The 57,671-nt window shown below is 74.1% G+C and carries 37 protein-coding genes and 5 pseudogenes; 20 read left to right on the forward strand and 22 right to left on the reverse strand.

All coding sequences use genetic code 11. From position 1 onward, the window contains the following. Positions 1 to 326 (reverse strand): annotated as a pseudogene (locus tag KBZ10_RS19120) (HNH endonuclease); the annotation flags it as partial. Between the two features lie 861 nt (positions 327 to 1,187). Next, on the reverse strand, positions 1,188 to 1,751 hold the full coding sequence (locus tag KBZ10_RS19125; RefSeq protein ID WP_307847510.1) for an ATP-binding protein: 564 nt from the start codon (positions 1,749 to 1,751) through the stop codon (positions 1,188 to 1,190). Positions 1,752 to 1,887: 136 nt separating this feature from the next. Here KBZ10_RS19125 and KBZ10_RS19130 point away from each other — a divergent pair, with 136 nt between their 5' ends. Both KBZ10_RS19130 and KBZ10_RS19135 read left to right on the forward strand, forming a co-directional pair. After that, the gene (locus KBZ10_RS19130; RefSeq protein WP_210988883.1) at positions 1,888 to 2,706 is read left to right on the forward strand and encodes a helix-turn-helix transcriptional regulator; all 819 of its coding nucleotides are present in this window, start codon (positions 1,888 to 1,890) and stop codon (positions 2,704 to 2,706) included. Continuing rightward, positions 2,703 to 3,008, forward strand: a complete 306-nt coding sequence (locus tag KBZ10_RS19135; protein WP_210988884.1) for a DUF397 domain-containing protein — start codon at positions 2,703 to 2,705, stop codon at positions 3,006 to 3,008. Before KBZ10_RS19130 ends, KBZ10_RS19135 begins: the two co-directional genes overlap by 4 nt. Before the next feature lie 104 nt (positions 3,009 to 3,112). Here the strand turns inward: KBZ10_RS19135 and KBZ10_RS19140 are convergent, their stop codons facing one another. Beyond that, positions 3,113 to 6,274, reverse strand: coding sequence for an FAD-binding and (Fe-S)-binding domain-containing protein (locus tag KBZ10_RS19140; RefSeq protein WP_247702639.1), 3,162 nt, complete (start codon positions 6,272 to 6,274; stop codon positions 3,113 to 3,115). A 1,062-nt stretch (positions 6,275 to 7,336) separates the two neighbouring features. Here KBZ10_RS19140 and serC point away from each other — a divergent pair. Next, positions 7,337 to 8,455 (forward strand): phosphoserine transaminase, encoded by a 1,119-nt coding sequence (gene serC, locus KBZ10_RS19145; RefSeq protein WP_210988886.1) that lies wholly within the window; start codon positions 7,337 to 7,339, stop codon positions 8,453 to 8,455. Positions 8,456 to 8,607: 152 nt separating this feature from the next. Here the strand turns inward: serC and KBZ10_RS19150 are convergent, their stop codons facing one another. Continuing rightward, positions 8,608 to 9,414 carry an ABC transporter permease gene (locus KBZ10_RS19150; protein WP_210988887.1) on the reverse strand — a complete coding sequence of 269 codons (807 nt, stop codon included), beginning with the start codon at positions 9,412 to 9,414 and terminating at the stop codon, positions 8,608 to 8,610. Positions 9,415 to 9,673: 259 nt separating this feature from the next. Continuing rightward, positions 9,674 to 10,681, reverse strand: coding sequence for an ATP-binding cassette domain-containing protein (locus KBZ10_RS19155; protein WP_210988949.1), 1,008 nt, complete (start codon positions 10,679 to 10,681; stop codon positions 9,674 to 9,676). Between the two features lie 394 nt (positions 10,682 to 11,075). Between KBZ10_RS19155 and KBZ10_RS19160 the strand changes: the two genes are divergently transcribed. Next, positions 11,076 to 11,933, forward strand: a complete 858-nt coding sequence (locus KBZ10_RS19160) for a TetR/AcrR family transcriptional regulator (RefSeq protein WP_210988888.1) — start codon at positions 11,076 to 11,078, stop codon at positions 11,931 to 11,933. Between the two features lie 357 nt (positions 11,934 to 12,290). Here the strand turns inward: KBZ10_RS19160 and KBZ10_RS19165 are convergent, their stop codons facing one another. Next, on the reverse strand, positions 12,291 to 13,313 hold the full coding sequence (locus tag KBZ10_RS19165; protein WP_374223371.1) for a TolB family protein: 1,023 nt from the start codon (positions 13,311 to 13,313) through the stop codon (positions 12,291 to 12,293). Positions 13,314 to 13,875: 562 nt separating this feature from the next. Between KBZ10_RS19165 and KBZ10_RS19170 the strand changes: the two genes are divergently transcribed. Continuing rightward, entirely contained in the window at positions 13,876 to 14,571 is a 696-nt protein-coding gene (locus KBZ10_RS19170; RefSeq protein WP_210988889.1) for a GDSL-type esterase/lipase family protein, read from the forward strand. Positions 14,572 to 14,767: 196 nt separating this feature from the next. Then, positions 14,768 to 14,914 (forward strand): annotated as a pseudogene (locus KBZ10_RS19175) (aldo/keto reductase); the annotation flags it as partial. A gap of 156 nt (positions 14,915 to 15,070) precedes the next feature. On the opposite strand, the gene KBZ10_RS19180 reads toward KBZ10_RS19175, so the two are convergent. After that, a complete protein-coding gene (locus tag KBZ10_RS19180; RefSeq protein ID WP_210988890.1) occupies positions 15,071 to 16,060 on the reverse strand; it encodes an aldo/keto reductase in 990 nt (329 codons plus the stop codon). A 56-nt stretch (positions 16,061 to 16,116) separates the two neighbouring features. Continuing rightward, positions 16,117 to 16,629, reverse strand: a complete 513-nt coding sequence (locus KBZ10_RS19185) for a recombinase family protein (RefSeq protein WP_210988891.1) — start codon at positions 16,627 to 16,629, stop codon at positions 16,117 to 16,119. Between the two features lie 83 nt (positions 16,630 to 16,712). On the opposite strand from KBZ10_RS19185, the pseudogene KBZ10_RS19190 reads away from it, so the two are divergent. After that, positions 16,713 to 17,492: pseudogene (locus tag KBZ10_RS19190) on the forward strand (IS30 family transposase); the annotation flags it as partial. Between the two features lie 7 nt (positions 17,493 to 17,499). After that, positions 17,500 to 17,790: pseudogene (locus KBZ10_RS19195) on the forward strand (integrase core domain-containing protein); the annotation flags it as partial. Between the two features lie 45 nt (positions 17,791 to 17,835). Here the strand turns inward: KBZ10_RS19195 and KBZ10_RS19200 are convergent. Then, entirely contained in the window at positions 17,836 to 19,485 is a 1,650-nt protein-coding gene (locus tag KBZ10_RS19200) for a recombinase family protein (protein WP_210988892.1), read from the reverse strand. Between the two features lie 84 nt (positions 19,486 to 19,569). On the opposite strand from KBZ10_RS19200, the gene KBZ10_RS19205 reads away from it, so the two are divergent. Beyond that, positions 19,570 to 20,406 (forward strand): aldo/keto reductase, encoded by an 837-nt coding sequence (locus KBZ10_RS19205; RefSeq protein ID WP_210988893.1) that lies wholly within the window; start codon positions 19,570 to 19,572, stop codon positions 20,404 to 20,406. A 260-nt stretch (positions 20,407 to 20,666) separates the two neighbouring features. Here KBZ10_RS19205 and thpR read toward each other — a convergent pair whose 3' ends face one another. The 5 genes from thpR to KBZ10_RS19230 all read right to left on the reverse strand — a co-directional run bounded on the left by thpR (position 20,667) and on the right by KBZ10_RS19230 (position 26,447). Continuing rightward, positions 20,667 to 21,320 carry an RNA 2',3'-cyclic phosphodiesterase gene (thpR, locus tag KBZ10_RS19210; protein WP_210988894.1) on the reverse strand — a complete coding sequence of 218 codons (654 nt, stop codon included), beginning with the start codon at positions 21,318 to 21,320 and terminating at the stop codon, positions 20,667 to 20,669. A 275-nt stretch (positions 21,321 to 21,595) separates the two neighbouring features. After that, complete coding sequence (locus KBZ10_RS19215; protein WP_210988895.1) at positions 21,596 to 22,492, reverse strand: dihydrofolate reductase family protein; 897 nt, start codon at positions 22,490 to 22,492, stop codon at positions 21,596 to 21,598. 136 nt (positions 22,493 to 22,628) lie between these two features. Next, positions 22,629 to 24,044 carry an MFS transporter gene (locus KBZ10_RS19220; RefSeq protein WP_210988896.1) on the reverse strand — a complete coding sequence of 472 codons (1,416 nt, stop codon included), beginning with the start codon at positions 24,042 to 24,044 and terminating at the stop codon, positions 22,629 to 22,631. Positions 24,045 to 24,237: 193 nt separating this feature from the next. Further along, a complete protein-coding gene (locus KBZ10_RS19225) occupies positions 24,238 to 24,675 on the reverse strand; it encodes a MarR family winged helix-turn-helix transcriptional regulator (RefSeq protein WP_210988897.1) in 438 nt (145 codons plus the stop codon). Positions 24,676 to 24,986: 311 nt separating this feature from the next. Next, the gene (locus KBZ10_RS19230) at positions 24,987 to 26,447 is read right to left on the reverse strand and encodes an NCS2 family permease (RefSeq protein ID WP_210988898.1); all 1,461 of its coding nucleotides are present in this window, start codon (positions 26,445 to 26,447) and stop codon (positions 24,987 to 24,989) included. Between the two features lie 384 nt (positions 26,448 to 26,831). Between KBZ10_RS19230 and KBZ10_RS19235 the strand changes: the two genes are divergently transcribed. The 3 genes and pseudogenes from KBZ10_RS19235 to KBZ10_RS19245 all read left to right on the forward strand — a co-directional run. After that, a complete protein-coding gene (locus KBZ10_RS19235; RefSeq protein WP_210988899.1) occupies positions 26,832 to 27,161 on the forward strand; it encodes a DUF2530 domain-containing protein in 330 nt (109 codons plus the stop codon). Positions 27,162 to 27,978: 817 nt separating this feature from the next. Then, complete coding sequence (locus KBZ10_RS19240) at positions 27,979 to 30,291, forward strand: HAD-IC family P-type ATPase (protein ID WP_374223372.1); 2,313 nt, start codon at positions 27,979 to 27,981, stop codon at positions 30,289 to 30,291. 678 nt (positions 30,292 to 30,969) lie between these two features. Then, positions 30,970 to 31,561: pseudogene (locus KBZ10_RS19245) on the forward strand (IS5 family transposase); the annotation flags it as partial. A gap of 258 nt (positions 31,562 to 31,819) precedes the next feature. Here the strand turns inward: KBZ10_RS19245 and KBZ10_RS19250 are convergent. From KBZ10_RS19250 to KBZ10_RS19260, 3 genes are all read right to left on the reverse strand, one after another. After that, positions 31,820 to 32,191 carry a VOC family protein gene (locus tag KBZ10_RS19250; RefSeq protein ID WP_210988900.1) on the reverse strand — a complete coding sequence of 124 codons (372 nt, stop codon included), beginning with the start codon at positions 32,189 to 32,191 and terminating at the stop codon, positions 31,820 to 31,822. Between the two features lie 414 nt (positions 32,192 to 32,605). Beyond that, on the reverse strand, positions 32,606 to 36,028 hold the full coding sequence (locus KBZ10_RS19255; protein ID WP_210988953.1) for a sacsin N-terminal ATP-binding-like domain-containing protein: 3,423 nt from the start codon (positions 36,026 to 36,028) through the stop codon (positions 32,606 to 32,608). Between the two features lie 760 nt (positions 36,029 to 36,788). Next, on the reverse strand, positions 36,789 to 37,742 hold the full coding sequence (locus KBZ10_RS19260; RefSeq protein WP_210988901.1) for a DUF3027 domain-containing protein: 954 nt from the start codon (positions 37,740 to 37,742) through the stop codon (positions 36,789 to 36,791). An 830-nt stretch (positions 37,743 to 38,572) separates the two neighbouring features. On the opposite strand from KBZ10_RS19260, the gene KBZ10_RS19265 reads away from it, so the two are divergent. From KBZ10_RS19265 to KBZ10_RS19285, 4 genes are all read left to right on the forward strand, one after another. Continuing rightward, the gene (locus tag KBZ10_RS19265) at positions 38,573 to 40,378 is read left to right on the forward strand and encodes a hypothetical protein (protein WP_210988902.1); all 1,806 of its coding nucleotides are present in this window, start codon (positions 38,573 to 38,575) and stop codon (positions 40,376 to 40,378) included. A gap of 26 nt (positions 40,379 to 40,404) precedes the next feature. Continuing rightward, positions 40,405 to 40,923 (forward strand): hypothetical protein, encoded by a 519-nt coding sequence (locus KBZ10_RS19270; RefSeq protein WP_210988903.1) that lies wholly within the window; start codon positions 40,405 to 40,407, stop codon positions 40,921 to 40,923. Between the two features lie 994 nt (positions 40,924 to 41,917). After that, positions 41,918 to 42,781, forward strand: a complete 864-nt coding sequence (locus KBZ10_RS19275) for a futalosine hydrolase (RefSeq protein WP_282107855.1) — start codon at positions 41,918 to 41,920, stop codon at positions 42,779 to 42,781. A 143-nt stretch (positions 42,782 to 42,924) separates the two neighbouring features. Beyond that, positions 42,925 to 43,992 carry a 1,4-dihydroxy-6-naphthoate synthase gene (locus KBZ10_RS19285; RefSeq protein ID WP_247702641.1) on the forward strand — a complete coding sequence of 356 codons (1,068 nt, stop codon included), beginning with the start codon at positions 42,925 to 42,927 and terminating at the stop codon, positions 43,990 to 43,992. Positions 43,993 to 44,087: 95 nt separating this feature from the next. On the opposite strand, the gene KBZ10_RS30080 is transcribed toward KBZ10_RS19285, so the two are convergent. After that, positions 44,088 to 44,471, reverse strand: a complete 384-nt coding sequence (locus tag KBZ10_RS30080; protein WP_210988904.1) for a cold-shock protein — start codon at positions 44,469 to 44,471, stop codon at positions 44,088 to 44,090. Positions 44,472 to 44,650: 179 nt separating this feature from the next. Between KBZ10_RS30080 and KBZ10_RS19295 the strand changes: the two genes are divergently transcribed. After that, positions 44,651 to 44,905: a hypothetical protein gene (locus tag KBZ10_RS19295; RefSeq protein WP_210988905.1), complete on the forward strand. Its 255-nt coding sequence runs from the start codon at positions 44,651 to 44,653 to the stop codon at positions 44,903 to 44,905. Here the strand turns inward: KBZ10_RS19295 and KBZ10_RS19300 are convergent. After that, entirely contained in the window at positions 44,878 to 45,561 is a 684-nt protein-coding gene (locus tag KBZ10_RS19300; protein WP_210988906.1) for an HAD family hydrolase, read from the reverse strand. The two genes, KBZ10_RS19295 and KBZ10_RS19300, sit on opposite strands and share 28 nt — an antisense overlap. A 416-nt stretch (positions 45,562 to 45,977) precedes the next feature. Further along, a complete protein-coding gene (locus KBZ10_RS19305; RefSeq protein WP_210988907.1) occupies positions 45,978 to 47,339 on the reverse strand; it encodes a hypothetical protein in 1,362 nt (453 codons plus the stop codon). A gap of 209 nt (positions 47,340 to 47,548) precedes the next feature. On the opposite strand from KBZ10_RS19305, the gene KBZ10_RS19310 reads away from it, so the two are divergent. Continuing rightward, the gene (locus KBZ10_RS19310) at positions 47,549 to 50,599 is read left to right on the forward strand and encodes a helicase-associated domain-containing protein (RefSeq protein WP_247702634.1); all 3,051 of its coding nucleotides are present in this window, start codon (positions 47,549 to 47,551) and stop codon (positions 50,597 to 50,599) included. Between the two features lie 727 nt (positions 50,600 to 51,326). Continuing rightward, positions 51,327 to 53,000, forward strand: a complete 1,674-nt coding sequence (locus KBZ10_RS19315; RefSeq protein WP_210988908.1) for a DNA repair helicase XPB — start codon at positions 51,327 to 51,329, stop codon at positions 52,998 to 53,000. Here KBZ10_RS19315 and KBZ10_RS19320 read toward each other — a convergent pair. Together KBZ10_RS19320 and KBZ10_RS19325 are read right to left on the reverse strand one after the other, a co-directional pair. Beyond that, complete coding sequence (locus KBZ10_RS19320; RefSeq protein WP_307847514.1) at positions 52,925 to 54,178, reverse strand: glycosyltransferase 87 family protein; 1,254 nt, start codon at positions 54,176 to 54,178, stop codon at positions 52,925 to 52,927. The two genes, KBZ10_RS19315 and KBZ10_RS19320, sit on opposite strands and share 76 nt — an antisense overlap. A 129-nt stretch (positions 54,179 to 54,307) precedes the next feature. Then, positions 54,308 to 54,604, reverse strand: a complete 297-nt coding sequence (locus KBZ10_RS19325; protein ID WP_210988959.1) for a hypothetical protein — start codon at positions 54,602 to 54,604, stop codon at positions 54,308 to 54,310. Positions 54,605 to 55,124: 520 nt separating this feature from the next. Between KBZ10_RS19325 and KBZ10_RS19330 the strand changes: the two genes are divergently transcribed. Then, the gene (locus KBZ10_RS19330; protein ID WP_210988910.1) at positions 55,125 to 57,578 is read left to right on the forward strand and encodes an ATP-binding domain-containing protein; all 2,454 of its coding nucleotides are present in this window, start codon (positions 55,125 to 55,127) and stop codon (positions 57,576 to 57,578) included. Positions 57,579 to 57,671 lie beyond the last annotated feature (93 nt).

A 57,671-nucleotide genomic window follows, 5' to 3' on the forward strand; every position in this document is an offset into this window, starting at 1 on the left:
TTCGGCACCGCCTCCAGCGCATCCGCCTCGATATCGGCCAGCAAACCCACCTGCTGCGCCTGAATCCACGCGATGTGCCGCTCCCACGCCCGGAGCGCATCGATCCGCCCCGCCCGGGACAACTCCCCCCGTTTCAGCAACCCCAGCATCGCCGCCGTCTGCGGCCCCGGCACCGCCGAAGCCAGATGCGCGGCCCACTCATCCGCCGACACCGGCATCCCCACCGAGGCACCACCACCGGTGTCACCGACCGTCACACCGGGAGCGGTGGCGGCCGGGTGGGTGGTGGTGCCGGTCTCGCCGTGGTCGAGCAAGGTGGCCTGCATGGTTTCCGCCCCCCGGTCGGATGCCCGGTGAACTCCCGCCCCCGTGACGGGAATTCCTACCCCCATTCTCCGTCACGGACGGTAATACATCCAGGCCCACGACCCGGAACCACCCGAACGAGTGGCCGAAAACGGACCCGGGAACTCCACCCTCCCCGGCTCACACCCACCACACCACACCACACCGCACCACAACGCCGGCGCCCCGCCACCAGCAACCAAGCTCCCCCGGCCCCCGGCCACCCATCCACCACAACCACCCCCAGCAACCCGACCCACGCGAGAAGCCCCCAGCCCCGCTACCGACGACAGCCAACCCAGTCGCAGACACGCCCCCCCCACGACCGGTACCACCGACAGCCCGCCACGACGGCGGGAACAGCCGAAGAAGACCAGGCGCGCGTGTGTCTCCCTCAGCCACCCACCGGCATCAGCCACGCCATCGCGTTTTCAACCGACCCCGGCGGCATCAGCCCCCGGGTAGACGACCGACCACGGGTCAGCCTCGACACGGATGCCGTAACCCCAGCCGACCACCCACCCGCCGGCCCGCAACGCACCCGCCACCACCACCGCGCCGCCCACCCGGCGTCGTCAGCACGGCCTCCCTCCGCCTCGCCTGCGCTCACCGCGCCGACGCCATCGGACGTCCGCGCTTGGCGGCTCGGCCGCCGCTCCGGTCTGCCAGCCGTTCCCTTCGATACGTCTGCTCGGCGCCTGATCCGCCTTTGCACGGTCTACTCGGGCTGCGAGGTTTGCTCGGCCGCCCGGGCTATGAGATTCGCTCGGCCGCCCGGGCTGCTCGCTCCACATCGCCTGCTCGGCCTGAACCGCTTGCTCCGTCCACCGGATCCACTCCGTCTAGTGCGCCCCCTCCGCCCCCGCACGCACCTCGTGGATCTCCCCCACGTTCTGCACCGGTTGCGCCCCGTCCGTGTCCTCCGGCCCGTCGGCTCCGAGCAAACTCAGTTCGAACCAGACCGTCTTGCCGATGCCGCACGGTCGGCGGTGAGCGCCCCACCAGTCGGCCAGCGCGTTCACCAGGGCCAGGCCACGCCCCGACTCATCGGTCTCCGTCGCCAAACGGAGTTGTGGCATCTCATCGCCCGCGTCCGACACCTCGACGCGCAGGCCGGGTCCTTCCGCCACGCACCGGATGCTGATCTCACGACCGGGCGATGTCCGTGCGTGCCGGTGGGCGTTGGTCACCAGTTCGCTGAGCAGGAGAAGGGCCGTCTCCACCGTCTCGTCCGGGAGCTCCCAGGAGCGCGCCTGCTCATGGAGCAGTATCCGCGCGCGGCCCGCGCTGCGCGCGTGGCGCGGCAGGCGCCATTCGATGTCGCGGGGCAGCTTGCCAGGGTTTACGTCCCCAGGCGGGCCGACCGGTCGGGAATCGCCCCTGAGGGGAGTCTTTGCGCTGTTCACACCGCCAGCGTGCTGATGCGCTCCTAGCCTCCCCAAGGAGCGGAGCGGGTACGGAGCGTAGCCGTACCCCGTGCGCATCCGGGTTCCGGGAGCGATGCCCGGGACCGGGGAATCGAGCACCGAGGAGGCGGGGCACATGGCAGCCACGGAGAACCCCCAGCCGCCGATGGCATGGCGGTACTGCGGCAACCAGATCAAGCTGTGGCGGACCCGGGCAGGCATCAGCCGCGAGCAGTTGGGCAAGGAGGCGAACTACGAGTACGACTCGGTCAAGTCCATGGAGCAGGGCCGCCGGAGGCCCGCCCTGCGGCTGCTCCAGGTCGCGGACGAACTGTGCGGGGCGCACGGACTGTTGCTCGCGGCTCAGGACTATCTCAAGCCGGAGAAGTACCAGTCGTATGCGCAGGACTTCATGGCGGCTGAGGAGGCGGCTGTAGCCCTGCACTCGTACGGGGCCCTGCTCATCCCCGGCCTGTTGCAGACCGAGGCGTACGCCCGGGCGCTGATCGGCGGTCACTGTCCGCCGCTGGACGAGGAGACGGTTGACGAGCGCGTGGCCGCCCGCCTTCAGCGTCAGGAGAAGCTGACGCGCAGGCCGCCGGTCCTCTTCAGCTTCGTGATCTACGAGGCGGCGCTGCGCACCGTGGTCGGCGGACCGGAGGTCATGAAGCCGCAGCTCCACCATCTGGTGAAGGCCGGTGAGCTGCGCAACGTCTCTGTTCAAGTGCTCCGCGCCGGGCCCGCCTCCCTGGCCGGGCTCAGCGGCCCGTACGTCCTTCTGGAGACCTCGGAGCACGAGCAGTACGCCTATGTGGAGGGACAGGAGACGGGGGCCTTGTACACCGATCCCGGCAAGCTGAGCGCACTCGCCCAGCGCCATGGAATGATCCGGATGCAGGCCCTCGGCACGGAGGAGTCGGCTCGGTTCATCGAGAAGGTGGCGGAGGAACTATGAGTGCGCGGCTCGTGTGGTTCAAGTCCAGCTACAGCGAAGGCGGCAACTGCGTCGAAGTCGCCCTCTCCTGGCAGAAGTCCAGCCACAGCGACTCCGGAGGCGGCGACTGCGTCGAAGTTGCCCTCCCCTGGCGGAAGTCCAGCCACAGCGACAGCGAAGGCGGCGACTGCGTCGAGATAGCCGACTGCACCGGTGCCGTCCACGTCCGTGACTCCAAGGACCGGTCCGGTCCACAGCTCGTTCTCGCGCCCGCCGCGTGGGCGGCCTTCGTCGCCCACGCGGCGCGGGAGCCCTTGGCGTAGCGGCCGGTCCATCGGCTGCTCACCCCGGGCCCTCACCCGGGCCCTCACCCGGGCCTTCCTCCCGGCCGCCCTCCGGGCCCTCGCCCGAGCGGCCTTCCCGGCCGTCAACCGGGCTGTCCTCCCGGCGGCCCTCCGGGCTGTCCGTCCTCCGGGCCGTCCTCCGGGCCGGCTCCCAGCCCTTCCGCCAGTACCTCCGCCAAGTGGCGCGCCCGGCGGTCCGCCAGTTGGTCCAGCTGGGTGCGGCAGGAGAAGCCGTCGGCGAGGAGTTCGGTGTCCGGGGCGGCTTGGCGTACGGAGGGCAGGAGTTGTTCCTCCGCGCAGGCGACCGAGACGTCGAAATGCCCGCGTTCGAAGCCGAAGTTGCCGGCGAGGCCGCAACAGCCGCCGGACAGCTCGCCCGTCAGTCCCGCCCGTTCGCGGAGTTTCCGTTCGGCGGCGTCGCCGAGGACGGCGTGCTGGTGGCAGTGGGTCTGGCCGGCGACCGGGCGGTCCAGGCGCGGGGGCTGCCAGTCGGGGGCGTACTGGTCGAGCGCCTGGGCGAAGGTGGTGACCGCTTCCGCCAGTTGTGCCGCCCGGGGATCGTCGGGCAGCAGCTCCGGGAGGTCGGTCCGGAGGGCGGCGGTGCAGCTCGGCTCCAGGCCGACCACCGGGAGGCCCGCCTCCAGGGCGGGTGCCATGGCGTCCAGGGCGCGCCGCATGACCTTGCGCGCGCCGTCCAGTTGCCCGGTGGACACCCATGTGAGGCCGCAGCAGACCGTCTTGGGCGGGACGACTACGTGCAGGCCCGCCGCCTCCAGTACGGCCACCGCCGAGCGGCCGACGGAGGGGGAGAGGTGATTGGTGAAGGTGTCCGGCCAGAGGACGACCGTGCGGCTGCTGACCGGGTCCGTCCCGGCGCGGCCGGAGCCGGTGGGGTGGGGCAGGGCGGCGGAAGTGGGCCTCATCCCCGTCCCCCCTTCGGTACCGGCTTCGGTACCGGCTTCGGTTTCCGCTCCAGCCCCGGCCCCGGCCCCGGCCCCGGATCCAGCCCCGGCCCCGGTCCCGGCCCCAGCCCTGGCCCCGGCCCCGGTCCCGGCCCCAGCCCTGGCCCCGGTCCCGGTCCCGGTCCCGGTCTCTGTCGCCTCCGCTTCCCTCTCCGTCCCCGCTGCCACCCTCATCGCTTCCGCACGGCGGCGCCACCACCGCCGGAACGTCTCCCGGGCCAGCTCCGGCAGTTCGCGTTCCGGGGCGATGCCGCCCAGCCGCTTCGCCGCCGACGCCAGCGGTGCCACCCGCGCCAGCCGGTTCACCACCGGGGCCAGCACCGGTGCGACCGGGGCCGTTCCGCGCAGCCAGAGCGGGAGCCGCCCCATCGCGTAGTGGGCGGCGGGGCGGAGCCGGCCCGCGTAGTGGTGGTGCAGGAACTCGGCCTTGTACGTGGCCATGTCGACGTTGACGGGGCAGTCGGTGCGGCAGCCCTTGCAGGACAGGCAGAGGTCCAGTGCCTCCCGTACCTCCTCCGAGCGCCAGCCGTCCGTGACGATGCCGCCGGGACCGCCGTCCGCCCCCGCCAGCATCTCGTGGAGCAGCCGGGCCCGGCCGCGGGTCGAGTGCTGCTCCTCGCCGGTTGCGCGGAAGGACGGGCACATGACGGCGGCTCCGGCGACTTCCGTCGTACGGCACTTGGCGACGCCCACGCACCGACGCACGGCTGCCGAGAAGTCGCCGCCGTCGTGCGGGTAGCCGAAGGCGACGTCGACCGGCTTCCGGGGCAGCACGGCGAAGCGGAGGTTCTCGTCGAGGCGGTGCGGGCGGACGAGCATGCCCGGGTTGAGGCCGTCCGCGGGATCCCAGAGCGTTTTGAACTCTTCGAAGGCGCCGACCAGTTCGTCTCCGTACATGCGCGGCAGCAGTTCGGCCCGCGCCTGGCCGTCGCCGTGTTCGCCGGAGAGGGAGCCGCCGTGCGCGACGACCAGATCGGCGAGGTCGGTGGAGAAGTTCCGGAAGCGGGCGATGCCGGGCCCGGTGAGCAGGTCGAAGTCGATGCGGACGTGGATGCAGCCGTCGCCGAAGTGCCCGTACGGGGTGCCGCGCAGGCCGTGCTCGGACAGCAGCGCCCGGAAGTCCCGCAGGTACGGTCCGAGGCGCGCGGGCGGGACGGCGCAGTCCTCCCAGCCGGGCCAGGCCTCGCTGCCGTCGGGCATGCGGGTGGCGGTACCGGAGGCGTCCTCGCGGATGCGCCACAGGGCGCGGCGGTGGGCGGGGTCGGTGACGACCACGCTGTCCGTGGTGGCGTCGGCCGCCGCGCGGCACAGGGCCTCCGCGCGGGCCCGGGCCTCGTCCGGCCCGGAACCGCCCGTCTCCACGAAAAGCCAGGCCGCGCCGCGGGGCAGGGAGGCGGCGGCCGGGGCCGGGACGAGGTCGGAGGCCATGCCCTCGACGGTCAGCGGCCCGTGCGGGAGGAGGGTGTGGGCGGCCTCGGCGGCGGCGCTCTCGTCCGCGTAGCCGAGTACGGCGAGGGCCCGGGCTGCGGGTGCCTCCACGAGTCGTACGGTCGCCCCGGTGAGCACGCCGAGGGTGCCCTCGCTGCCGGTGAAGGCGCGCGCCCAGTCGGGGCCGTTCTCGGGAAGCAGGGCGTCGAGGGCGTAACCGGAGATGCGGCGCGGGAGGCCGGCCGGGAAGCCGGTGCGGAGCAGCGCGAGTCGGCGCGCGACGAGGGCTTCGGCGCCCTCGCGCAGGGCCGGGGGGAGCGTTGTTCCGCCGGGGGCGGGGGCGGGGCCGGGCAGGGGGCGGAGGGCGGAGCCGGGATCGGGCAGGGAGCCGGTCGGCCCTGTGTCCCGGGCCGCCAAGTGGGCGTGCTCGCCGCCGTACGTGAGGACGTCCAGGGCGCGGACGTTGTCGGCGGTGGTGCCCCAGGCGACGGAGTGCGCGCCGCAGGAGTTGTTCCCGATCATGCCGCCGATGGTGCAGCGGCTGTGCGTGGACGGATCGGGGCCGAAGGTCAGCCCGTGGGCCGCGGCCGCCGTACGGAGGCTGTCGCAGATGACCCCGGGCTGGACGACGGCCGTGCGCGTCTCCGGGTCGAGGGAGACGATCCGGTTCAGGTACCGGGTGAAGTCGAGGACGACCCCGGTGCCCGTGGCCTGGCCCGCGATGGACGTGCCGCCGCCCCGGGGCACGACCGGCACACCGTGGTCGCGGCAGACGGCGAGCGCGGCGGCCACGTCGTCGGCGTCGCGCGGGGCGACGACGCCGACGGGGACACGCCGGTAGTTGGAGGCATCCATGGTCATCAGAGCCCGGCTCGCCGCGTCGAACTCCACGTCTCCGCCGACGGCCCGGCGCAGGTCCCGCGCGAGCGCGGAGACATCCGGGGCCGCCGCGCCGGACACTGCGGACCGGCCACGGGCCGCGGAGCCGAGAGCGGCCGGGGCCGGGTGCCCCGGGCCGGCGTGTGCCGGACTGGACTGCGCCGGACCGGACTGCGCTGGACTGGGCTGCGCCGGACCGGGCTGCGCTGGATCGCGCTGTGCCGCGTACGGCCGTGCCGGATCGGGTCCGGGACCGAAGCGTGCCGGGTCGCGCCGTTCCGGGCCGGGAGCTGCCGCGTCGTGATCAGCCATGGGTCCAGACTGCCCGCCGACGGGGCCCGGGCACACCAGGCGGCGAGCCGCGGCCGGTCGGCGCGGCGCGGCGCGGGCCATCGGTGTGGCAGGGCGCGGCGCGTCCGTTGCTGCGGCGCGACTCGTCGGCGTGGTCGGGCGCGGGCCGACAGTGCGATGCGGTGCGGCGGTCGGTGCGGTGCGGCGGTCGGTGCGGGCCGTCAGCACGGTGCGGCGGCGCAGCGCGGCACGACTGTGCGGTGTGCTGCGGTGCGGTCCGGCGCGACGCGGCGCGGCCGGCGGTGCAGTGCGGGCCGTTTGCACGGTGCTGCGGCTCGGCGCGGCGCGGCCCGACAGTGCGATGCGATGAGACGCGGCGCGGCTGTCGGTGCAGTGCGGGCCGTCTACCGGTACGGAGGCTCGGCGCGCGCGGCCTGACGGTGCGACGGGGTGCGGCTGCCCGACAGCGCGGTGTGGTGGGCGGCGCGGCCCGACAGTCCGGTGCCGTGGGCGGTCCGGTGGGCGGTACGGCGCGACGCGGTACGGCCCTCGCCGGATCAGCGCCCACCCCGCACCACCCGACGGCGGTGCCCCCTGACCGGCCTCCGTCACGGAGCCCCCGGTCCGGCCTCCGTCACGGAGCCCCCGGTCCGGCCTCCGTCACGGAGCCCCGGTCCGGACGTAATCACCGTCTCATCCGGTGGACGAATGACCCCGGCCTGCACATCCAAGGATTAGGCTGCGGCCGTGGCTGATATCCAGATCCCCGCTGACATCAAGCCCGCCGACGGTCGATTCGGCTCGGGCCCCTCCAAGGTGCGCACGGAGGCGCTCAGCGCGCTGGCCGCGACCGGCAGCTCCCTGCTCGGCACCTCCCATCGCCAGCCCCCGGTGAAGAACCTGGTCGGCAGGGTGCGCGACGGCGTCCGCACGCTGTTCTCGCTGCCCGAGGGGTACGAGGTCGTCCTCGGCAACGGCGGCACCACCGCCTTCTGGGACATCGCGACCCACGGTCTCATCGAGCGCAAGTCCCAGCACCTCTCCTTCGGTGAGTTCTCCTCGAAGTTCGCCAAGGCCGCGAAGCTCGCGCCCTGGCTGGAGGAGCCCACCGTCATCACCGCCGACCCCGGCTCCCACCCGGAGCCGGTCGCCGAAGCCGGTGTCGACGTCTACGGCTTCACGCACAACGAGACCTCCACCGGTGTCGCCACGCCCATCAACCGGGTGCGGGGCGCCGATGAGGGCTCGCTGGTACTGGTGGACGCGACCTCCGGCGCGGGCGGCCTGCCCGTCGACATCACCGAGACGGACGTCTACTACTTCGCTCCGCAGAAGTGCTTCGCGGCGGACGGCGGCCTGTGGATCGCCGCGTTCTCCCCGGCTGCCCTGGAGCGTGCCGCCCGGGTGCACGCCTCCGGCCGCCACGTCCCGGAGTTCTTCTCGCTGCCGACCGCGATCGACAACTCGCTGAAGAACCAGACGTACAACACCCCGGCGCTGGCCACCCTCTTCCTCCTCGCCGACCAGCTCGAATGGATCAACGGCCAGGGCGGTCTGGAGTGGGCCGTGCGGCGCACCGCCGACTCCTCCTCCCGGCTGTACGGCTGGGCGGAGAAGGCGGAGTACGCCACCCCGTTCGTCACGGACCCGGCCAAGCGCTCGCAGGTCGTCGGCACGATCGACTTCAACGAGGGCATCGACGCGGCGGCGGTCGCCAAGGTGCTGCGCGCCAACGGCATCGTGGACACCGAGCCGTACCGCAAGCTGGGCCGCAACCAGCTGCGGGTGGCGATGTTCCCGGCCGTCGAGCCGGCGGACGTCGAGGCGCTGACGCAGTGCGTGGACTACGTCATCGAGCGGCTCTGACGCGGCGGGACGTAAGCAGGACCAGTCCGGTCGGCCGTGATCGCGGCGGCCGGTGAGAGCGGGCCCCGGCCGTTCGTGCGTGGCGTCACGCGCGAACGGCCGGGGCCCGCTCGGTTCAGCGGCGGGCTGAGCTGCTGTGCCCAACGGCCGGCTCAGCGGCTGAGCCGCTGGTAACGGCGTACCGCCAGGGGCAGGAAGACGGCCGTGACGACCAGCGGCCAGACCACGGCCATGAGCAGCGCGTGCTGCTCGATCCAGCTGCCGCCCGTGGGCATGGGGTTGCCGAACAGCTCCCGGATGGCGTTGGCCGTGGACGAGACCGGGTTCCACATGGCGACGGCGCCCAGCCAGTCCGGCATCATCGACGGCGGGGTGAAGACGCTGGAGATCATCCCGAAGGGGAAGGCCAGCGCGAAGAGATTGCCCGCCGCCTCCTGGTTGGGGACGAGCAGCCCGAGGAACACCCCGATCCAGATCAGCGCGAAGCGCAGCAGGATGAGCAGCCCGAAGGCGGCGACGGTGGCGGGGAGGCTGCCGTCGGAGCGCCAGCCGACGGCGAGGGCGATCAGCGCCAGCACCACCAGATCCAGGCAGGCGCTGATGACGTCGGAGACGCCGCGTCCGCTCACCACGGCCGAGGGGGCCATGGGCATGGACCGGTAGCGGTCCATGACGCCCTTCTCCTTGTTGACGGCGACCATCATCGCGGTGTTCATGAAGCCGAAGGCCATGGTCATGGCGAACATGCCGGGGAGCGCGTAGTCCTTGTAGTCGTCCGCGCCGACGTCCATGGCGCTGCCGAAGACGTAGACGAAGAGCAGGACGGAGACGATGGGGAAGCCCAGCTGCCAGGCGATGTTGGCGGGCTGGCGCACCAGGTGGGTGAGTTCGTTGCGGACGATGACGAGGCAGTCGGCGATCGCCCAGTAGACCCTGCGCTCGGGCTCCGCGAGACCCACCGCGAGGACCGGCGCAGAGGGAGGCGCGGGGGCCGGCGCGTACGGGTGACCCGCGGTCTTGCCTGCGGGCGCCTCCGTACCGGCAACCGTCTCCGTACCGGGGATTGCCGCCGTACCGGGGTTTGCCGCCGTCCTCGCGTCCGTGTCCGTACGCCCGCCCGTGTCCGTACGCCCGCCCGTGTCCGTACGCCCGCCCGTGTCCGGCCCGCCCGTGTCCGGGCTCCGGCCCGTGCCGCCCGTGCTCGTGTGCGTGTTCATTTCATGCGGCTCGGCCCTCTTCCCGGTTCCGTCCGACGGGTCCGGTGTCCCCGGTGCCGTCCTCTGCCCGCCGTCCTGTGATGCGCAGGAAGACCTCGTCCAGGGTGGGCCGCCGGAGGCCGATGTCCTCGACCTGGATCTTCTCGTCCTGGAGGGTCCGGACGACCTCGGTGAGGGCGGCCACCCGGTCGGTCACCGGCGCCGCGACGCGCCGGGCCTCGGGATCGCCGTCCGGCTCGGTGCCGGTGACCCGGGCGACGACGCGGATCGCGGCCGGGATGTCCGCGGTCTCCTGGACGACCACTTCGATCCGGTCGCCCCCGATCTGCTGTTTGAGGGCGGCTGGGGTGTCGTCGGCGATGGTGCGGCCCCGTTCGACGACGGCGATGCGGTCGGCGAGCTTGTCGGCCTCGTCCAGGTACTGGGTGGTGAGCAGGACGGTGGTGCCACCCGCTACCAGGGAACGCACCGCTTCCCACACCTCGTTGCGGCCGCGCGGGTCGAGACCGGTGGTGGGCTCGTCGAGGAACAGCACCTGCGGGGCGAGGATCATGCTTGTCGCGAGGTCGAGCCGGCGACGCATACCGCCGCTGAACTCCTTGACTCCCTTGTCGGCGGCGTCGGTCAGTGCGAACTGCTCCAGCAGTGCGGCAGCCCGGCGCTCTGCCGCCTTCCTGCCGAGGTGGAAGAGGCGGCCGAACATCACCAGGTTCTGGCGGGCGGTGGTGATCTCGTCCACCGCCGCGTACTGGCCGGTCAGGCCGATCCGGCGGCGGACCTCGCGGGGGCGGCTCGCCACATCGATCCCGGCAACCTCGGCCCGCCCGCCGTCGAGGCGCACCAGCGTGGAGAGGATGCGGACGACGGTGGTCTTGCCCGCGCCGTTGGGCCCGAGGAGGCCGTGCACGCTGCCGCGCGGGACGGTGAGGTCGAATCCGTCGAGGGCGCGCTTCGCCCCGTAGCGCTTCTGCAGGCCCTCGGTGAGGACGGCGTGCGGCGGCGGGCTCATGGAGGGGTTCACGGACGGGCTCACGGACGGGCTCACGGCCCGGTTTCCGGACGGACCCGGGGCTGGGGCCGGGGCGGGGCGCGCGCTGCGGCTCTCGGACGAAACCGCGGGCGGATCCGCGGGCGGAAGTGCGGGCGGAAGTGCGGGCGGAAGTGCGGGCGGAACTGCGGATGCATGCGCCGCGGAACTCACCGGACTCCCTGATGGATTTCCGGTCGGACTCGCGGTGGTGGGATTCACGGACGGTTTCACAGGCGGTTTCCCCCTCGGGCAGGCCTGGCCGAACCAAACTGAGTACAGCGTACACGATGACGCGTACGGCGTACCCAATAGCGCGTACGTCGTACGCGGAGCGAGGGCCGGGGTAGCGCACGGCGGCTACGATGGCGGTGAGATGACGACCGAACACAGCGGAAGCGGAGACCTCAGCCGCAGCCTGGAGCTGCTCTGGGGAGCCGATGAGCGCCGGACCCGCGGGCCGAAGCCCGCCCTCTCCCTCGACCGGATCGTCACGGCCGCCGTCGCCGTCGCGGACGCCGAAGGACTGGCCGCGGTCTCCATGCGGCGGATCGCGGGCGAGCTGGGCGTCGGCGCCATGTCCCTCTACCGCTACGTCCCGGGCAAGGCCGAACTGCTGGACCTGATGCTCGACAAGGTCAACGGCTTCGACCGCGAGAAGGCGGAGGACCCGGCCCTCCTCGGCTGGCGCGGCACCCTCGAACAGGTCGCCCGCGGCATCTGGGAGCTCTACGGCCGCCACCCCTGGCTGGTCCACGTCGACCAGGCACGCCCGCTGCTCGGGCCGGGCGCGCTCGCCGGTCTGGAGCACGCCCTGGGCGGTCTCGACGGGCTGCCGCTGGAGGACCCGGAGCGCGTCAGCCTGCTCGTCGTCGTCGACGGCTACGTCACGGGCACCGCGCGCAGCCGCGTCAACGCCGACCTGGCCGAGCAGCGCACCGGCATGAGCGACGAGGACTTCTGGAGGGCTCAGGCGCCCATCCTGGAGCGGGTGATGGCGACCGGCGCCTATCCGAAGCTGGCCGCGCTCAGCATGGAGGCGTTCAACACCCCCTGGGAAGAGGTCTTCGAGCTCGGGTTGCGGCAACTCCTGGACGGCATGGAGGCGTTCATCGAACGCCGGCGACGAGAGCGGGACCGGGGCCCAAGCCCGGACCGCGGTCGGGGCCGGGAGGGCGCCGGAGACAGCGGGGGCGGGAGCGAAGACGGCCCCGCGGGGACAGCCGGGCGGTGACGGCCGAGGGGGACGGGCCAACGGTGACGGCCGAGGGGGACGGGCCGACGGACCAGTGGTGACGCGGACCCGGCCATGGCTGATCCGAGGCGGCGGGCGTACCGCCCCCGGCTCCCGGCTCGGAGCGATCAGCTCCCGGCTCCCGGCTCGGAGCGATCAACTCCCGGCTCCCGGCTCCCCCTCCGACTGCCGGCTGCCCGCGCCCGACCACCGGTCTCGGCCCCGGCCTCAGCCGGACCGGCGGCGCCCCGCCACCCCGGCCTCGCTTCCGCCCACCCCGCGCCCACGATTCCGGCCTTCCTGCGAGGCCGTCAGCGGGGACGCCTCAAGCAGGCTCCTGGCTCCCCGTCCCCCCTGTCAGCCGCGGCGGAACGCCTTCCGTACACCCGCCAGCAGCACGGCGACGGCCGCCAGGGCCAGTCCGCCGATGACCAGGTTGCGGTCCATGCCGGCCCCGGACGTCCCGTCGGGGTCCTTCCCGTCGCCGTCCGCGCTCCCCCGGCCATCGGTCTGCCCGCCGTCCGCGTCCTTCGCGTCCGTGCCCGCCTCTGCGTCCGCGTCCGCCACCGATTCCGGCAGCAACTCGCCCTTCAGATCCACTCTGGTGACGGCGCTCCGCAGACCCTCCGAGCCGAACATCAGGGCCCGGCCGTCCGGCGTGAACGTCACCGATTCCCCCTGCCGCTGCACCGGCACGCCCGGGCTCATGGTGAGCTTGGCGGGCTTGCCGTCCCGCCAGCGGTACGCGCTTCCGCCGAAGTAGCCGCGCACCACCAGCCGGGTCCCGTCGGGCGAGAAGGCCGCGTCGGTGGCCCACTCACCGATGTCGGCGACCCGCCGGAACGTATTGACGCCGGAAGCGGACGGCTCCGCCGGGCCCTCGTACAGTCCGCCGCCCTCCTTGTGCTTGCTGACGATGTACATCCGGCCGGATTTCGGGTGCACCATCAGCGATTCGGCGTCCCGGGGGCCACCGTCGTAGCGGACGGTGAAGCGGGTGGGGGTGACGGTGGTGTCCCGCAGCTTCTCCGGCTCCTTGAAGCGGTAGACCCACACCTCGGGCCAGTTGCCGCCCATGTTGTCGCCGATGTCCCCGACGTAAACCATGCCGCCGGGGCCGATGGAGATGCCTTCGACATCACGCGGCTCGACCCCGCGGAGCGTGACGGTGGCCACCGTGCGGCCGGTCGCGCTGTCGACGGCGTAGACGTACGGGCCGTCCTCGCTGTCATTGTGTGTCCAGTAGACGCCCGGGTGGGCGCGGCTGGCGGCCAGGCCGCTGGACTCCTTGATCCGCTCGTCCTCGATGCGGAACGAGTCCGGGGCGCCGGCCGGTGCCGCCGGAGCGGCGAGTGGCAGCGGCGCTGCCGTGCGGGGCACCGCTGCCGCATCCGCCGAGGTCGCATCCGCCGAGGTCACGGCTGCCGAGGTCACGGCCGCTGATGCCGGTGCCGGTACGGCCATGAGCCCTACCAGAGCGGTCATGGCGGCGGCCACGGCCGCGCGGGGGCTCCGGAGGAGGTTCAGGAGCCGGCCGAGCCCGTGGAGCGGGCCGTGGTGATGGAGCGGGCCGTGGTGGAGCGGGCCGAGCCGGTGGAGCGGGCGGAACGATGGGGGCGGCAGGAGAGCCGGAAGCCGTCGGGAGGGCCGGGTGTTCCGGAAAGCCGTTCGCCTGACAGGCCACGGAGACCGGGGAGCCCCGGGAAACCGGGCATGCCGGAAAAGCCATACCCGGGCGGGCCGGGCGGGCCGGGCAGACGGCCGGGCGGGCCGGGCGAGCCGGGCAGACGACCGGGCGGACCGGGCGGGCCGGGTGAGCCGGGCGGCCGCCCCGGAAGGCGGAAGCGGCTGAGGCGAGCGAGGCATGCAGCCAGCCTGCCATCCCCCGCGGGTGGGCAGGGTCACGTCGCGGGGCAATGGCCGGTTCCGGGATGATGTCCGGATGCGCATCCTTTTCGTCGGCGATTCCATGACCATCGGGAGCGCCGGCGAGCACACCTGGCGCTACCGCATGTGGCAGCACCTCAACCGGAGTTACGGCGGCCCGTACCGCATCGTCGGCCCGCGGACCACGCTCTACGACCAGCGGGCCGGGGCTCCCGTCTCCCAGGACTACGCCGACCCCGACTTCCCCGAACACGCCCGCGCCCACCTCGCCGGCTGGGGCGAGGGCTGGCTGCAGATGGCGCCGCTGATCCGGGAGACGGTCACCGCGCACCGGGCCGGCGTGCTGCTGATCTCCCTCGGCCTGATCGACCTCGGCTTCTACACCAACGCGGAGCAGACGGCGGGCAACGTGCGCCGCTTCTTCGCCGAGGCACGGGCGGCCAATCCGGCCGTACGGATGCTGATCATGCCCGTGCTGCCCAATGTGCGGGCGGCGGACGACCCGGCGTTCGGCGCCGAGGTACGGCGCTTCAACGTTCTTCTCGCCGACGCGGTGGCCGAGCTCGGCACCCCCGCCTCCCCGGTCGCTCTCGCCGGGCCGCCCACCGGCTGGGACCTGCACCGGGACACCTACGACGGCACCCACCCCAGCGCCCGCGGCGAGCACCGCCTGGCGGCGGCGTTCGCGGACGCGCTGTACGAGCAGTGGGGCCTCGGCGCCCCGTACGAGGCACGGCTCGCCGCACTCTGAGCCGGGGCGGGGACGGGGCCCGAGCCAGGGCCGGAGCCGGAGCCGGTACCGGGTTCGGGACCCGGGGTTCGCGGAGCCGCGGCCGGGAAGCCGGCTCCCGGGAGCCGGGAGCCGTGGCCCGGAAGCCGTGGCCCGGGAGGGCGGCGGTCGAGTACCGCCTTGCTTCGAGCGCACTCCAAGGCGTTGGCTGGTGGTCATGAAGTACACGCAGCTCGGACGCACCGGACTCAAGGTCAGCCGCCTGGTTCTCGGCACGATGAACTTCGGCCCCACCACCGACGAGGCCGAGAGCCACGCGATCATGGACGCCGCGCTGGACGCGGGCATCAACTTCTTCGACACACACACCGCCAACCGGCAATTTTGACGCCAGGTTCCGCAGCAGCGCATCGCTGACGCTCACCGTCCTGCGGACCCCGAGTGGAAACGACGAAGCCGCCGCCTCCCACTCGCGTCGAACGCAAGCAGAAGGCGACGACTCCGACACAGACCCGCTACCTCACCATGCGAAGGCTTCGGGAGACGGTCCGGGACCGGGGAAGATCTCGTCCAGAGACGTCAGCAGTTCCTCGCTCAGCTCCAGCTGCAGGGCGCGCAGCGCCGAGTCCAGCTGCTCCTGCGTGCGAGGGCCGACGATCGGGCCGGTGACGCCGGGGCGGGTCAGCAGCCAGGCCAGTGCCGCCTCACCGGGCTCGAGGCCGTGCTTGTCGAGGAGGTTCTCGTACGCCTGGATCTGCTCGCGTGTCTTGGTGTCCTTGAGCGCGTCGGCAGCGCGGCCGCTCGCCCGGCGCCCCTGTGTGGCCTCCTTCTTAAGGACGCCGCCGAGCAGTCCTCCGTGGAGCGGAGACCAGGGGATGACACCGAGGCCGTAGTCCTGCGCGGCCGGGATGACCTCCATCTCGGCGCGGCGCTCAGCGAGGTTGTAGAGGCACTGCTCGCTGACCAGGCCCATGCGGCCGCGCCGGGCGGCGGTCTCGTTTGCCTGGGCGATCTTGTAGCCGGGGAAGTTGGACGACCCCGCGTAGAGGATCTTGCCCTGCTGGACCAGGACGTCGATCGCCTGCCAGATCTCCTCGAACGGCGTCGACCGGTCGATGTGATGGAACTGGTAGATGTCGATGTAGTCGGTCTGCAGCCGCTTGAGGGAGGCGTCGACGGCCCGTCGGATGTTCACCGCGGAGAGCTTGTCGTGGTTGGGCCAGACGTCCCCGTCGCCCGCCATGTTCCCGTACACCTTGGTGGCGAGGACGACCTTGTCGCGCCGCCCGCCACCCTGGGCGAACCAGGTTCCGATGATCTCCTCGGTGCGGCCCTTGTTCTCACCCCACCCATAGACGTTGGCCGTATCCAGAAAGTTCAGACCCGCGTCGAGAGCGGCGTCCATGATGCCGTGGCTGGTTGATTCGTCTGTCTGCGGACCGAAGTTCATCGTGCCGAGAACGAGTCGGCTGACCTTGAGTCCGGTGCGTCCGAGCTGGGTGTACTTCATGGGCCACAAGCCAACTGCTTCGAGTCCGCTCCAGGCAAGGGCATCAGGTTCCGCCGTCAGGAGTTTTCTCCGAGGTGCCGGTACAGCGTGGCCCGGGAGACGCCCAGGGCCTTGGCGATGGCACTGACGCTCTCTCCCTTCGCCTTCCTCGCGCGGGCCACGGTCAGCACGTCCTCGTTCACGGCGGACGGCCGTCCACCGGTACGCCCCTGCGCCTTGGCTGCGTCGAGTCCGGCGCGGGTACGCTCCATGATGAGGCTGCGCTCGAACTCCGCCGTGGCTCCTACCACCTGGAGCATGAGACGGCCATCGGCCGTGCTGGGGTCGATGTTGGCCAGTGCGCCCGTGAGCACCTTGAACCCGATACCACGCTCCCGAAGGGTGTCGACCATGGTCACAAGGTCGATGAGCGACCGGGCGAAGCGGTCGAGCTTCCACACGCACAGAGTGTCGCCGGCACGGGCGTAGTCGAGTGCTGACCGCAGCTCCGGCCGGTCGGTGTTCTTGCCCGATGCTCTGTCCTCGAAGATCCGGGCGCAGCCTGCGGCCGTCAGCGCGTCGTGCTGCAACTGCGCTTCCTGGTCATCGGTGGAGACGTTCCCTCCGGCTACCCGACCCCATGTACTTCACGCCCGGCTCCGCGGCGGTGAAGTCGCGCTTGAACAGATCCGGCACCGGAGATGATGAGTCCATGCGCATCAGCCACGAGGCGATCTACCAGGCGCTCTACATTCAGGGACGCGGGGCGCTGAAGCGGGAGCTGATCTTGTGCCTTCGCACGGGCCGCGCGCTGCGTGCCCCGCGTGCTCGTTCGCGTCGCAGGACTTGGGCGCATGTGACGCCCGAAGCGTTGATCAGTGAACGGCCTGCCGAAGTCGAGGACCGTGCCGTTCCTGGCCACTGGGAAGGCGACCTGATCATTGGGCTGGAGCGGTCCGCGATCGGCACTGTCGTCGAGCGGTCAACTCGATTCACGATGCTGGTTCACCTGCCGCGCGAGGAAGGCTACCGGCACAAGCAATCGGTCAAGAATGGTCCTGCGCTGGCCGGTTATGGGGCGATCACGATGAAGACCGCACTCGCCAATACGATGTCGACGCTGCCCGAGCAACTGGCGCGGTCGCTGACCTGGGATCGCGGCAAGGAGATGTCGGCCCATGCGCAATTCAGAGTCGAGACGGGAATTCCCGTGTTCTTCGCCGATCCGCATAGTCCGTGGCAGCGCGGCACGAACGAGAACACCAACGGGCTCTTGCGCCAGTACTTCCCGAAAGGCACCGATCTCTCGAGATGGTCCGCCGAGGAAGTCGAGGCCGTCGCTCACACTCTCAACAGCAGACCTCGCAAGACGCTCGGTTGGAAGACACCCGCCGAGGCGTTCAACGACCAGCTACAGTTGCTTCAACAAGCTGGTGTTGCAACGACCGGTTGAATCCGGTCAGTACACGTCGAAGGAATTCGCCGACCTGTGCAAGGAGTTGGGCGTCACGCAGTCCATGGGCGCCATCGGCACGAGCGCGGACAACGCCGCCTGCGAGAGCTTCCACGCCTCCCTCAAACGCGAGACTCTCCAAGGCTCCCGCCGCTACGACGGCCACCGCGCCTGCCGCCTCACGGTCTTCCACTGGATCGCGCGCTACAACACCTGGCGACGCCACAAGAAGAACGGCCAGTTGAGCCCCGCCGCCTCCGAGGCACAGCACTCAGCTATGCTCACACTTGCCGCATAAGCGCACGAATCGGTGTCCACTTCTCGGGGGAACCCCCGTTGTCGGTCAGCCTTCGCTGTGGACCGCCGCCATGTTGCGCAGACGCTGCTTGAAGTCCATGGGGATCAGAACCTGAACCCTCCCGACTGGGTGTTGCCACATCCCGTCATGGCCATCGGGAGCCATGAGCTGCGCGGCGGTCATCCCGGGAATCGGCTCGGCATGGATGACGGCCTTGACCCCTGCGGCGCGTAGCTCCCTGCCCTTTTCGTGCTGGGTCGACAACGTGCTCCACCGTTCCCGGTAGGTCTCTCCTGTCGGGATCTCCTCCCAGGTGTCCGGGCGCGTGGGCTGCGCGATGAGCTGTTCACGTCGCGCGTCCAACCGCTTGTACGCCTCCCGGTACTCCTGCTTGCCCAGCTCACTGGAGTAGAGGCCCGCCTCGCGGTCCTCCCTCAGGTCCGAGAGAGCGCGGTTCACTTCCTCGATGTCGCGCGTGTAGTCCACGCCCGGCCGGAAGACCTTCCGGACGATCTCGACGTCCCCGGCAGCGAGGAGGAACGCTTTCCCCACGGCGTCCTCCAGCGTGTGCGCCGCGATGCCCTTGCTTCCGGTCGGACACGGCTTGTGCGTGGTACGGGAGGCGCAGCGGTAGTAGGGCCAGTTACGGCCAGGGGCGAGATACGCCGGCTCCCCACATGTGCAAAACGCGACCTGGAGCAAGGGCGACCCACCCTTGCGGTTGCCGTTCCGCTTGCTGGTGTTCTCGTCCAGCTTCTTGTTGGCCAGCTCCCACTCCTCGTGCGTGATCAGAGGCTCCGCGCGCTGGAGGGGCTGGCCGTCCGCGTCCCGGACGACCCGGCGTCGTGTCGTCTTCTCCCCGTCGACCATCACCTCCTCGGACACCTCCATCTGCCCCAGGATGCAGCGGGAACGTACGACCTTGGCCGTGTTCGCGGCGGTCCACCGGCTTCCCTTCGGGGTCTTGCCGTTACGGATCATCTGGGCGTCGAGTGACGTCGGGGTCTTCGACACGTCCTCGTTGAGCCACTGCGCGATGCTGTTCGCCGACTCACCCGCGATGAGACGGCGGACGATCTCACGGAGCGTCCCGGCCGTGTCGGTCCCGTAGTCGTCCGGGACGAGCTTCCATCCGTCGCCGGTCTCCTGTTTCTCCTCCCGGTAACCGTACGGAGTGCGGCCGCCGCGCCAGCGCCCCTCCTTCACCAGGTGGTTGTACGAGGACTTGGCCCGCGCCTTGATGGCTTCGAGCTCCCCTTCCGCGAAGGACGCGATCAGGCTGAGGAGGAGCTTCCCCATCTGCGTGTTGAGGTTGATCCCGTCCTCGACGGTGGCGACCTCCTTGCCGTTCTTCTCGCACCACTCCAGAAGGGCGTGCACGTGGAGCACGCGTCGCGAGAGACGGTCGATCTTCAGCGCGCAGATGACGTCGTACTCGTCGGCGCGCGACTCCTCCACCGCGATCCGGTGCTCGATCGCGCTGACCTCCTTCCCGATGGTCGAGGGAAGCCACCTGCCGAACTCCGGACGCTTCCACGGCTCTACCCCGCCGGACACGTCGATGTCCTCGACCCACCCCACGACGACGTGCCCCTCCTGATCGGCCCATCGCTGGATGGACCGACGCTGACGCTCCGGCGATGTGGTCTCGTCCGACACCCTCGACAGACGGATCACACCCAGAACTCTCGCCATGCTCGTTCCCCCTCTCCCCTGTGTCACGCTTCGCGCACAACGGGTGACGGTATGCGGTTCGGATCATGGCGTCAAAATTGATCTTTGAGCACCGTCAACGTCTACGGATGGGGCGAGAACAAGGGCCGCACCGAGGAGATCCTCGGCAGCTGGTTCGCCAAGGGCGGCGACCGCCGCGACAAGGTCGTCCTCGCCACCAAGGTCTACGGCAACATGGGCCTCGACGGCCCCGCCTGGCCGAACCACGACAAGCTCTCGGCCCTCAACATCCGCCGGGCCGTGGACGCCAGCCTCAAGCGGCTCGGCACCGACCACATCGACCTCTACCAGTTCCACCACATCGACCGGGACACCCCCTGGGACGAGATCTGGCAGGCGATGGACGTCCTCGTCCAGCAGGGCAAGATCCTCGCGGGCTGGAACATCGCCCAGGCCAACGAGACCGCCGCACGCCGCGGCCGCCCCGGGCTGGTCAGCGAGCAGTGCCTGTACAACCTCTGCGAGCGCCGCGCCGAGATGGAGGTCGTCCCGGCCGCGCAGGAGTACGGACTCGGGGTCATCGCCTGGTCACCGCTGCACGGCGGGCTGCTCGGCGGCGCGATCCGCAAGGAGCAGGAGGGCGGCAACCGCCGCGCCGCCTCCGGACGGGCCGCCGACGCGCTCAAGAACACACGGCAGCGAGAGCAGATCCAGCGGTACGAGGACCTGCTCGACAAGCACGGCCTGGAGCCGGGCGAAGTCGCGCTGGCCTGGCTGCTCACCCGCCCCGGCGTGACCGGCCCGATCGTCGGCCCGCGCACGGCGGACCAGCTGACCTCGGCGCTGCGGGCCTCCGAACTGACGCTCACGGACGAGGTGCTCACCGCACTGGACGAGATCTTCCCGGGCCCCGGCCCGTCGCCGGAGGCGTTCGCCTGGTGACGGGGGCGGCCCGGGGCCCGGGGACCAGCACCCGGCAGGGGCCGGCAGGCCGCTCGTGCCGGCTGCCGGAGCGGGAACGGGAACGGGCCGGGCCGGGCCGGGCCGACAGATGACGCCCGTGGCGGCCCGTGTTGCCGGGAACGGTACGTGGCGGCCGTGCCCGCTCAGCGCAGCACGGCCGCCACGGCGACGACGACGAGCATCAGCACCAGCGCGCCGCTGACGATCAGAGTCCTGGTCCTCGGGTCCATTCCCCGAGGTTAGCCCCGGTCCCGGTCCTGCCGGGCACCGGGGGCGGGCTCCGGTCGGCCCAGCGGCCAGAGGGCCACCGTCTCGTAGTGCGGCTGGGCGCCCGGCATCCCGGGGGCGGGCGGATGGCTGCGGATCAGCGCCAGCTCGGAGACCGTCCAAGGGGTACCGGCGAAGCCCGCCAGCGCCTCGACGTACGGACGCAGGTCCACGTCCCGATCGCTGCGCCGCTCCGGATCGCCGCCGCCACGGCGGGCACGGGCGTTGTTGCGCGCCAGCGTCAGATGCGGGGTGAAGCCCGGGTGCTCGTCCGGCATCGACAGGCCCGCCCGGCGGCCTGCGGCGACGGCCGTGGCGGCGAGCCGGGCCATCGCCCGGACGTCCCCGGTGGCCCCCGCCCACAGCGCCCGGTGTCCGAACCGGCCGCCACCGGCGAGGCTCAGTTCGTACGCGCTGTGCCGGTGCGCGGCGCGGGCGAGGCGCCGGTGCAGATCCGGCAGCGGTTTCTCGGCCACCTCCCCGAAGAAGGCGAGCGTGAAGTGCCAGCCGTGCCGCCGGGTCCAGCGCAACCGGTCGGCTCCGGGAAGCTCCCGGAGCGCGGCCACGGCCTCGGCGAGCTCACCGGCCACCGGCATCGGCGGGACCACAGCGGCGAAGAGTCTCATGGGACCAGTGTCGCCCGCGGAACCGAAGACCGGAGAAGCGGAGAAGCGGAGAAGCACGCAACTCCCGGAGAAGCCTGGGGAACCGGGGCAGCAGGGGAACCGGGGCAGCCCGGGGAACGGCGGAGGAGAGACCTGAAGACGGCGGTACGCCGCAGCCGCGGGCACAGCACGGCCCCCGGCACAGCACAGCACGGACTCCGGCCCGGCCCGCCCGTAGAGCACGGACTCCCGCCCGGCCCGGGCTCCGGCGGCTCCGGCCCGGTGGCTGCGCCGGCTCAGGGGTGCACGACCTCGTAGCGCAGCAGCACCCGGTCGCGGGGGCGCTGCTCCACCGCCAGGAGGCGCAGCGGCGTGGCCTCGGCGTCGGCGGCCAGGTCGGGGGCGGTGAACAGCGCGGGCGTCGTCGTGCCGCCAACGGCGATGGGCACCACCTCGACCTCGATCTCGTCGACCACGCCGGCCCTCAGCAGGGCCCCGTTCAGCCGGCCCCCTCCGGTGGAGACCACCGTCTCCACGCCCAGGACGTCCCGCAGCCGGGCCAGGGCCTCGGACAGGTCGGCGGTGCCGTCACCGGCCACCACCAGATACGGGATTCCCTCGGAACGGAGGAAGGACAGATAGGGCAGCGGGGTGGCGGCCGTCACCAGGACGAGCAGATGCCAGCCCTCCCAGTCGGGCCCCGGGAACTGCTTGTGGACCCAGCGGACCCGGCCGCGGCTGTCCGGCACGACCAGCCAGCCCGTGGCCGCCGCTTCGAGGGCCGGGGCCGGAAGGTGGTCCCGCCGCAGGACGTCCGCCGGCTCGGTGGCGGGGGGCAGCGGTTCGGGGCTGTGGTCGTCGGTGATGAAGGAGCCGCTGCCCTCAAGGATCGCCTGCGGGTGGTGGCGCTGCTTGACGTTGCGGTACCCGGAGCCCGCGTGGACCGGCCAGCGCTCGTCGGTCATCAGGAGGAGACCCGGTGACAGAGCGATCCTGCCGTCCACGGACCCGGAGTTGTGCGTGATGACACGGGGCCGGGCACCCACCGGAGCGGAGGCCGGAGCGGTCGTGCCGGCCGCCGTGCCGGCCGCCGGGGCGTCCGCTGCGGCGTCCGCTGCGGCGTCCGTCCCGGCGCGCGACCCCCGGCCCGTTCCGGCATGCGGTCTGTCGGCGTCCGTTCCCTGGCCGGTCATGGCCCTGCTCCTCGTGGAAGGCGTTCTGGTGGTCCCGTGCATGCTCGCAGGGGCCACTGACAACACCGCCCCCGGACCGGGGAAGCCCGGCTTCCGCGGCAAGGGCAGCCGCGGTCACCGGGCGGCCGCCCCGGGCTCACACCATCGCGGCCAGTTGCTTCTTCCGCGGGGCGCGTTCGACGAAGGCCACCCGGGGACGCCCCCGACGCAGGTCGATCTTGAGCCGGAGTCCGCCGATCCGGGCCAGCATCAGTCCGACGGCGAGCGCCGCTCCGGCGGAGATCACGCCGCCCGCGAGGAAACCGACGCGCGCCCCGTAGGCGTCGGTGATCCAGCCGACCAGCGGGGCTCCGAGGGGCGTACCGCCCATGAAGACCATCATGTACAGGCTCATCACCCGGCCCCGCATGGCCGGGTCGGCCGCCAGCTGCACGGTGGAGTTGGCGGTGACGTTGATCGTCATGCCGAGCATGCCGATCGGCACCAGCAGCAGCGCGAACAGCCAGAAGGCGGGCGCCGCGGCGGCGGTGATCTCCAGCAGTCCGAACAGCAGGCCGGCGCCGACCAGCAGCCGCAGCCGCGAGGTGCCGCGGCGGGCGGAGAGCAGGGCGCCGGCCAGCGATCCGGCGGCCATCAGGGTGTTGAGCAGGCCGTAGGTGCCCGCGTCGCCGTGGAAGACGTCGTCGACGAAGGCGGTCAGCCAGATCGGGAAGTTGAAGCCGAAGGTGCCGACGAAGCCGACGAGGACGATCGGCCAGAGCAGTTCCGGGCGCCCGGCGACATGGCGGAGCCCGTCCCGGAGCTGGCCCTTGCCGCGCGGGGTGGGCGCGACCTCGTGGAGTTCGTCCCGCCGCATCAGCAGCAGCGCGGCCATGGGCGCGAGGAACGACAGCCCGTTGGCCAGGAAGGCCCAGCCGCTGCCGACGGCGCTGATCAGCACACCGGCGACGGCGGGGCCGACGAGCCGGGCGGACTGGAAGTTGGCCGAGTTGAGGCTGACGGCGTTGCGAAGATCGCGCGGCCCGACCATCTCGGCCACGAAGGCCTGCCGGGCCGGGTTGTCGACGACGGTGGCCAGCCCGAGCAGCAGGGCCATGAGGTAGACGTGCCACACCTGGACGTGCCCGGTGAGGGTCAGGGCGGCGAGGGCCAGGCCGGTGAGGCCCATGGCGCTCTGGGTCACCAGCAGCAGCCGCCGTTTGGGGAGCCGGTCGGCGATCACGCCGCCGTAGAGGCCGAACAGCAGCATGGGCAGGAACTGCAGGGCGGTGGTGATGCCGACGGCCGCGGAGGAGCCGGTCAGGGTGAGGACCAGCCAGTCCTGGGCGATGCGCTGCATCCAGGTGCCGGTGTTCGAGATCATCTGGCCGCCGGCGAAGAGCCGGTAGTTGCGGATGCGCAGGGAGCTGAACATTCCTCGCCGTTCGGCGGTGCCGGCGGTGCCGGCGGTGCCAGGGGCGGGCCCGGCCGGAGCGGGGGAATCCGTGGTGGGATCGGGGTCGGGGTCGGGGTCGGGAACGGGTGCGGAGTGTGCTCCGGGTCCCGTGCTCAAACTGCGTCGCCTCCTCAGCGATCTTCGGCGTTCTGCGGGCGGTCCTCGGGCCCCCTCGACGGGGTTCTGCGGGCGGTCCTCGGGCCCTCCTCGGCGGGGTTGCCGCCCCCCGCGGGGGCTCAGCGCGCCTTGCGGCGGTCCGCGTCGAGCCTCCGGCGGTTCCGGGCGGCTCTCCGCGAGGTGGGGGCTCGTCCTAGGTCTCGGCGAGCTTCTCCAGGACGGGCGCGGCCGCGCGGAGTGTGGCCCATTCCTCGTCGGTCAGGCCCTCGCAGAGTTCGGCCAGCCAGGCGTTGCGCTTGCGGCGGCTCTCCTCCAGCATCGACTCGGCCCGTTCGGTGCGGGTGACCACCTTCTGGCGTCGGTCGTCCGGGTGGGGCTCCAGCCGGACGAGTCCCTTGGCTTCGAGCAGGGCCACGATGCGGGTCATCGACGGTGGCTGCACATGCTCCTTGCGGGCCAGCTCGCCGGGGGTGGCGCTGCCGCAGCGGGCGAGGGTGCCGAGAACGGACATCTCGGTGGGGCTGAGCGACTCGTCGACCCGCTGGTGCTTGAGTCTGCGCGAGAGGCGCATCACGGCGGAGCGGAGGGAGTTCACGGCGACCGCGTCGTCGCCGAGGGACAGATCCGACATGTTTGTTAGCGTAACTCATTACTCTAGCTAAATACAGCTCGGGTGACGAAGCCAACAGATACACCGCCGTACGGGTGACGCCGCCTGATCGCGGCTGCGGCGGCTGCCCGGTTGCGCCGGGGTGGCCGGGCAGACCGGGGTGGCCGGGCAGACCGGGGTGGCCGGGTCCGGCCTCCGCCGGGCCGTCACCCGGAACGCCGAAGCGCCCGGAACTCGTGGTTCCGGGCGCTGGTGAGGCCGGGTGCGCGACCGGCCGGCGGAGGATGGCGCCGGCCGGCGGAAGGGTGGGTCCGGCCCGGTCGGCCGGGGTGTCAGCCGATGCCGAGGGCCTGCTCGATCGGGCTGAGCAGGAAGTAGACGAGGAAGCAGAGGCCGACGACGGTGAGCAGCCACGGCACGGTGCGGAACCTGCCGGTGGCCGCCCGCAGCAGGATGAACGCCAGCACGCCGAGGCCGATCCCGTTGGTGATGCTGTAGGTGAACGGCATCGCGATCATCGTCAGGAAGGCGGGGGCCGCGATGGTGGGGTCGTCCCACTCGATGCCGCGGATGTTGGCCATCATGATCAGAAAGCCGACCACGACCAGCGCCGGGGTGGCCGCCTGGGACGGCACGATCAGCGCGAGCGGGGTGAAGACGAGGGCGAGCAGGAACAGGCCGCCGGTCACGATGTTGGCGAGCCCTGTGCGGGCCCCCTCGCCGACGCCCGCCGTGGACTCCACGAAGCAGGTGTTGGCCGAGGCGGAGCCGAAGCCGCCCGCCGCGACGGCCGCGCCGTCCACCATCAGGATCCGGCCCATGCCCGGGACCTGACCGTCCTCGCTGGTGAGCTTCGCCTCCTCGGAGACGCCGATGATCGTTCCCATCGCGTCGAAGAAGCCGGACAGCAGCACGGTGAAGACGAAGAGCGAGCCGGTGAGGATGCCCACCTCGGAGAAGCCGCCGAACAGACTCACCTGGCCGATCAGCCCGAAGTCCGGGGTGCTCACGATGGAGTCGGGCAGCTCGGGCGTGGTCAGGCCCCAGGCGCCCTCCGGAATGTCGGCGACCGCGTTGACGATCAGGGCGAGAACCGTCATCGCGGCGATGCTCAGCAGGATCGCACCCTTGGTGCGGCGGATGACCAGGATGAACGTCAGGGCGAGGCCGAGCACGAAGACCAGCACCGGCCAGCCCTCCAGCCGCCCCCCGACTCCGAGGCCGAGCGGCACGGTGGTGTGGGCGTCGTCCGGGTTGCGGGTGACGAAGCCGGCGTCCACCAGACCGATGAGAGTGATGAAGAGGCCGATGCCGATCGCGATCGCCCGGCGCAGACCGCTCGGGATCGCGTCCAGGACCCGCTGCCGCAGCCCGGAGGCGACGAGAATCATCAGCACGAGGCCCGCGAGGACCACCATGCCCATCGCGTCCGGCCAGCTCATCACGGGTGCGAGCTGGAGCGAGACCACCGCGTTGATGCCCAGGCCGGCGGCGAGGGCGATCGGGACGTTGCCGATGAGGCCCATCAGGATCGTGGTCAGGCCCGCGATCAGCGCGGTGGCGGTGACGAGCTGCCCGGCGTCCAGCTGATGACCGAACTTGTCCGTACCGGAGCCAAGGATGATCGGGTTCAGTACGACGATGTAGGCCATGGCGAAGAACGTCGCCAGACCGCCCCGGATCTCGCGGGAGACGCCGGTCCCGCGCTCGGAGAGCCGGAAGAAGCGGTCGAGCCCGTTCCGGGGGTGCGCGGGCGGCTGGTCGTCGACCGGGGTGGTGGCCGGGGAAGGCATGACAGGACCTCGGGGGAGGGACGGGGTCCGCGGCGGCATGGGATGGGCCGGCCGGACAGGACCGTTGGCGTGGGCGGGACAGTCGGAGAGGACGGAGGGGGCGAAGGCGACGGACGGGGCGGACGGGGCGGGCAGGGCGGAGCGCACGGCGGGACGCACGGACCCCGTCGACGGCCACCCCTCCGGAATTGGATGAAGCTACGAAAAAAACGAGTCAACTCCGGACCGATTCAGTATGAATACCTGAGCTTCGGATAGCCAATCTTCGCGCGTAGAACCCTCCGAGGGTCCACCCCGGGCCGCCGGCGCCGGCCGCATAGACTGACCGGCGCCGCCGCCGTCGGCAGGAACCAGGGAACCAGGGAAACCAGGAAACGGGGAGCGATGGGCAAGTGGACCCCCACCCGGGAGGCACCGGAGCCGCTGGAGGGGAACGTCGTCGGCGTCGTGACCGGCGGCACCGTCCTGTGGTTCGTGATGTTCCTGGTCCAGCTCCCCTTCTACGGCTGGTTCGAGGGCCGGGGACTGCTGTGGTGGCTCTGGACCTGCCTCGCCGGGGCCGGTCTCGGCCTCATCGGCATCCGCTACGTACGCCGCCGGGAAGCCGCCCTCCGGCGCGCGGCGGAGCAGCACCCCTCCGGCCCGGAAGGGGCCGGCCGCCCCGGACCGGCGGAAGCGGACACGGGCCCGGACACGGAGTCCGGCGCCGGCTGACCGGGCCCGGCCCGGCCCGCAACCGTACCGCCGCCCCCGGCCGCGTCGCCGCCGCGCGAGCCGGCCGCGGCCCCGCGAAGGTGCGGCAGCCGGTGGACCACGCCCCGCGCCCCGGGACCTCCCCCGATTCCGCCGCCCCGGCGGCGCGGAGGCCACTCGCCCCCGTACCGTCTTCCGCATGACGCATCGCTCCCCCACCGACATCGGAGAGCCGGAGCCGGGGAACGCCGCCCCGGCAGCCCCGGCAGCCCCGGCAGCCCCGGCAGCCCCGGCAGCCCCGGCAGCCCCGGCTCCGCCCGGCGGAACCGGCCCCGGGACCGCCACCGCCGCGGGCACGGGCACCGCCCCGACCGCCTCCGGGCCGGGAGCCGGGGCCACCACCGAAGCCGCCGCCGGGCCCCGGACCGCGACCGCGGTCACGACCCCGCCCGCGGTCACGACCCCGCCCGCGACCTCAGGCGGGGCGAACGGCTCCGGTACGCCGTCCTCCGAGCGGCCGCAGTCCTCTCGGCCGTCGCCGTCGCTGTCGCCGTCGCCGTCGCCGTCGCTGTCGCCGTCGCCTTCGCCATCGCGTTCGTCGTCGCCGTCCTCGGGAGCGGCCCCGGCACCGGGAGAAGCACCAGGAGGAGCACCGGGCGTTCCGGGGCCCGGCGGAGCAGGAGAAGCCCGGCCCGCAGCCGCAGCCGCAGCCGCAGCCCCAGCCACCGCCACGGCCACCGCCCCAGCCACCGCCACGGCCACCGCCACGGCCGCGGCCACCGCCGGAACCGTCACCGCCACCGGCCCCGCCCGGCTTCCCGGGCTGACCGCCGCCGAGGTGGCGGCGCGGATCGCGGCGGGCGAGGTCAACGACGTTCCCGTGCGGTCCTCGCGCTCGACCGCCGACATCGTCCGGGCCAACGTCTTCACCCGCTTCAACGCGATCATCGGCGTGCTGTTCCTGATCATCCTGATCGTCGGCCCGATCCAGGACGGCCTGTTCGGCTTCGTCATCATCGCCAACACCGCGATCGGCATCATCCAGGAGCTGCGCGCCAAGAAGACCCTGGACAACCTGGCCGTGATCAGCGAGGCCCGGCCGGTGGTCCGGCGCGACGGCCACTCCGCCGAGGTGCGGACGGGCGACATCGTCCTCGGCGATCTCGTCGAGATCGGTCCCGGCGACAAGTGCCCCGTCGACGGCGAGATCGCCGAGGCGGACGGGCTGGAGATCGACGAGTCGCTGCTCACCGGGGAGGCCGACCCCGTCCTCAAACGGCCCGGCGACCAGGTGATGTCGGGCAGCTTCGTCGTCGCGGGCACCGGCGCCTTCACCGCCACCAAGGTCGGCCGCGAAGCGTACGCCGCCCAACTGGCCGAAGAAGCCTCGCGGTTCACCCTCGTCCACTCCGAGCTGCGGAGCGGCATCAGCCAGATCCTCAAATACATCACGTACATGCTGATCCCGGCCGCGATCGGGCTCGTCGTCAGCCAGCTCTTCGTGCAGGACCACGACTGGCGCGAGGCGGTCCGCCGCATGGTCGGCGGCATCGTGCCGATGGTCCCCGAGGGACTGGTGCTGCTGACCTCGGTGGCCTTCGCGATCGGCGTGATCCGGCTGGGCCGCAAGCAGTGCCTGGTGCAGGAGCTGCCGGCGATCGAGGGACTGGCCCGGGTGGACGTCGTCTGCCTGGACAAGACCGGCACCCTCACCGAGGGCGGCATGGACGTCACCGGCATCCGCGTCCTGGACGGCACCGGCGAGGAGCGCGTCCGGCACATCCTCGGCACGCTGGGAGCCTGCGACCCGCGGCCCAACGCCAGCCTGCAGGCCGTGGTCCAGCACTGCCCGGCCCCCGGCGGCTGGCGGCACACCGAGACGCTGCCGTTCTCCTCCGCCCGCAAGTACTGCGGCGCGTCGCTCACGGACACCGGCGGCGCCACCGCCACCTGGCTGCTGGGCGCGCCGGACGTCCTGCTGCCCGCCGGCGACCCGGCACTCGCCTCGGTGGACGAGCTCAACGCGCAGGGGCTGCGCGTGCTGCTACTCGCCCGCACCGGGCAGCCGCTGCTCGACCCGGCGGCCGGCCGCGACGCGCACCCCGTCGCCCTGGTCGTCCTCGAACAGCGGCTGCGCCCCGACGCCGGGGACACCCTGCGCTACTTCGCGGAGCAGGACGTCGCCGCCAAGGTGATCTCCGGCGACAACGCCGTGTCGGTCGGCGCGGTCGCGGGCAAGCTGGGCCTCCCCGGCGCGGAGACCACCGTCGATGCCCGCCGGCTGCCGGAGGACCGGGAGGACATGGCGGAGGTCCTGGAGGGTGGCGCGGTCTTCGGGCGGGTGACGCCGCAGCAGAAGCGGGACATGGTGGGCGCTCTCCAGTCCCGCGGCCACACCGTGGCCATGACGGGCGACGGCGTGAACGACGTCCTCGCCCTGAAGGACGCCGACATCGGTGTCTCCATGGGCTCCGGTTCGGAGGCCACCCGGGCCGTCGCCCAGATCGTCCTGCTCAACAACAGCTTCGCCACCCTGCCGTCGGTCGTCGCCGAGGGGCGGCGGGTGATCGGCAACATCACGCGCGTCGCGACCCTCTTCCTGACGAAGACGGTCTACTCGGTGCTGCTGGCGATCCTGGTGGTCTCCTCCCAGGTGCCGTATCCGTTCCTGCCCCGGCATCTGACGCTGATCTCATCGCTCACCATCGGTATCCCGGCCTTCTTCCTGGCCCTCGCCCCCAACCGGGAGCGGGCACAGCCGCACTTCGTCCGGCGGGTGATGCGGTACGCCGTCCCGGCGGGCCTGATCGCGGGCACCGCGACCTTCACCTCGTATCTGCTCGCCCGGCACCACTACACGGGGCCGGAGGCGCTGGCCGCCGAGACGAGCGCGGCGACGCTGACGCTGTTCCTGATCGCGATGTCGGTGCTGGCCATCGTGGCCCGCCCGTACACGTGGTGGCGGATCGGGCTGGTGGCCACCATGGCGTCCGCCTTCCTGGTCGTCATCGTGACGCCGATGCTGCAGCACTTCTTCGCGCTGCGGCTGGTGGGGACGGTCATGCCGTGGACGGCGGTGGGCATCGCGGCGGCCGCGGCGGTGCTGATGGAGCTGAGCTGGCGCTGGGTCGGCAGGCGCTTCCCGGCCTGAGCGGTGAGCCCGGCGGGGCGGCCCGGGGTCCGGGGTCCGGGCGCTCCGGGTGTTCGGGGCGGCCAGGCACGGGTGTTCGGGGCGGCCAGCCGGCAACGTCAGCCCGTCCCGCTGTGCGGCGATCATGACTGAACTGCGGAAACTGGTGGAGACCGCCAGCCGCATCCAGTTCACCATCGGTGACCACGCGCTCGAAGCCGAGCCGGCGCGAGTCCGGTGGACAGGACCGGAGCGATGACCTGTTCACGGTCAAGGACTCGTTGTTCCGCTTGGCCGAGGGCATCGGCCGAGCGGTTCGCCGCCGCTCTGAACAACTCTCCCCCGCCGGGCCCGATCCGGGCTGGGCTGCCTGCGCGACATCATCGCCGAGCAGGGCCGGCCGCCCCTGATCTGGACCCGCGCCGACGGTTACCAGTTCTGCTCCGACACCACGCAGCTCCAGGCATACGAGGTCGCGGTCATCCGCGCCAAGCTCACCGAGATCCGCCGGTACATCACCGGCGTCGTCATCCCCCACGCAACCCTCCAGCCGAAAGGACGGTGGATCAAACACCTCAACACCCAGCTCAGCAGCGTCGAATCGACCCTCGATGCCATCGCCGACCACATCGACGCCCAACCGGTGGTCTGGACCGCGAAGCGGCCGGGACCACCCCGTTTCGAACCGGAGGGACCACGTTGCCGCGCAGACGCTGCTACCCCTCCGACACCTGGGACGACGAGTGGGCGGTGATCGAACCGCTGCTGCCCGTACCCGCCTGCGCCCCACCCACCGGCGGGCACCCGGAGAAACACCCGCGCCGCGAGATCGTTCGACGCGATCCGCATCGCCGTGGACACCGGCTGCACATGGCGAGCCCTACCGAAGGACTTCCCGCCCTGGCGGATGTGTTGCGGATTCATGGCCCGCTGGGCGGCCGCCGGCGTCGTCGGCCAGATTCGTGACCAGCTCCGCAAACGCATCCGCCGCGAGCTCGGCCGGTCACCCGGAGCGGTCGCGACCGTGATCGACTCCCAGTCCGTCAAGGCCACCGAGACCGTCGGCCGCGACTCCCGCGACTCCCGCGGCTATGACGGCGCGAAGAAGATCAACGGCCGCAAGCACCACCTCGTGGTCGACACCGAGGGCCTGCCGCTGTTCGTCATGGTCACCCCGGCCTACATGACCGACCGCGACGCGGCGAAGAAGGTCCTGTTCCGGCTGTGGCTGATGCACCCCGAGATCACGATCGCCTGGGCCGACTCCGGCTGTGCCGGACAGCTCGTGACCGGGCGAATCACCCGCCGGGCCTCCCGCAGGAGTGGACAACCGGCCTCCCGCGAAGCGCAACGGGACTGATCAACACGGCGTCGGCCCGGACCACCGCCACCCAGAATTCCCCGGATCGGCGGCCCTGGCCACCATCTCCCAGCACCACCGCGGACCCGTCAGCGGATCAGGCCGATCGCAACCCCAACCAAGCCCGCGAAACACTTCGTTCACATCCCGACCCGGGCGAATACGGCCTAGGACTTCCGAAAAAGGTTGTCAGGTAGCCGGACGCTCGTTGAACTGCAGCTTATGCCCGTCGGGTGCGTCCACGGTTGCATAGGTGCCCCACGGCTCGATCACAGGATCGGTGACCTCAGCTCCCCGCTGGCGCAGTTCCTCCACCGTGGCCGCAACATCCCCGGCGGCGAAGGTCAGATAGGCCCCCTCCCCGGGAGACTTGTCGAAAGCGGCAGCATCCGACAAGACGATCGATGTCTGCGCTCCTTCCGGCTTCACTTCCAGCCACCGGGCACCTTGGCCCATGTCGGCATCTGTCACGACCGTGAATCCCAGGACATCGCGATAGAACGCAAGGGCAACGTCCTGATCACTTACGTAGAGCACCGCAGAGGCAACGTTGGTAATCATGCGGGAGACGATAACGGGCACGTCCTCAAAGTCTGCGTTGGCGACCAGAAGCACACCCCGCAAACACCCGTCGCCACAGGCAACCGACAGCGTTCGATTTCTGGACTGGGCAAACATCGCGAGGACCTTGAGGAACAGGCTCTCGTGCCGCGCACCGTACCGGCGCCGCCCGGGTGGCCGTCCACCCCGTACCGGCGTCCGGCGCGGGCCGGACACCGGGCACGGCTCGGGCGGCGCGCGGTGGGCGAACTCGCCGAGCGCACGCACCGGGCGGGGACCGGCGGACCGCCGCTGGTCCCCGCCGCGCCCGGTCACCGCCGCCGCTCGGACGGCCCGGACTCCGCGGCGCCCGTGCTCCCGGCACCGGCACCGGCACCGGCACGGCACGGCACCGGCACCGGCACCGGCACCGGCTCAGTCGAACCAGCGGTCGCGGGCCAGTTCCTCCGTGCGGGAGAGGTCCTCCAGGAGGGCGGCGACCTCGAAGCGGCGGGGCCACTGGCCCGCCGCCCAGGCCAGGCCGGCGGCCACGCCCTCCACGGTCGCGGCGTGCACCACGCCGTCGGGGGTGCGGCGCCAGTCGACCTCCGCCCGCGGGGCGTCCGGGCCGCTCGCGCCGGCGCGGACGAACAGCTCCTCGTACTCGGTGTACGTGCCGGGAGTGCCGGGGCCCAGCAGGACGTGCACCGCCTCGGGGACCTCGCGGACCTCGCCCGCGTCCGGGTCCGCGACGGGGGCCGGGTACGCCTCGCTCAGCCGCCGTACCTGGAGCAGCTCCGCCAGGTCCGCCGCCCGCGCCGGGCTCACCGGAAGCAGCGGCCGGTCCCCGGCCAGGGGCAGCAGGTCGGGGGCGTCGGCGATCAGGGCGTCCGCGGCGTCCACGACCCGCACCTCTCCCGCCGGTCCGACGACCGCGCGGAGCTCGTCCGGCAGGGTCACCTGCTCGGGGTCGAGGGCGGCCAGCGCGTTGTACAGACCGTGCAACTGGCGTGGGCGGACGGGGCGTCCGGGGTCCGCCAGCCGGTTCAGCAGTTCGGCGGCGCCGCCGGGCTCGTCCAGGAGCGCGGCCGCGGAGGTCCGTACACCGAGGGCGCGCAGTACCTGCTCGTCCTCGAAGCCCGTCGCGTCGGCGGCCTCGTAGAGCCCGGCCAGCAGCGGGTCGCCGCCGGCCGCGCGCAGGCCGGCCGGGCGGCGGCCGTCGAGCACCGGGTGCCCGCGCAGCCACCAGGCGGTGTAGGGGCGGACGGTTTCCGTGGTGCCGTCCGGGAGCAGGACGCGCACCGGCTGGGTCAGGGCGTCGCGCAGCGGCGGCCGGGCGAGCATCGCGAGGGCCCGGGGCCAGGCGTCGTCGTCGACGAGGTCCAGGTCGCGGACGGCCGTGATCTCGGTGGCGACGGGTGGCACGGGGCTGTCGGGGAGCCGGTCGAGGATGTCCTCGCACCAGACGTCGACGGAGTCGAGGAGTCCGGTGTCGTCGGGCTCGGCGTAGTCGCTGTCGCGCGGTTCGAACTCATCCGGGTCGAGGACGACGTCGGTGGCGCGGACGAGGGCGAAGGTGGACTGCACGCCGACCGCCGCGAGGGTCTCGGGGCCCCAGCGCCCTGCGAGGCCGGCCTCGCAGGCGGCGAGTTCGCCCTCGCGGATGACCTGCTCGAAGTCGCTTCCCGGGAAGACCAGTTCGCCGGCCGGGGCGAGTTCGCCGTCCTCGTCGGGAAGGGCGAGGGCGCCGAGCCAGGGCTCGTCGTCGGGGGCGAGGCCCGCGTCGCGGACGAGACCGAGCACGGCCTCCGCCAGTTCCTCGGCGTCGAGGGCGTCCTCGTCCCAGATGTCCTCGCTGTCGAGGGACGCGGCGACGGCCGCCCGCACCTGAGGTGTCGTCAGGACGGCGCGGGGCGAGGCGGGGAGGGCGCCCAGCTTCTCCAGCAGCGGGTGGACGGCGTCGGGGTGGGCGACCTTGAGGCCGAGACGGGCGAGGGTGGCGGCGCCGGGGGCGGCGGCCTCGTCCGGCTGCTCCCCGGCGGTGGGGGTCGCGGTGGCGCCGTCCTCGACGGCCCTGCCCGCTCCTGTCCCGTCCGCGCCGGTCCGCGCCGGGCGGTGCTCCTCGCCCGGTAGGGGCAGCAGGACCTGGCGCGGGCCGATGGTGGTCCGGCCGTCGGCGAGCGGGACCGGGAGGCCGCTGAGCCGCTCCGGGTCCGTGCCGGCCAGGCTGTCGTAGAGCCGCCGCCACCAGGTCGGAGGGCGCTCCACGCCCGCGAGCCGGTCGACGGCCTCGCCGAGCGGCACCCGCACCACGCCCAGGCCGCGCAGCTCGGGGCGGCGCTCCAGGCCGGCGGGCAGCAGACCCGGGAACAGCTCGGCGAGCACCTTGACGGTCTCGGCCCCGGCGCCCTCGACGATCTCGGCGTCGACGGGGCGCAGCCGCACGGGGCGCGGGCCGCCGGTCGCGGCGGCATCGGGCGCGGCGGCGCCGGCTCCCCCGCCCGCGCCCGTCCCGGGGCCCGGGCCCGGGGCGGCCTCGCGGCCGTCGAGGCCGGGGAACGCCTCCAACTCCCGGTCCGCCGCCGCTTCTTCGTCCCCCTCGGGTGCCGTGCCCGCGCCCGCCAGGAACGGCACCCTCGGCAGCAGCCGCAGCACCTCGGCGCGCAGCCGCCCGTCGAGCCCGCCCTTGCCGAGCGGGCCGGGCACCAGGTCGATCGTCCCCGTGGAGAGCGGCTGCCAGTCGCGGAGCAGCGCCGCGTACGTCTCCGCGGCGCGGGCCGTCAGGAAGTCGGCGAGCGGGCCGGGCGCGGTGTGCCGGCGGGTGGGCTCCAGCGGGAAGGAGCCGATGAGCAGCGCGGGCAGGCCGAGGGGTTCCTCGGTGGGGGTCGGCGCGTGCACCACGGCGGCCGTGGCGGGGCGGGCGGGGGCGCCCTCGGCGTCGACGGGGACGGCCCAGGTGACCGACCAGACGGGCCGCAGCCGCTCCTCCACGGGGCGGTCGGCGAGCAGCCCGGGCTCCAGCCGGCCGCCGGAGGCGGCGGTGCGCCAGCGGGTGGTGCCGCGCGCACTGTCCTCGACGACGGTGTACGGGCCGTCCTGGCGGCGCGTCAGCGTCCGTACGTCCTCCTCCGGGATCTCGATGACGATCTCGTCGAGGCCCGGGAGTGTCAGCAGCAGCGCGTCGTCCACGGCGGCGAGGAGGCGCTCCGCGAGGTCCTCGGCCGCCCCGTCGCGCAGGGGCAGCACGACGGCCGTGTCGTAGCCGAGCGGCGCGGAGCCCTCGGCGGGCAGCGGCAGACGCAGCAGCGGGACGTGACCGTCGCGCCGGCGCAGCTCGTCGGCCAGGCCGGGACTCGCGCCGGCCGCCTCGGCCGTCAGGTCGCGCGCCTCGGCGAGGGACCACCGCACGCTTCCGCTGCGGCTGATCACGGCGGGCTCGTCACTCACGGCCAGGACGGCGGCGAAGCCGACGCCGAACCGGCCGACGGACGGGGTGCCCTCGCCCTCCTGCCACGCGTCGCGCTTGGCGGAGGCGCGCAGGGTGGCCAGCGACTCGACACCGGCGGCGTCGAGCGGCGCCCCGGTGTTGGCGGCGGCCAGAACGGCGGGGCTGTCCCCCTCGGCCGCGTGCAGGGTGAGACGGAGACGGCCGGGGACGCCGGTGCGGGCGGCCGCGTCGGCCGCGTTCTGGGCGAGTTCGACGACGAGGCGGTCGCGGTAGCCGCCCAGCGCCAGGTCCTCCTCGGCGTTGGCGTCCTCCCGGAACCGCGCGGGCGAGGCGGCCCACGCGTCCAGCACACCGCGCCGCAGCCGCGCCGTGCCGTACGGGTCCTGCCCGCCGGTCGCTGCTCGCACCATCGCCGTGCCGCTCACCTGTCGCTCCTTCTCCCCGGCGCCGTCGCACATCCGCGCACCCGTGCGTTCCGTCCATCAGTGGTCCGCGCGCGTCTGCGTCCGTGCGTCCGTGCATCCGTGCAGTGGCTGCCAGCGCTGAACGTACCGCCTCAGGTCTGCCGGCGGCTCCGCAGCCCCCTCCCGCGGCACGGGCGGCGAGCCGGCATGGACGGACGGGGGCGGCGGACGAGGACGAGGACGGGGACGGGGACGGGCGGCAGGAAGCGGGCGAACTGCGGGGCACGGACGGACGGCGCGGGGCGGCACGACGGACCGGGCAGGAGCAGGGCTCCGGGACGCATACGGAAACGACCCGGTGCAGGCCCGGGGGCGGGGCCGGGCCCGCAGCGAAACCACCGCCAGGCGCCTCCCGGGGTGCGTCCCCGGACAGGACAAGCCGGGTGGGACCCGGGACCCGGCGGGGCGGAGCAGGGCCGGGCGCGGCCGGGCGAGGCGCGCCCGGGCGGGGCGAGGCAGGAGCAGTGGGGAAACGGACGGGCGGGACCGGACCGGGCTGCACCCGGGCCGGAGCAGGACCCGGCCGGGACCGGGCCGGGACCGGAACCAGGCGGAGGCCGAACCGGAACCAGGCGGAGGCCGGGCCGGGACCGGACCGGGGCCAGGCGGAGGCCGGGCCGGGACCGGACCGGGGCCAGGCGGAGGCCGGGCCGGGACCGGACCGGGGCCAGGCGGAGGCCGGGCCGGGACCGGGCTTCTTCCTCCGTCAGGAGCCGCCGGGCTCCTCGGGGGCCGCGTCCTCCGCCGCCGCGTCCGCGTCCTCGACCCCGTCCTCGACCGAGCCGTCCGGCCGGCCGGGCCGCAGCGGCATCGGGTCCACCTTGGTCTCGTCGACCACGGGCGGCGCCGGACGGGGCGGCTTGGGCATGACGGCCGCCTCGGAGTGGCCCCCGCACCCGTAGGTCAAGGAGACGACGTGGCCGTCCGCCGGGCTGAACTCGTTGGCGCACACACCGAAGGCCTGCCGGAGCGAGCCGGTCAGCGGTACCAGGAAACCGCAGGTCATGCAGGCGGCCGGAGCCGCCTGGGCCATGGCGGTCTTCGCTCCGAACGACTCGTCCCAGCGGTCGGCGGCGGTGTGCAGCCCGTAGCGGGAGAGCACCCGGGCGCGGCCCATGCCGAGCTCCGTGGCGACGGCCGCGATGGTGCCGGACGCACGGGCCGGGGAGGGCTGGGCGGCCGGCGGGCCGGCGCTGACGTCCGCGTCCTCGGCCGCGACGCGCTCCTCCATCTCCTCGGAGAGGGGGGAGTCGGGCGGCGGCGCGTCCTCGCCGGTGTAGCCGGGTTCCAGGCGGAGGTCGTCGGCCTCGGTCGGCAACAGATCGCCGGGGCCCAGGTCGCCCGGGCGGAGCCGGTCGCTCCAGGGCACCCACTCGGGTGCCAGCAGGGCGTCGTCGCCGGGGAGGAGGACCGTCTCGTCCAGCGTGACCCTCTTGGCGCGTGCGGCGCGGGCGACGGTGACCGCCCAGCGCCAGCCGCGGTACGCCGGCTCCAGGCAGGCGAAGGAGTGGGTCACGACCCGGTCGCCGTCCGCGACCGCTCCCAGGTGCTCGCCGACGGCCGCCTCACCCGCGGCCGCCACCGCCTCGGCGCGGGCCAGGTCGACCGCCTCGGCGCACAGACGGTCCGGGGTACGGCTTCGCATCGTCGCAGCACTCACAATGAATCGATTCTCTCCTACGCCGTCTCACGGGTGCGCCGACCGACCGTGCCGAAACGGCGGGCTGGGGGGAGGCGCGGGCGGAGCGGACCGTGGGGCCGCGTCGACGTCCGCACCCGACCGGACCCGGGCGGGCCTCCTGCGACCCATTCTGCGGGATCGTGGACAGGCACGCGGCCGGGAACGACAGCCGGTGGCGCATTGTGTGCACGCTACCCCCATGACGGGTGCGCGGCCCACCCTGCCCTCGTCTTCGGCCCGGCCCGGCCCGTCACCGCCGACCGGTCACCCGGTTCGCCGCCCGGTCCGCCCCGCGGTCCCCGCCCCGGCTTTCACTCCGGCCCGCCCCGCGGTCCGTGCCCCGGTTCTCACCCCGGCCCGCCCTGCGGTCCCCGCCCGGCCGCCGCCCGGTTCCCGCCCGGTTCCCTCCCTCGGCCGGGCCGCCGGGCGGGTCGGTTCTCTCCTCCCTCTCCGGCCCCGGGCGGAGCGAGGGCGGTGTTCGCCCCCCGCGCCGGGCGGCGCGCCCGTTTCCGTGCCGCTTCCGGGCGCGGTACCGGCCGTACGAGCGTCTCCTCCGACCGGGTCGGCGCTTCCCGCCTCTTCCCGGTCGGCCCGCTGCTCCCCGGCACGGCCCGGCACGGCCCGGCACGGCCCGGCACGTCCTCGCCCGGCGCTTGCCTCTCGCCCCTCGGCCGTCCGGTGACAGAGCCGGGACGCGTCGAACGAAAAGGCCATGCGGTGACGGAGTTGGGGCAGGATGGCTGAGTGGCAACCGACCGGCCCTGCGATGCGACGGGCCCGCTCCCCAGCCGAGCGGGCCGGAGGCCGCCATGTCCCGGCTGAGCGGCCTGGTGTCGGGACTCGGGCGTTTCGGCCGCGCGCTGCGCTTCCCGTTCGCCGCGAGCGGCCGGCACATCCGGCGTGCGACGCACGCGCAGGGCGCCGGTGAGTCCGGTCTCGGCAAGCTGATCGAGCTGCACGCCGTCAACTCGGCCGGCGACATGCTGATCACCATCGCGCTCGCCTCCACCGTCTTCTTCTCCGTGCCGACGGATGAGGCCCGCGGCCGGGTGGCGCTGTACCTGGCGATCACCATGGCGCCGTTCACGCTGCTCGCCCCGGTCATCGGCCCGATCCTGGACCGGCTGCCGCACGGGCGGCGCGCGGCCATGGCGGCCGCCATGCTGTTCCGGGCGCTGCTGGCCCTGGCTCTGTCGGGCGCGGTGGCCACGGGCGGTCTGGAGCTGTACCCGGCGGCGCTCGGTGTGCTGGTGGCCTCGAAGGCGTACGGGGTGGTGCGATCGGCTGTCGTACCGCGGCTGCTGCCGCCGCAGATCTCCCTGGTGAAGGCGAACTCCCGGGTGACGCTCGCCGGTCTGCTCGCCACGGGCGTCGCGGCGCCCGTGGGGGCGGGACTGCAGGCGATCGGGCTCGCCTGGCCGCTCTACGGGGCGTTCGTGGTCTTCGTCGTCGGCACCTTCCTGTCCTTCTCGCTGCCGCCCAAGGTGGACTCCGCGAAGGGCGAGACGGCGGCCCAGTTCTTCGAGTACGGAAGCCCGCACGACTGGGCGACCGGTGCGCCGGCCGGGCCGACGGCCGCGGCGGGCCCGGCTTCCGCTGCCGCTCCGGCTCCATCTCCGTCTCCGGCTTCCGACGCGGCGGGTACGGAGGCCGGGAGACCGGTGGCCGCCGCGGAGGCAGGGGCGACGGGAGCCGCGGGGGCGGCGGTTGGAGCAGGCGCGCAGCCCGCGAGCGTCCGTCCGGCGGGCCTGCGCTCCCGGCCCGACGGCGGGTACGGCACCGGGTCCGGCACGGACGGCGGGTACGGCACCGCGGGCCACCACGGCACCGGGGGGACGGGCGACGGCCCCAACTCCGCGCCGGACGCGGGCACGGGTGAGGGCGCGGGCACGGTCGCGGGTGGAGGCGCGGGCGCGGGCGCGAGTGGAGGCACCGGCGCGGGCACCGGCTCCGCCGCCGTCCCGGCGTCCGGCGGCGCCCCGGCCCCCGGCGCCGCCCCCGCCGATCGGGCGAAGCGGCCCGGGCTGCGCTCCGTCGGCCCGTCCGTCCTGCACGGCCTCCAGGCCAACACCGCGCTCCGCGCGCTCTCCGGTTTCCTGATCTTCTTCCTGGCGTTCCTGCTGCGCGAGGAACCGCTGGACGGGCAGAGCGCCGCCGTCTCCCTCGGCATCGTCGGTGTCGCCGCCGGAACCGGCAACGCCCTCGGCACCGCCCTCGGCGCCTGGCTGAGGGACCGGGGACCCGAGGTCATCATCGCCACGGTGCTGGCGCTGTCCCTCGCGGTCACGATCATGGCCGCGGTGCTGTTCAGCGCCGCTGCTCTCGCCCTGGTCGCGGCGGTGGCCGGATTGGCGCAGGCGCTGGCCAAGCTCTCCCTCGACGCGATGATCCAGCGGGACGTCCCCGAGCAGGGGCGGACCTCCGCCTTCGCCCGGTCGGAGACGCTGCTCCAGATGTCCTGGGTGGTGGGCGGCGCGATCGGCATCGCCCTGCCCCTCCACGGCGTCCTCGGCATGGCGGTGGGGGCGGCCCTGGTGGCGCTCGGCACGGCCGCGACCGTACGGGGGCTGCTGACGGCCGCGCGGCGTGGCACGCCGCACCCCCGCGTGGCGTGAGCAGGGCGGAACGATAGCCTTCGGGCATGACCGTTGCCACGCGGCCGAGCCGCAATCCGATGCAGTCACGGGGACGCGGGCGTCGTACCGCCGGCGCCCTCGCAGCCGTGTCCCTCGGGCTCGCCGCCCTGGTCGCCTGTGAGAAGCCGACGCCGATGGCGACGGTCACCGCGGGCTCGGACTCGGTGTCCAGTGAGGCCTCCTGCTACAACGACGGCAAGAAGCTCGCCCAGAAGGAACTCAACGACTGCCTGAACAAGGGCGGCGAGGAACTGACCGTCGGCGACCGCGAACGGGTCCGCATCGGCGTCGACCCGGAAATCGCCGAGGCCGGCTGGGCCATGGTCGTCAACGGCCAGGGCGTCATGCCGGAGGCGTCGGAGGACACGTACCGCTCCTTCGACCACGACGACATCTTCGCGCCGCGCCAGGGCCAGTCCGGCGGCGCCGAGGTGCCGAGGACGGCGAAGGTCACGATCGTCGAGGTCGACAAGAAGGGCGACGCCAGGGGCACCTGGTCCTTCACACTGAAGCGGGAGTCCTGACGGACCGCCGCTCTCCTCGTCGGAGCCCCACGGACCGCCGCTCCCGGGACTGCCCGGCGGGCGGCGGTCCGTGGGCACTCCGGCACGGGCGGCGCGCGGCTGCGGCGTGCGGAGCGGCTGTGCCGCACCTGCCGCACCTGCCGCACCTGCCGCACCTGCCGCACCTGCCGCACCTGCCGGGCGGAACGTCCGGCGGGGCCGGAAGGGTTCGCAGGCACGGAGCGGCGGACGGAGCCGCGGAAACGGCCCGCCGGGAACGCGGGAAGCACCGGCTGTCCGGCACCCCCCGGGCCCATGCCCCCCGCGTGCCCCGCGGCGGGCCCCCCGAGCACCGGAATGACGGTCGCGGTGCGCCCTGGGCGGAGCTGGCCGTCTCCGCCGCTCCCCCGTTTGCTCCCCGGCGGATTCGTCGACAGGACCGCTTCCCGTCGTGCCGGCCGGGCTTCGCGACGCGCCGGCCCGGCCCTGGGAGTGACCGCTGATGCGCGTACTCGTCGTGACGGCCGTACCCGCCGAGGCCGACGCGGTGCTGGCCGGGCTCGGCAGAGGGTCCGGCCGCCCGGGAACTCCCGCCCGCGAACTGCCGCTTCCGGGCTACCTCCTGCGCCGCCGTGAGGTCGCGAGGGCGGACGCCGGGCCGACGGCGCCGGGGGCCGCAGCCGGTCCAGGAGCCGAGGCCGTGGCCGTGGCCGAAGCCGGTGCGGAAGCCGGGCCCGGTACAGAGGCCGGAACCGGTACGGAAGCCGAGGCCGGTACGGAAGCCGAGGCCGGTACGGAAGCCGAGGCCGGTACGGAAGCCCGAGCCGGAGCGGAAGCCGGAACCGGTACGGAAGCCCGAGTCGGTACGGAAGCCCGAGCAGATACGCGAGCCGGAGCGGGCGCCGGTTCCGGAACCGGAGCGGGCGGCAGTTCCGGAACCGGAACGGGTGCCGGGCCAGTCGCCGGAGGGGCACCGGTCACAAGCCGAGGCACGGCTGCGCACGGGGCACACCGCATGGACCATGCCCCGCGCGTGGATCCCGCCGCCCCGTTGGCGGGTCCGCGGAGCGGTGGCGGCTTCCCGGCCACCGGCGTGCCGCACACGGTCGACGTGCTCTCCGCAGGCGTCGGTCCCGCGGCAGCGGCGGCCGGGACCGCCGCCGCGCTCACCGCGGCCGCGCTGGCGGGGCAGCCGTACGGGCTTGTCGTGTCGGCCGGGATCGGGGGTGGTTTCCCGGATACCGCCCCGCTCGGTTCGGTGGTGGTGGCGGACGCGGTCGTCGCCGCGGATCTGGGGGCCCGGACCCCGGACGGTTTTGTGCCCGTCGACCGGCTGGGTTTCGGCCGGTCCGTCCATCTTCCGCCGCCGGACACCGCGCGCCGGATCGCCGAGGCCCTGGCCGGGGCGGGGCTGGCCGTAGCGCTCGCCCCTGTCCTCACCGTCTCCACCGTGACCGGCAGCGCGGTCCGCGCCGCGGAACTCGCGGCCCGCCACTCCGGGGCCGGGGCGGAGGCCATGGAGGGCTTCGGGGTGGCCGAGGCGGCGGCCGTCCACGGGCTGCCGGTGCTGGAGATCCGGGCGGTCTCCAATCCGGTCGGCCCGCGGGACCGCGCCGCCTGGCGCATCCCCGAGGCCCTGTCCGCGCTCACGGACACCTTCGAGGTGCTGACGACGGAACCGGGGAGGACGGCAGTCACCCGGGCCGCGTCCGCCCGTGCCGACAACAGCGGCAGCGGCACCGAGGCCGCCGCGCCCCGCCCGGCGGGCGGCGGAGCCGGCCCCCGGGGGCGTGCCGGCCACACATCCGCGGCGCCCGCGGCGCCCGCGGCACGCGTACACCGGACCGACCGGCCGCAGCAGGGAAGGAGCAGACCTTGAACGGCACAGAGCCCACGGCGCGCACGGCGCACGACGCTGCGGAGAGCGGGGCGGATACGGCCGAGGGGACCGCCGCGGCCGCCGGCCCCGCCGCACCCCGTGCGGACAGCGCGGCCGGAGCCGGAGCGCCGGACGGGCGGCCGCTGCGGATCGCCTACTCGCCGTGCCCGAACGACACCTTCGTCTTCCACGCGTGGTCGCACGGACTCGTACCCGGCGCCCCCGCCGTGGAGGTGACGTTCGCGGACATCGACATCACCAACGGTCTCGCCGAACGGGCGGCGGCCGGGAGCCGGAGAGCCGCGGAGGGAGAAGGGCCGGAGCCGGTGGACGCCGGCACCGGCGGCACCCGCACCGCCCCCGCCTCCGCTGCCACCTCCACCTCCGCTGCCACCTCCGCCTCCGCCCCCGCTTCCGCCTCCGCCCGTCTCGGCTCCGTTCCCGACGCCGACCCGCGCCTCGGCCCCCTGCTCGACCTCGATGTCCTGAAGGTCTCCTACGCCGTCCTCCCGTGGATCCTGGACGAGTACGCCCTGCTGCCCTGCGGCGGTGCGCTCGGCCGGGGCTGCGGGCCGCTGGTGCTGACGGCCGGGCCCGGGCGAGCCGCCGGCCTGCGCGGCAAGCGGGTCGCGGTGCCGAGTGAGCGCTCGACGGCCTACCTGCTGTTCCGGCTGTGGGCCGCTGCCGAAGTGCCGGGCGGTGTCGGGGAGATCGTGGTGCTGCCGTTCCACGAGATCATGCCCGCCGTGCGGGACGGCGCGGTCGACGCGGGACTGGTCATCCACGAGGCCCGTTTCACCTACCGGGACTACGGCCTGCACTGCCTCGCCGACATGGGCGAGCACTGGGAGAACACCACCGGACTGCCGATCCCGCTCGGCGCCATCGTCGCGAAGCGCTCGCTGGGCGACCGGCGGCTGCGGGAACTCGCGGACACCGTGCGCAGCTCGGTGACGATGGCCTGGGACGACCCCGGGGCGTCACGGCAGTACGTGCTGGAGCACGCCCAGGAGATGGACCCGGCCGTCGCCGACCAGCACATCGGTCTCTACGTCAACGAGTTCACCGCGGACCTCGGCGAGGCCGGTTACGCGGCGGTGCGCGGCCTGCTCACCCGCGCGGCGGCCGAAGGGCTGGTGCCGCCCCTCGCGCCGGACGCGCTGGCGTTTCCACCGGAGGCCGGGCCGTCGGCGGCCCTCCACGACGGATGACGACCGACGCCGGGCTCCGGCCCGCTCTGGCCCGCTCTGGCCCGCTCTGGCCCGCTCTGGCCCGCTCTGGCCCGCTCCGCCCCGGCTCCCCCGCCTCAGACGTCCAGTTGGTCGGCGACGGCGCGGAGCATGCCCGCGATCTTCTGGCCGTGGGCCCGGTCCGGGTAGCGGCCGCGCTCCAGCTGAGCGCCGACGCTCTCCAGGAGGGTCGTCAAGTCCTGCACGATGGAGGCCAGTTCGTCCGGCCTGCGGCGCTGCGCCGCGGCAACGGACGGCGTCGGGTCGAGGATGGTCACCGAAAGCGCCTGGTCGCCCCGGTTGCCCGCGACCACGCCGAACTCCACTCGCTGTCCGGGTTTCAGCGCGTCGACTCCGGCCGGGAGCACCGAGGAGTGCACGAAGACGTCGCCGCCGTCGTCGCGGGAGAGAAAGCCGAAGCCCTTCTCACTGTTGAACCACTTGACCTTGCCGGTAGGCACGTCTGTCCTCGTCCTCGTACTCGTCGGGGATGGCACACACAACAACAGCTGATCTCAGGCTAATGGTCCCGCGCCCGGTGACAAGAAGTCGCCGGGTGGTTCCTCAGCGTTCACGGGTGAGGGGAGAGCGGAGCGGAGGCCCCGGTCCCGGGCCGCCGCCCCGGATCTACCCTGGTGGGGTGAGCAGTGAAACCCCAGCAGACGGCGCCGGTCCCGGCGACCGGCTCGTACGTGTCGGCGGCGTCATCTTCCTGATCGGCGCCGTGGCCACCGTGGTGACGGTGGCGCCCCTCTTCCTCGGCAGGCCGCCGTTCCCGACGGCCGCCTATCTGGTCTCGATGCTCATGGGTGCCGGCTTCGCCGTGGCCGCGGCCGGAGTGCTGCGCACCATCGCGGCGCAGCGGCGTCAGGCCAGGGGCGCGGAGGACGCCTGAGGAGCCGGGGGCACCCCCGGCATCCGCGGTGCCCGGGAGGTCCGGGAGGCCCGGGACGCGAGCCAGCCGGGAAACTCCGTCAGGTCGCCCAGGAGCACGTCGGCTCCGGCGGAGCGCAGTTCCTCCGCGTCGCACGGCCCGGTCGGCACCGCTATCGACAGCGCGCCGGCCGCTCGCGCGCCCCGTACGTCGCCGATGTGGTCGCCGACGTAGACGGCGGCGCCGTGCCCGCGCAGCGCCTCCGCCTTGGCCTCGGCCCAGAGCGAGCCGACGACGGCGTCGGGCCGGATGCCGAGGTGTTCCAGGTGGAGCACGGCGTTGGGCTCGTGCTTGGCGGTGACGACGACGGCCCGGCCACCCGCCTCCCGTACGGCCTCGACGGCTTCGCGGGCGCCGGGCATGGGAAGCGTCGGCCCGATGGCGTACCGCGGGTAGATGTCCCGGTAGAGGTTGGCCACGGCATCGACGCGGTCCGCCGGAAACCAGTGGGCGAGTTCGTGTTCGAGAGGCGGCCCGAGCCGGGTGATGACGAGGTCGGCATCGATGGGCGTTCCGGTGAGGCCGGCGAGGGCGAGGTAGGCGGCCTTGATCCCGGGGCGGGAGTCGATCAGCGTCATGTCGAGGTCGAAGCCGACCGTCGGGGGGTGCGATGCCATACCGGCCATTGTGCCGGCGGGCGCGGTACGGCCGGTTCCCTCCCCGCGTCGACCGCTGGCGCCCCGGGAGGGGATCGGGTGGGCGCCCCGGGAAAGAATCGGGTGGACGCCCCGAGGGCGGCGCCCGCCACGGCCCGGCCCGGGCCGGCCGTCTCCGCCGTCAGCCGGCCGGGGTCCGGACACCCGGACACCCGGGCGCCCGGACACCCGGGCACCCGGGCGGCCACCCGCGCAGTCGGACGGCGGCCGTACCTGCCGGGGCCTGCCACCCGCGCGAGGAGCGCCAACCCGCGAGGTACCACCCGCGCGAGCGGCGCCAACCCGCGCGGAACACCAACCCGCGCGGCACCGGCGCACTCGGCCGCGCGCAAAGGGCGCGCGCAAAGGGCGCGCGGCACGGCGCGCTGGGCGCCAAGTCAGCCGCGCGGGCGCCGTCTGGCCCGCCAGACCAGGAACACGGCCGAGGCGATGGCCGCCGCGCGCAGGGCGGTGGGCCAGGTGTCGGCGAGCGCCGTGCTCATCTCGCCGTTCCGGATCGGCTCCCCCCAGCGTCCGTCCATCCGGCCCCAGAGCCACAGCAGCGCTCCCCCGGCCACCAGGCCGGGCAGAACGAGCACCGCCCAGGTGGCCTCCGTGCGGGTGAGGCGGGGGCCGGCGTACGCGATGAGCCAGCCCGCGGCCAGGGCGAGCAGCGAACCGAACACCGCCCCACCGACGAGCAGTGCCGCCGCGAGCAGCAGCAGCGGGCTGGGGGTGCCGACCCGCCCGGACGCACCGCCCCGGCCCCGGCGCAACAGGCCGCCGCGTGCGGGGACGCCGTCCTCCGCACCGGACGGTTCCGCGCCGGACGGCCCCGCCGTGCCGTCGGCCGCCGCCGGCGGCGGATCCGTCTCGAACGGTCTCTGCGGCGGCGGTTTCAGTATCTCGGGGATCTCGATGCCGCCGGTGAAGCCCGGTACGGAGTCGCCGGCGCCGAAGTGCCCGGCGGCGAAGCCGTTCCCACCGGGCTGCCCGGCGCCGAACGGGCCCGGCTCGACGCGCCACCACTCCGTGCCGTCGGCCCCGCGCAGTTCCTCCTCGCCCGCCAAGTGGGGCGGCATGGGACCGGTCAGGGGGATGACGGGCACCACGGGCGGTTCCGCCGGGGGCTTTCCCGCGCCGTCGCGCGGCGCCGGCACCTCGGTGCCGCCGATAAGACCGGCGCGCCGGGCGAGGGCGCCGAGCCGGCCCAGCGTGCCGCGGCCGTTCCCGCCTCCGCCGGGTCCGGAGCCGGGGGACGGGCGGCCGGAGCCGGCGGGCGGGCCGGCTGCCGGTCCCCCGCGGCCCGTCGTGCCGCCCGCGGCGTCCCCGGCGGCCGGTCCGGCGCCGGGCCCGGGTTTCCCCCCGGTGCCCGTCCCGCCGGCTTCGCGTCCTGCCCGGAACCCGCCGTACCGGCGGGATCGGCCCGCCGTGCCGTCCTTGCCGGCCTCCGTCACCGGCCGGTGCACCGGCCGTTCCGGCGCGTCCGCGCCCGCCCCGCGCCCGGTACCCGCTCCGCGCGCCCCGCCGGGCGTGCGTCCGCCCGCCTCGCGGACCACGTCCTCCGGCGAACCGAGCCGGCCCAGGATGCGCTTCACCGCGCCCGGGCTGTCGGCGGCCTTGGTGCGCTGTTGTTCGATCTCCTGGCGCAACTGTGACACCAGTCGCATCCGGTCCCCGGACGACAGCTGCCGCTGCTGGGCCAGATCGCCGACCCGGCTCAGATAGTCCAGAACGAGCTGATCGCTTTCGATCCCCACGAAATCCCCTGCGGGTGTGCACTGTTGGTGACCGCCTCACCCGACCGTACCCGCTTCCTCCCCGTGGGAAGCGGGCACGCGCCGCGGCCCCGGCGGTGTGCCGCCCGCGGCCGGCCCGCCGGCCGCGGGGAGTCCGCCCCGGCCGTCCGGGGCCCGTCCGGGGGTGCGCACCGGGCCCGATCCCCGGCGCGAACGCTACTGTGAGGCGGATGACGACCGAGCGGAACGGGGAGGCACGCGTGCCCGCAGAGACCGGCCCGGCCGGACGAACCGGCGCCGCCGGCAGCACCGGCCGCGGCACCGGCCCCGGGCCGCGCACGCTCGCCGAGGAGCTGCGCAGCCGCACCGACGGCGAGCTCGCCGAGCTGCTGCGGGCCCGCCCCGACCTGCTCTCCCCGGTGCCCGGCGACCTCACCCAGCTCGCCACCCGCGCCGTGAACCGCGCCTCCGTCGCCCGGGTCCTGGAGCAGCTCGACCGGTTCGCCGTGCAGACCGCCGAGGCACTCGCGGTCGCCCCGGACCCCTGTTCGTACGACACCCTGCTGACGCTGATGGCCGGGGAGGACCGCGAGGAGAGGGTCGCGGCCGAACTGCCGCGCGCCGTGGCCACCCTGCGCACCCGGGCGCTGCTGTGGGGCGGCGGCGACCGGCTCCATCTGGTCCGGACCGCCCGCGAGCTCCTGACGCCCGCCGCGACGGGCCCGGCGGTGCCCTCCACCGGGCTCGGCCCGACCGTCTCCGAGGCCACCGCCGGGATGTCGCCCGGCCGTCTCCAGCAGATCCTCACCACCGCCGGGCTGCCGACCACGCACGACTCGGTGACGGCCGTCGAATCACTGACCGCGCTCTTCACCGACCGCGAACGGATGGCCGAACTGCTCGGCGAGGCGCCTCCCGAGGCCCTGCGGGTCCTGGACCGGCTGGTGTGGGGGCCGCCCTACGGCCAGGTGCCGGCCGAGCCGGGACCCGCCGTGCGCTGGCTCGTCACCCGCGGACTGCTGCTGCCGACCGCGCCCGGCACGGTCGTCCTGCCGCGCGAGGTGGCGCTGCACCTGCGCGGCGGACGGGCGCACCGGATCACGGAGCCGCTGCCGCCCCCCGTGGAGACCGCCGCCGAGTACAGTCCACGCTCGGTGGACGCGGCGGCCGCCGGGCAGGCGTTCACGGCCGTCGGGACGGTGGACGATCTGCTGCACACCTGGGAGACGGCCGGCCCGTCCGTGCTGCGCGCGGGCGGCGTGAGCGTCCGCGATCTCAAGCGGACGGCCGCGGCCCTCGACACCGACGAGCCCACCGCCGTCTTCTGGATCGAACTGGCCTTCGCCGCCGGGCTGCTGGCCTCCGACGGCGCGACGGACGAACGCTTCGTGCCGACCCCGGAGTACGACGTCTGGCGGACCGGGCCCGCCCAGGAGCGCTGGGCCACCCTGGTCTCGGCCTGGCTGGCGGCCACCCGCACCGCCGGGGTCGTCGGCGGCCACGACGCCAAGGGGCGTGCCCTGACGGTGCTCGGCCCCGGACTGGACCGCTCCCAGGCGCCCGAGATCCGGCACCGCACGCTGGAACTGCTCGCCGGCCTGCCACCGGGCGGCGCGCCCCGTCCGGACAGCGTGCTCGCCCGGCTCCGCTGGGAGCGCGGCGTGCCCTCCGGCGCGGGTGGTGGCGCCGCGGGCGCGGGAACGGTGACGGGCGGCCCCGGTGCCGTGACGGGCGCGGGAACGGGGCCGGGCCGCGCCGGCGGGGGAGCGGGAGCGGCCTACGGCGGCTCCGGGTACGGGGACGGCTCCCGCGTCCAGGCCGCCCACGGGCCGCCGGCCGGCCGGCCCGCCGCCGCGCCCCGCAGGGCCGGCGGCGGAGCGGACGGCTGGCGCACGGCGGGGACGGCGCCCGTGCCGGCGCGCGGGCTGTCCTCCGCCGAGGAACTGCGTACCCGGCTCACCGAGTGGACCCTGCGCGAGGCCGAACTGCTCGGCGTGACCGGCCGCGGTGCCCTCTCCACGCACGGCCGGGTCCTGCTCGGCCTGCCCGCCGCGGACACGTCCGCCGCGGACACGTCCGGCGGGGACGCGTCCGGCGGGGACGGCGCGGACGCGGTCGGCGGTGACGGCCGGGGCACCGGCTCCGACACCGGCACCGGCACCGACACCGGCTCCGACACCGGCACCGGCACCGGCACCGGCGGCACGGTTCCCGGTTCCGGCAGCGGCACCGGTCCCGGCACCTCGGCCGCCGCAGCCGCACGCCCCGGCCACCCACCGGCATCCGGCGGCTTCTCGCCCCGGTCCCCGGCCGAGATCGCGGCCGCCGCCGCCCGCGCCGCCGGGCTGCTGGCCCCGCTGCTGCCCGAACCGCTGGACCACGTACTGCTGCAGGCCGACCTGACCGCCGTGGCGCCCGGTCCGCTGGAGCGCCCGCTCGCCGAGACCCTCGGGGTGCTCGCCGACGTCGAGTCCAAGGGCGGTGCGACGGTCTACCGCTTCACCCCGGACTCCGTGCGCCGCGCGCTGGACGCCGGCCGGACGGCGGACGACCTGCACGCCTTCCTCGCCGAGCACTCCCGCACCCCCGTCCCGCAGCCGCTGAGCTACCTCATCGACGACGTGGCCCGGCGCCACGGTCATCTGCGGGTCGGCGCCGCGTCCTCGTACGTGCGCTGCGAGGACGACGGGCTGCTCGCCGAGATCCTGGCCGACAAGCGCTCCGAGGGGCTGCGGCTGCGCCGCCTGGCGCCGACCGTGCTGGCCGCCGGGCTCGACCCGGCCACGCTGCTCGCGAAGCTGCGCGAGATGGGCTTCGCGCCGGCCGCCGAGTCGGCCGAGGGCGATGTTGTGATCACCCGTCCCGGCGTGCACCGCACCGCGCCGCGCACCCCGCCGGCGCCGGTGCCGGAGGGCCCGCCGGTGCCGGACGACACCCTGCTCGCGGCGACCGTCCGGGCCGTACGGGCCGGGGACCGCGCGGCCTCCGGTGGCGCGGTCCCGGCCGGAGACGCGACGGCACCGGAGCCGCCCGCGCCCGGCGGGCTCCCCCATGGCAGTCCCGGGGACACCCTGGCCGCGCTCCAGGCCGCGGCGCTCACCGGCAGCCCGGTGTGGATCGGCTGCGTCACGGCGGAGGGGACGGCCGACCGGCGGCTCATCGCCCCGGTCCGCGTGGAGAGCGGTCTGGTCACGGCGTACGACCACACCGCCGAGGAAATCCGCACCTACCCGCTGCACCGCATCACGGGCGTCGCCGAGCCCTCCGGCGAGACGCGCTGAGCCCGGCGGTGCGGGCCCGCCCCGGCAGCCGGCCACGGACCCGAGTACGGGAGCCGGGCGCGGGGGCCGGGCGCGAGGGCCGGCCGCGAGGGCCGGGCGCGAGGGCCGGGCGCGAGGGCCGGGCGCGGGGGCCGGCCGCGAGGGCCGGGCGCGGGCGGCCCGGAAGAACGGCGGTGCCCGGAAGAACGGCGGTGCCCGGAAAGCCGCCCGCCCGGCCGGGGCCCGGGGACTCGTCCGCAGCCCCGCACGGCAACCGGAGCGGAATACGGCACCGGCGACAGCGGTTGCCGCAAGGGGCGGACGGAGCGGGGACCGCACCGGCCCGTTCCGGCCTCCAGGGCTGACGCGGCGCCGCCGCGAGCCTTCTCCCCGCCCCGGGGAGCCGGGAAGGGACGGCCGTCCCGGGTCGCGGGGAGCCGGGAAACGACGGCCGTCCCGGCCCGGGCCGCCGCCGAGTGGCCACCCCCTCTTCCTCCACGGCCGTCGCGTGCGGCTGTCACGAGCCCCTCGGGGCCGTGGTGACCGTGAGATGGGACGGCCGGGCCGAGCCCCCGGGCGCGAACCGTCCCGCCGGTCCGCGCGATGGGCGACCATGGAGGGCGGCGCGCGTCCCCGGCGCGCCGGCCGGGACTCCCTCCGGGGCCGGGCAGGGGGCCCGGCCCGAGCCGTGGCGGACGAGGCCGTCCGCGCCGCCACGCCGACTGACGACCGATCCGCGGAGGTACGCGTGTCCTGCCTGATCGTCCAGAGCGACAAGACACTCCTGCTGGAGGTGGACCACGAGCAGGCGGACGCGTGCCGCCGGGCCATCGCGCCCTTCGCCGAGCTGGAGCGCGCCCCCGAGCACATCCACACCTACCGGCTGACCCCGCTCGGCCTGTGGAACGCGCGCGCCGCCGGGCACGACGCCGAGCAGGTCGTCGACGCGCTGGTCGAGTACTCGCGGTACCCGGTCCCGCACGCCCTCCTCGTCGACGTCGCCGAGACGATGGCCCGCTACGGGCGGCTGCGGCTGCTGAAGCACCCGGTGCACGGGCTGATCCTGGAATCCTCCGACCGCCCCGTCCTGGAGGAGATCCTGCGGTCGAAGCGGATCCAGCCGCTGGTGGGCACCCGGATCGACCCGGACACCGTGGCCGTGCACCCGTCCGAGCGCGGGCAGATCAAGCAGACACTGCTCAAGCTGGGCTGGCCCGCGGAGGACCTCGCCGGGTACGTCGACGGCGAGGCGCACCCGATGGAGCTGGAGGAGACCGGCTGGCAGCTGCGCCCGTACCAGCGGCAGGCCGTGGAGAACTTCTGGCACGGCGGCTCCGGTGTCGTCGTGCTGCCGTGCGGCGCGGGCAAGACGCTCGTCGGGGCGGGCGCGATGGCCACGGCCAAGTCGACCACGCTGATCCTCGTCACCAACACCGTCTCGGCCCGGCAGTGGAAGCACGAACTGGTGCGGCGCACCTCGCTCACCGAGGACGAGATCGGCGAGTACAGCGGCACCCGCAAGGAGATCCGCCCGGTCACGATCGCCACGTACCAGGTGCTGACGACGCGGCGGAAGGGCGTCTACCCGCATCTGGAGCTGTTCGACTCGCGCGACTGGGGCCTGATCCTCTACGACGAGGTGCATCTGCTGCCCGCGCCGGTCTTCAAGTTCACCGCCGACCTGCAGGCGCGCCGCCGGCTCGGGCTGACGGCGACCCTGGTGCGCGAGGACGGCCGGGAGTCGGACGTCTTCTCGCTGATCGGCCCGAAGCGGTTCGACGCGCCGTGGAAGGAGATCGAGGCGCAGGGCTACATCGCGCCGGCGGACTGCGTGGAGGTGCGGGTCGATCTGACGGACGCGGAGCGGCTGGCGTACGCCACCGCCGAGCCGGAGGAGAAGTACCGCTACTGCGCCACGACGGTCACCAAGCAGCGGGTGATCGAGGCTCTGGTGCGCAAGCACGCCGGGCAGCAGACGCTGGTCATCGGCCAGTACATCGACCAGCTCGACGAGCTCGGCGAGCATCTCGACGCCCCCGTCATCAAGGGCGAGACGAGCAACGCGCAGCGCGAGAAGCTGTTCGACGCCTTCCGGCGGGGTGAGCTGTCCGTCCTGGTCGTCTCCAAGGTCGCCAACTTCTCCGTCGACCTGCCCGAGGCGACCGTCGCCATCCAGGTCTCCGGCACCTTCGGCTCCCGCCAGGAGGAGGCGCAGCGGCTGGGACGGGTGCTGCGGCCCAAGGCCGACGGGCACGAGGCGCGCTTCTACTCGGTCGTCGCCCGCGACACCATCGACCAGGACTTCGCGGCGCACCGCCAGCGGTTCCTCGCCGAGCAGGGCTACTCCTACCGCATCGTCGACGCGTCGGAGCTGCTGGCGGCGGGCGACGAGGCGGGCGACGAGGTGGGCGACGAGGTCTGACGCGGCCCGGGCAGGCCCGGTGCTCCGGCGGCGGAGCCGGGCGGCGCCCCCTCCGGGGTGCCGCGGAGCCGCCAGGCGGCGAACAGCAGCAGGCCGAGGCCCAGCAGGGGATACGGGGAGCCGGCCGGCTGCAGCCACCAGGGCAGCCGCAGGTCGAGGGTCCCGTCGTGCGGGACCAGCCAGTGGCTGCGGGCGGTGAAGAGGACCGCGGCGGCGACGGCGAGCACCGGCCGCGGCCGCGGCCCGGCCTCGACGGCGAGCAGCACGAGCAGCGGCACGCACCACACCCAGTGGTGGGACCAGCTGATGGGGGAGACCAGCACCGCGGTCAGCGCCGTGCAGAGCACGCCCCACGCCTCGTGGCCGTGGGCGCGCACCGCGTGCCGGGCGAGCAGCAGTCCGGCGACGGCCGTCACCAGGGCGGCGACCCGCCACACGGTGCCGGGATCGGTGGTGTGCAGCAGCCGCGCGAACAGTCCCTGCAAGGACTGGTTGTCGACGATCCACACCCTGCCGACGCGGCGGGTCTCGAGCATCCGCCGGGTCCAGAACTCGAGGCTGGCCCCGGGCAGCACGGCGACACCGGCGAGGACCGTGCCCGCGAACCCCGCGAAGGACCAGAGCGCGGCGCGCACCCGGCCGGTCAGCAGCAGGTACACCGCGAAGATCGCGGGCGTGAGCTTGATTCCCGCCGCGATGCCGATGGCGAGGCCCTTGCCCCGGGCGCTGTCGGGGCGGGTCAGATCCCACAGCACGAGGCAGGCCAGAGCGAGGTTGATCTGCCCGAAGAGCATCGTCTGGAACACGGGTTCGAGCCACAGCCCGAGCGCGGTCGCACCGAGCACGAGGGCCCCGCGCGGCCGGGCGGCCAGGCGGGTGCCGGGGGCGGGGGCCGCCAGACGGAGCGAGAGATGCACGAGCAGGGCCAGCAGCAGCACATTGGCCACGGCGAAGGCGGCCTTCAGCGGCAGCAGGGGCGGCAGCGCGGCAGGGACGAACAGCAGCGCCGCGAACGGCGGGTACGTGGCGGGCAGCTTCCACTCGGTGACCCGGAACCCGTAGAGATCGGTGCCGTCGAGGACGGCCCGGCCCTCCGCGCGGTAAACGAGCAGGTCCGCCATGGGCGTCGGCCGGAGCAGGAACAGCGCCGCGAAGGCGGTGAGGGAGATCAGGAGCAGGAACAGCGCCACGGCCGTCGGCCGGGTGAGCCGCCGTCTGCCCGGGCCGGTCGCCGCAGCAGCCACCTGTTCGTCCCTCCGGTCCGCCATCCGGTCAGCACCAAACGGCGGCAACCCTACTGGAACAGGTCAGGCGGAGGCAGTGCTGTTTCCGCCGAGACCGTTCTTGCGTTCGGTTTCCGGGGCGGACGGGCCGGGGCCGTGTCCGGCGTCCCGGCGGGGGCGGCGGCCGGGCTCGTCATCGTCGTCCCTGTCGCCGGTGTCGCCGAGGACGACGACGCTCAGCGCCGCGCCCGCGAAGACCCGGATCGCGTGCAGGGCGTCGCCGAGGACATGCCGCCGGTGACCGGGCTCCGCGCCGGAGGCCACGGCACCCGGCGACGGCCGTCTGGGCGGCGGGATGGGCGGTGTCGTCATGGTGCTCATGTACTCCATGATGCGATTCATCCGGTTGCCGCACATCGGTCCAGAGATGTAACCGCTCCGGGATCCGGATACTCCGGCGGACCGAGCCGCCCCGCCGGACGCCCCGCCCACCGGATGACCCGGCGGGACGCCGTCCCGTAGGGGGCGGGAGGTACGGAAGGGGAGAGGAGAGCCGGACGGGGCGGCGGGGCGACGGGGCGACGGGGCGACGGGGCGACGGGGCGACGGGCGGCGGGACGGGACGACGGGGCGGGGCCGACGGCGGCAGGGGGGCCGGGAAAACCGTTCGCGAGCCCGGCCGCCGCTGATTACAATCGCCGGTCTGCCCGCCTCCCGCAGCGCGTCGCCACGGCGTTCCGCCGTCCCGGTCCCGCCGTCCCGGTCCCGCCGCGCCGGGAGAGCCGCCGCCCGGACGGAAACCGGCCGGTTCACCGCTTCGTCACCCGCAGCGCCGTGTCACCACGTCGCAGCGCGCTGTCCGTCACGTCCCGTCCCGTCCCGTCCCACCGGAGGCTTCACCGTGCCCGCGCACCCGTCATCGGCCGATCTCGTCGACCCCAGCGGCACGGGGGATCCCGGAGGTTCCCCCACTCCGCCCGCCCCCGCCTCCGCGGACCTCGCGGAACCCGCGGATACCCCGGGCAGCGCCGGCCCCGGGGTATCCGGGACGCGCGGCAAGGCCGGCCCGGCGGCGGAACCGGCGGGCGCCGCGCCCTCCGCGGACCCCGCCGATCCGCTCCACCGCGAGCGGGCCCACCTCGCCGCCTCCCGGGCCGCCCTGCGCGCCATGCGCGCGGACGCCGAGGCGCTCGACATCACCGACGTCACCGCGAACTGGGTCAACGCCGCCGTCCTCCGGTCCCAGATCGACGACCGGATCAAGGCCCTCGCCGACCACGCCGGCACCCCGCTCTTCTTCGGCCGGCTCGACTGTCTGCACGAGCCCGGAACGGAGGCGGCGGAGACGGCGGCGCACGGCACGGCGGGGCCCGACGCGGCCGCGGAGCCGCCCACCGGGACAACCGAGGACGGCGCCGCGCGCTACTACATCGGCCGCCGTCACGTGCACGACGCCCACGGCGACCCCATGGTCATCGACTGGCGCGCCCCCGTGTCCCAGCCCTTCTACCGGGCCTCCCGGAAGGAGCCGATGAACGTCGCGCTCCGCCGCCGCTTCGGTTACACCGGCGGCGAGCTGACCGCCTACGAGGACGAGCGGCTCTCCGACCCCGCCGCCGCCGAGACATCCGGCCGGCTGCTCCAGGCCGAGATCGAGCGGCCCCGCGTCGGCCCGATGCGCGACATCGTGGCCACGATCCAGCCCGAGCAGGACGAGATCGTCCGCGCCGACCTGGGCGGCACCCTGTGCGTGCAGGGCGCGCCGGGCACCGGCAAGACGGCCGTCGGCCTGCACCGGGTCGCGTATCTCCTCTACGCCCACCGGGAGCGGCTCTCCCGCGCGGGCACGCTCGTCATCGGCCCCAACCGCTCCTTCCTCCACTACATCGAGCAGGTGCTGCCCGCTCTCGGCGAGCTGGAGGTGGCGCAGGCCACCGTCGGCGACCTGGTGGCGCACGTCCCCGTCAGCGGCACGGACACCCCCGAGGCGGCCCGGCTCAAGGGCGACGCGCGGATGGCGGAGGTCCTGCGCCGCGCCGTCCGCTCCGGGGTGCGCCCGCCCGAGGAGGGCCTGGTCGTCGTCCGCGGCTCCCGGCACTGGCGGGTCCCCGCCGACGAACTGCGGCATATCGTCGACGAGTTGCTGGACCGGGGGATCCGCTACGGCGCCGCCCGCGAGGCCCTGCCGCAGCGCATCGCGCACGCCGTGCTGGTGCGGATGGAGGCGGCCGGTGAGGCCCCGGACGACCGGACGCAGAACGCGGTGGCCCGCGACCGGGCCGTGAAGGCGGCGGTCAAGGTGATCTGGCCGCCGGTCGATCCGGCGAAGCTGGTCCTGCGGCTGCTCTCCGACGCGGCGTTCCTCGCCGAGCAGGCCGGCGGTGTGCTGACCGCCGCCGAGCAGGCGCTGCTGCTCCGGCCGAAGCCGCCACGGAGCGTGCGGTCGGCGGCGTGGTCGGCGGCCGACGCCGTGCTGATCGACGAGGTGCGGGACCTCGTCGAACGCACCCCGTCCCTCGGCCATGTCGTCCTGGACGAGGCGCAGGACCTCTCCCCCATGCAGTACCGGGCGGTGGGCCGCCGCTGTGCCACGGGCTCCGCGACCGTCCTCGGCGACCTCGCCCAGGGCACCACCCCGTGGTCCACCGCCGCCTGGTCCGAGGCGCTGTTCCACCTCGGCAAGCCGGAGGGGCGGATCGAGGAGCTGACGGAGGGCTTCCGGGTGCCGCGCGACGTCATCGCGTACGCCTCCCGGCTGCTGCCCGCCATCGCGCCGGGCCTGAAGGAGGCCACCTCCGTGCGGGAGGCGGCGGGCGCCCTGGAGATCCGCCGGGTGGCCGCGGCCGGGGCCGCAAGCGGGGACGGAGCCGGGGACGGAGCCGGGGACGGGGCCGGGGCCGGGGACGGGGCCGGGGACGGGCACGGGGCCGGGCACGGGGCCGGAGCCGGGCACGGGGCCGGAGCCGGGGACGGGCACGGCCCCGGGGGACCCCGGCCGGGCCTCGGCGCGGCCGTCGCGGAGGCGTGCCGCCGGGCACTGGAGCACGAGGGGTCCGTGGGCCTGATCGCGGCCGACGCGCGCGTCCCGGCGCTGGCCGGGGCCCTGGCGGCGGCCGGGCTGCCGCACCTGTCCCCGGGCGAGGAGACGACGGCGGAGGCCCGGCTCACCCTGGTCCCGGCCTCGCTCGCCAAAGGCCTGGAGTACGACTACGTGGTGCTGGACGAGCCGGCCGCGGTCGTCGCCGCCGAGCCCGACCGGCGCACCGGGCTGCGCCGGCTGTACGTCGCTCTCACCCGCGCGGTCTCGGGCCTGACGGTCGTTCACACCGAGGACCTGCCGCCCGAACTGGGATGATCGCCGGGCTGCCGGCTCGGGTCGGGTCGGGGCGGGGCGGGGCAGGCCGGGGCAGGCCGGGCCGGTCCCCGCGCCGGCGTGTGCGCGGTCCGC

Source organism: Streptomyces sp. F63 (genome assembly GCF_018070345.1).
GTDB lineage: Bacteria > Actinomycetota > Actinomycetes > Streptomycetales > Streptomycetaceae > Streptomyces.

Coding starts and splice junctions, on each gene's coding strand:
- KBZ10_RS19325 (WP_210988959.1), bottom strand. CDS start 54,604: ATGAGCACCATGACGACACCGCCCATCCCGCCGCCCAGACGGCCGTCG.
- KBZ10_RS19130 (WP_210988883.1), top strand. CDS start 1,888: ATGGCAGCCACGGAGAACCCCCAGCCGCCGATGGCATGGCGGTACTGC.
- KBZ10_RS19255 (WP_210988953.1), bottom strand. CDS start 36,028: ATGGTGCGAGCAGCGACCGGCGGGCAGGACCCGTACGGCACGGCGCGG.
- KBZ10_RS19140 (WP_247702639.1), bottom strand. CDS start 6,274: ATGGATGCCTCCAACTACCGGCGTGTCCCCGTCGGCGTCGTCGCCCCG.
- KBZ10_RS19135 (WP_210988884.1), top strand. CDS start 2,703: ATGAGTGCGCGGCTCGTGTGGTTCAAGTCCAGCTACAGCGAAGGCGGC.
- KBZ10_RS19300 (WP_210988906.1), bottom strand. CDS start 45,561: ATGGCATCGCACCCCCCGACGGTCGGCTTCGACCTCGACATGACGCTG.
- KBZ10_RS19265 (WP_210988902.1), top strand. CDS start 38,573: ATGTCCCGGCTGAGCGGCCTGGTGTCGGGACTCGGGCGTTTCGGCCGC.
- KBZ10_RS19270 (WP_210988903.1), top strand. CDS start 40,405: ATGACCGTTGCCACGCGGCCGAGCCGCAATCCGATGCAGTCACGGGGA.
- thpR (WP_210988894.1), bottom strand. CDS start 21,320: ATGAGACTCTTCGCCGCTGTGGTCCCGCCGATGCCGGTGGCCGGTGAG.
- KBZ10_RS19200 (WP_210988892.1), bottom strand. CDS start 19,485: ATGGCGAGAGTTCTGGGTGTGATCCGTCTGTCGAGGGTGTCGGACGAG.
- KBZ10_RS19215 (WP_210988895.1), bottom strand. CDS start 22,492: ATGACCGGCCAGGGAACGGACGCCGACAGACCGCATGCCGGAACGGGC.
- KBZ10_RS19230 (WP_210988898.1), bottom strand. CDS start 26,447: ATGCCTTCCCCGGCCACCACCCCGGTCGACGACCAGCCGCCCGCGCAC.
- KBZ10_RS19225 (WP_210988897.1), bottom strand. CDS start 24,675: ATGTCGGATCTGTCCCTCGGCGACGACGCGGTCGCCGTGAACTCCCTC.
- KBZ10_RS19310 (WP_247702634.1), top strand. CDS start 47,549: ATGACGACCGAGCGGAACGGGGAGGCACGCGTGCCCGCAGAGACCGGC.
- KBZ10_RS19235 (WP_210988899.1), top strand. CDS start 26,832: ATGGGCAAGTGGACCCCCACCCGGGAGGCACCGGAGCCGCTGGAGGGG.
- KBZ10_RS19180 (WP_210988890.1), bottom strand. CDS start 16,060: ATGAAGTACACCCAGCTCGGACGCACCGGACTCAAGGTCAGCCGACTC.
- KBZ10_RS19170 (WP_210988889.1), top strand. CDS start 13,876: ATGCGCATCCTTTTCGTCGGCGATTCCATGACCATCGGGAGCGCCGGC.
- KBZ10_RS19155 (WP_210988949.1), bottom strand. CDS start 10,681: ATGAGCCCGCCGCCGCACGCCGTCCTCACCGAGGGCCTGCAGAAGCGC.
- KBZ10_RS19275 (WP_282107855.1), top strand. CDS start 41,918: ATGGACCATGCCCCGCGCGTGGATCCCGCCGCCCCGTTGGCGGGTCCG.
- KBZ10_RS19250 (WP_210988900.1), bottom strand. CDS start 32,191: ATGATTACCAACGTTGCCTCTGCGGTGCTCTACGTAAGTGATCAGGAC.
- KBZ10_RS19160 (WP_210988888.1), top strand. CDS start 11,076: ATGACGACCGAACACAGCGGAAGCGGAGACCTCAGCCGCAGCCTGGAG.